General features: G+C 66.3%; 50 protein-coding genes, 1 tRNA gene and 1 riboswitch (1 of these 52 running past the window's edge). Of the genes, 32 read left to right on the top strand and 19 right to left on the bottom strand.

The annotated features are described in order from the left end of the window. On the bottom strand, positions 1-542 hold the 5' portion of the coding sequence (locus H8S47_RS10250) for a glutathione S-transferase (protein ID WP_187503770.1). Its footprint begins 103 nt before the window's first position; the window shows 542 of its 645 coding nt (coding positions 1-542); its start codon is at positions 540-542; the stop codon falls past the left edge of the window. Between the two features lie 615 nt (positions 543-1,157). On the opposite strand from H8S47_RS10250, the gene H8S47_RS10245 reads away from it, so the two are divergent. After that, positions 1,158-2,165 (top strand): sugar kinase, encoded by a 1,008-nt coding sequence (locus tag H8S47_RS10245; protein ID WP_187503769.1) that lies wholly within the window; start codon positions 1,158-1,160, stop codon positions 2,163-2,165. 36 nt (positions 2,166-2,201) lie between these two features. On the opposite strand, the gene H8S47_RS10240 is transcribed toward H8S47_RS10245, so the two are convergent. After that, entirely contained in the window at positions 2,202-3,491 is a 1,290-nt protein-coding gene (locus H8S47_RS10240; RefSeq protein WP_187503768.1) for an N-succinylarginine dihydrolase, read from the bottom strand. Positions 3,492-3,596: 105 nt separating this feature from the next. Next, positions 3,597-3,673, bottom strand: a tRNA-Pro gene (locus H8S47_RS10235). A gap of 108 nt (positions 3,674-3,781) precedes the next feature. Between H8S47_RS10235 and lepA the strand changes: the two genes are divergently transcribed. From lepA to H8S47_RS10200, 8 genes are all read left to right on the top strand, one after another. After that, positions 3,782-5,602 carry a translation elongation factor 4 gene (lepA, locus tag H8S47_RS10230; RefSeq protein WP_187503767.1) on the top strand — a complete coding sequence of 607 codons (1,821 nt, stop codon included), beginning with the start codon at positions 3,782-3,784 and terminating at the stop codon, positions 5,600-5,602. Positions 5,603-5,756: 154 nt separating this feature from the next. After that, entirely contained in the window at positions 5,757-5,945 is a 189-nt protein-coding gene (locus tag H8S47_RS19225; RefSeq protein WP_368077271.1) for an antitoxin PaaA2 family protein, read from the top strand. Beyond that, positions 5,903-6,214: a type II toxin-antitoxin system RelE/ParE family toxin gene (locus tag H8S47_RS10225; RefSeq protein ID WP_328805490.1), complete on the top strand. Its 312-nt coding sequence runs from the start codon at positions 5,903-5,905 to the stop codon at positions 6,212-6,214. The genes H8S47_RS19225 and H8S47_RS10225 overlap by 43 nt, the downstream gene beginning before the upstream one ends. A 213-nt stretch (positions 6,215-6,427) precedes the next feature. Further along, a complete protein-coding gene (locus tag H8S47_RS10220) occupies positions 6,428-8,710 on the top strand; it encodes a TonB-dependent receptor (protein ID WP_398457699.1) in 2,283 nt (760 codons plus the stop codon). A 309-nt stretch (positions 8,711-9,019) separates the two neighbouring features. Next, positions 9,020-12,388, top strand: a complete 3,369-nt coding sequence (locus H8S47_RS10215) for a polysaccharide deacetylase family protein (RefSeq protein WP_187503765.1) — start codon at positions 9,020-9,022, stop codon at positions 12,386-12,388. A 426-nt stretch (positions 12,389-12,814) separates the two neighbouring features. Further along, on the top strand, positions 12,815-13,525 hold the full coding sequence (gene modA / locus H8S47_RS10210; protein WP_187503790.1) for a molybdate ABC transporter substrate-binding protein: 711 nt from the start codon (positions 12,815-12,817) through the stop codon (positions 13,523-13,525). Then, positions 13,526-14,215 carry a molybdate ABC transporter permease subunit gene (gene modB, locus H8S47_RS10205; protein WP_187503764.1) on the top strand — a complete coding sequence of 230 codons (690 nt, stop codon included), beginning with the start codon at positions 13,526-13,528 and terminating at the stop codon, positions 14,213-14,215. It begins immediately after the preceding gene. Next, positions 14,205-14,804 (top strand): ATP-binding cassette domain-containing protein, encoded by a 600-nt coding sequence (locus H8S47_RS10200; protein ID WP_187503763.1) that lies wholly within the window; start codon positions 14,205-14,207, stop codon positions 14,802-14,804. The genes modB and H8S47_RS10200 overlap by 11 nt, the downstream gene beginning before the upstream one ends. A gap of 61 nt (positions 14,805-14,865) precedes the next feature. Here the strand turns inward: H8S47_RS10200 and H8S47_RS10195 are convergent, their stop codons facing one another. Both H8S47_RS10195 and htpG read right to left on the bottom strand, forming a co-directional pair. Then, positions 14,866-17,097, bottom strand: coding sequence for a glycoside hydrolase family 3 N-terminal domain-containing protein (locus tag H8S47_RS10195; protein ID WP_187503762.1), 2,232 nt, complete (start codon positions 17,095-17,097; stop codon positions 14,866-14,868). A 79-nt stretch (positions 17,098-17,176) separates the two neighbouring features. After that, positions 17,177-19,102 carry a molecular chaperone HtpG gene (gene htpG, locus H8S47_RS10190; RefSeq protein WP_187503761.1) on the bottom strand — a complete coding sequence of 642 codons (1,926 nt, stop codon included), beginning with the start codon at positions 19,100-19,102 and terminating at the stop codon, positions 17,177-17,179. 369 nt (positions 19,103-19,471) lie between these two features. Here htpG and H8S47_RS10185 point away from each other — a divergent pair, with 369 nt between their 5' ends. The 8 genes from H8S47_RS10185 (at position 19,472) to H8S47_RS10150 (ending at position 29,329) form a co-directional block, all read left to right on the top strand. After that, positions 19,472-21,100 carry a flavin monoamine oxidase family protein gene (locus tag H8S47_RS10185; protein ID WP_187503760.1) on the top strand — a complete coding sequence of 543 codons (1,629 nt, stop codon included), beginning with the start codon at positions 19,472-19,474 and terminating at the stop codon, positions 21,098-21,100. Between the two features lie 258 nt (positions 21,101-21,358). Beyond that, positions 21,359-23,881: a TonB-dependent receptor plug domain-containing protein gene (locus H8S47_RS10180; protein ID WP_187503759.1), complete on the top strand. Its 2,523-nt coding sequence runs from the start codon at positions 21,359-21,361 to the stop codon at positions 23,879-23,881. Between the two features lie 54 nt (positions 23,882-23,935). Continuing rightward, entirely contained in the window at positions 23,936-24,454 is a 519-nt protein-coding gene (locus H8S47_RS10175; RefSeq protein ID WP_187503758.1) for a RidA family protein, read from the top strand. 130 nt (positions 24,455-24,584) lie between these two features. After that, positions 24,585-25,064 (top strand): DUF4126 domain-containing protein, encoded by a 480-nt coding sequence (locus tag H8S47_RS10170; RefSeq protein ID WP_187503757.1) that lies wholly within the window; start codon positions 24,585-24,587, stop codon positions 25,062-25,064. Then, a complete protein-coding gene (locus H8S47_RS10165; protein WP_187503789.1) occupies positions 25,061-26,443 on the top strand; it encodes an FAD-containing oxidoreductase in 1,383 nt (460 codons plus the stop codon). Before H8S47_RS10170 ends, H8S47_RS10165 begins: the two co-directional genes overlap by 4 nt. After that, entirely contained in the window at positions 26,440-28,104 is a 1,665-nt protein-coding gene (locus tag H8S47_RS10160; RefSeq protein WP_187503756.1) for an FAD-dependent oxidoreductase, read from the top strand. Before H8S47_RS10165 ends, H8S47_RS10160 begins: the two co-directional genes overlap by 4 nt. Beyond that, positions 28,101-28,406 (top strand): UBP-type zinc finger domain-containing protein, encoded by a 306-nt coding sequence (locus tag H8S47_RS10155; protein ID WP_187503755.1) that lies wholly within the window; start codon positions 28,101-28,103, stop codon positions 28,404-28,406. Before H8S47_RS10160 ends, H8S47_RS10155 begins: the two co-directional genes overlap by 4 nt. A 251-nt stretch (positions 28,407-28,657) precedes the next feature. Next, positions 28,658-29,329, top strand: a complete 672-nt coding sequence (locus tag H8S47_RS10150) for a peptidylprolyl isomerase (protein ID WP_235982762.1) — start codon at positions 28,658-28,660, stop codon at positions 29,327-29,329. 196 nt (positions 29,330-29,525) lie between these two features. Here H8S47_RS10150 and H8S47_RS10145 read toward each other — a convergent pair whose 3' ends face one another. After that, complete coding sequence (locus H8S47_RS10145; protein WP_187503754.1) at positions 29,526-31,142, bottom strand: NAD(P)/FAD-dependent oxidoreductase; 1,617 nt, start codon at positions 31,140-31,142, stop codon at positions 29,526-29,528. A gap of 54 nt (positions 31,143-31,196) precedes the next feature. Between H8S47_RS10145 and cobO the strand changes: the two genes are divergently transcribed. The 5 genes from cobO to cobS all read left to right on the top strand — a co-directional run bounded on the left by cobO (position 31,197) and on the right by cobS (position 35,066). Further along, a complete protein-coding gene (gene cobO / locus H8S47_RS10140) occupies positions 31,197-31,802 on the top strand; it encodes a cob(I)yrinic acid a,c-diamide adenosyltransferase (RefSeq protein ID WP_187503753.1) in 606 nt (201 codons plus the stop codon). Positions 31,803-32,006: 204 nt separating this feature from the next. Continuing rightward, a riboswitch (cobalamin riboswitch) is annotated at positions 32,007-32,200 on the top strand. A 172-nt stretch (positions 32,201-32,372) separates the two neighbouring features. Continuing rightward, positions 32,373-32,780 carry a DUF1636 domain-containing protein gene (locus H8S47_RS10135; protein WP_187503752.1) on the top strand — a complete coding sequence of 136 codons (408 nt, stop codon included), beginning with the start codon at positions 32,373-32,375 and terminating at the stop codon, positions 32,778-32,780. Beyond that, positions 32,777-33,790 (top strand): nicotinate-nucleotide--dimethylbenzimidazole phosphoribosyltransferase, encoded by a 1,014-nt coding sequence (cobT, locus tag H8S47_RS10130; protein ID WP_187503751.1) that lies wholly within the window; start codon positions 32,777-32,779, stop codon positions 33,788-33,790. Before H8S47_RS10135 ends, cobT begins: the two co-directional genes overlap by 4 nt. Next, on the top strand, positions 33,787-34,356 hold the full coding sequence (locus H8S47_RS10125) for a histidine phosphatase family protein (RefSeq protein WP_187503750.1): 570 nt from the start codon (positions 33,787-33,789) through the stop codon (positions 34,354-34,356). Before cobT ends, H8S47_RS10125 begins: the two co-directional genes overlap by 4 nt. Continuing rightward, positions 34,353-35,066 (top strand): adenosylcobinamide-GDP ribazoletransferase, encoded by a 714-nt coding sequence (cobS, locus tag H8S47_RS10120; protein WP_187503749.1) that lies wholly within the window; start codon positions 34,353-34,355, stop codon positions 35,064-35,066. Before H8S47_RS10125 ends, cobS begins: the two co-directional genes overlap by 4 nt. On the opposite strand, the gene H8S47_RS10115 is transcribed toward cobS, so the two are convergent. The 3 genes from H8S47_RS10115 to H8S47_RS10105 are packed head-to-tail and all read right to left on the bottom strand — an operon-like array spanning position 35,031 to position 38,411. Next, positions 35,031-36,500, bottom strand: coding sequence for a cobyric acid synthase (locus tag H8S47_RS10115; protein ID WP_187503748.1), 1,470 nt, complete (start codon positions 36,498-36,500; stop codon positions 35,031-35,033). The two genes, cobS and H8S47_RS10115, sit on opposite strands and share 36 nt — an antisense overlap. Further along, positions 36,488-37,426, bottom strand: coding sequence for an adenosylcobinamide-phosphate synthase CbiB (cbiB, locus tag H8S47_RS10110; RefSeq protein ID WP_187503747.1), 939 nt, complete (start codon positions 37,424-37,426; stop codon positions 36,488-36,490). Before cbiB ends, H8S47_RS10115 begins: the two co-directional genes overlap by 13 nt. Beyond that, positions 37,419-38,411, bottom strand: coding sequence for a threonine-phosphate decarboxylase (locus tag H8S47_RS10105; protein ID WP_235982760.1), 993 nt, complete (start codon positions 38,409-38,411; stop codon positions 37,419-37,421). Before H8S47_RS10105 ends, cbiB begins: the two co-directional genes overlap by 8 nt. Positions 38,412-38,480: 69 nt before the next feature. Between H8S47_RS10105 and cobU the strand changes: the two genes are divergently transcribed. The 3 genes from cobU (at position 38,481) to H8S47_RS10090 (ending at position 40,341) form a co-directional block, all read left to right on the top strand. Beyond that, positions 38,481-39,041: a bifunctional adenosylcobinamide kinase/adenosylcobinamide-phosphate guanylyltransferase gene (gene cobU, locus H8S47_RS10100; protein WP_187503786.1), complete on the top strand. Its 561-nt coding sequence runs from the start codon at positions 38,481-38,483 to the stop codon at positions 39,039-39,041. A gap of 108 nt (positions 39,042-39,149) precedes the next feature. Beyond that, entirely contained in the window at positions 39,150-39,365 is a 216-nt protein-coding gene (locus H8S47_RS10095; protein ID WP_187503746.1) for a hypothetical protein, read from the top strand. A 238-nt stretch (positions 39,366-39,603) separates the two neighbouring features. Further along, positions 39,604-40,341, top strand: coding sequence for a Crp/Fnr family transcriptional regulator (locus H8S47_RS10090; RefSeq protein ID WP_235982758.1), 738 nt, complete (start codon positions 39,604-39,606; stop codon positions 40,339-40,341). Positions 40,342-40,350: 9 nt separating this feature from the next. On the opposite strand, the gene H8S47_RS10085 is transcribed toward H8S47_RS10090, so the two are convergent. The 5 genes from H8S47_RS10085 to H8S47_RS10065 form a co-directional block, all read right to left on the bottom strand. Beyond that, positions 40,351-40,569, bottom strand: coding sequence for a hypothetical protein (locus H8S47_RS10085; RefSeq protein ID WP_187503745.1), 219 nt, complete (start codon positions 40,567-40,569; stop codon positions 40,351-40,353). Positions 40,570-40,677: 108 nt separating this feature from the next. Further along, a complete protein-coding gene (locus H8S47_RS10080; protein ID WP_187503744.1) occupies positions 40,678-41,694 on the bottom strand; it encodes an arginine N-succinyltransferase in 1,017 nt (338 codons plus the stop codon). Further along, positions 41,691-42,896 carry a hydrolase gene (locus H8S47_RS10075; RefSeq protein WP_187503743.1) on the bottom strand — a complete coding sequence of 402 codons (1,206 nt, stop codon included), beginning with the start codon at positions 42,894-42,896 and terminating at the stop codon, positions 41,691-41,693. Before H8S47_RS10075 ends, H8S47_RS10080 begins: the two co-directional genes overlap by 4 nt. 40 nt (positions 42,897-42,936) lie before the next feature. Next, positions 42,937-43,839 carry a DUF481 domain-containing protein gene (locus H8S47_RS10070; RefSeq protein ID WP_328805487.1) on the bottom strand — a complete coding sequence of 301 codons (903 nt, stop codon included), beginning with the start codon at positions 43,837-43,839 and terminating at the stop codon, positions 42,937-42,939. Between the two features lie 39 nt (positions 43,840-43,878). Further along, entirely contained in the window at positions 43,879-44,373 is a 495-nt protein-coding gene (locus H8S47_RS10065; RefSeq protein ID WP_187503741.1) for an RNA pyrophosphohydrolase, read from the bottom strand. Between the two features lie 74 nt (positions 44,374-44,447). Between H8S47_RS10065 and H8S47_RS10060 the strand changes: the two genes are divergently transcribed. The 3 genes from H8S47_RS10060 to H8S47_RS10050 all read left to right on the top strand — a co-directional run bounded on the left by H8S47_RS10060 (position 44,448) and on the right by H8S47_RS10050 (position 48,205). Next, positions 44,448-45,389, top strand: a complete 942-nt coding sequence (locus tag H8S47_RS10060) for a histone deacetylase family protein (RefSeq protein ID WP_187503740.1) — start codon at positions 44,448-44,450, stop codon at positions 45,387-45,389. Beyond that, positions 45,386-46,747, top strand: a complete 1,362-nt coding sequence (locus tag H8S47_RS10055) for a cryptochrome/photolyase family protein (RefSeq protein WP_187503739.1) — start codon at positions 45,386-45,388, stop codon at positions 46,745-46,747. The genes H8S47_RS10060 and H8S47_RS10055 overlap by 4 nt, the downstream gene beginning before the upstream one ends. Before the next feature lie 213 nt (positions 46,748-46,960). Further along, positions 46,961-48,205: an SAM-dependent methyltransferase gene (locus tag H8S47_RS10050; protein WP_187503738.1), complete on the top strand. Its 1,245-nt coding sequence runs from the start codon at positions 46,961-46,963 to the stop codon at positions 48,203-48,205. A 129-nt stretch (positions 48,206-48,334) separates the two neighbouring features. Here the strand turns inward: H8S47_RS10050 and H8S47_RS10045 are convergent, their stop codons facing one another. Together H8S47_RS10045 and purF are read right to left on the bottom strand one after the other, a co-directional pair. After that, positions 48,335-49,045, bottom strand: a complete 711-nt coding sequence (locus H8S47_RS10045) for an SDR family NAD(P)-dependent oxidoreductase (RefSeq protein ID WP_187503737.1) — start codon at positions 49,043-49,045, stop codon at positions 48,335-48,337. Positions 49,046-49,061: 16 nt separating this feature from the next. After that, on the bottom strand, positions 49,062-50,519 hold the full coding sequence (gene purF / locus H8S47_RS10040; RefSeq protein ID WP_187503736.1) for an amidophosphoribosyltransferase: 1,458 nt from the start codon (positions 50,517-50,519) through the stop codon (positions 49,062-49,064). 120 nt (positions 50,520-50,639) lie between these two features. On the opposite strand from purF, the gene hisI reads away from it, so the two are divergent. Genes hisI through H8S47_RS10020 form a run of 4 tightly spaced genes read left to right on the top strand, consistent with a single transcriptional unit; the run spans position 50,640 to position 53,787 of the window. Beyond that, positions 50,640-51,002 (top strand): phosphoribosyl-AMP cyclohydrolase, encoded by a 363-nt coding sequence (gene hisI / locus H8S47_RS10035; RefSeq protein WP_187503735.1) that lies wholly within the window; start codon positions 50,640-50,642, stop codon positions 51,000-51,002. Next, positions 50,999-51,499, top strand: a complete 501-nt coding sequence (locus tag H8S47_RS10030) for a hypothetical protein (protein ID WP_187503734.1) — start codon at positions 50,999-51,001, stop codon at positions 51,497-51,499. Before hisI ends, H8S47_RS10030 begins: the two co-directional genes overlap by 4 nt. Before the next feature lie 32 nt (positions 51,500-51,531). Continuing rightward, on the top strand, positions 51,532-51,981 hold the full coding sequence (locus H8S47_RS10025) for a MerR family transcriptional regulator (protein WP_132896305.1): 450 nt from the start codon (positions 51,532-51,534) through the stop codon (positions 51,979-51,981). A 3-nt stretch (positions 51,982-51,984) separates the two neighbouring features. Further along, positions 51,985-53,787, top strand: a complete 1,803-nt coding sequence (locus tag H8S47_RS10020; RefSeq protein ID WP_187503733.1) for an acyl-CoA dehydrogenase C-terminal domain-containing protein — start codon at positions 51,985-51,987, stop codon at positions 53,785-53,787. Positions 53,788-53,924: 137 nt separating this feature from the next. Here H8S47_RS10020 and H8S47_RS10015 read toward each other — a convergent pair whose 3' ends face one another. The 3 genes from H8S47_RS10015 to H8S47_RS10005 are packed head-to-tail and all read right to left on the bottom strand — an operon-like array spanning position 53,925 to position 57,522. After that, positions 53,925-55,256: a cell wall hydrolase gene (locus tag H8S47_RS10015; RefSeq protein ID WP_187503732.1), complete on the bottom strand. Its 1,332-nt coding sequence runs from the start codon at positions 55,254-55,256 to the stop codon at positions 53,925-53,927. Next, the gene (gene cysK / locus H8S47_RS10010) at positions 55,253-56,173 is read right to left on the bottom strand and encodes a cysteine synthase A (RefSeq protein ID WP_187503731.1); all 921 of its coding nucleotides are present in this window, start codon (positions 56,171-56,173) and stop codon (positions 55,253-55,255) included. Before cysK ends, H8S47_RS10015 begins: the two co-directional genes overlap by 4 nt. Beyond that, complete coding sequence (locus tag H8S47_RS10005; protein ID WP_187503730.1) at positions 56,170-57,522, bottom strand: MFS transporter; 1,353 nt, start codon at positions 57,520-57,522, stop codon at positions 56,170-56,172. Before H8S47_RS10005 ends, cysK begins: the two co-directional genes overlap by 4 nt. Between the last annotated feature and the right edge of the window lie 149 nt (positions 57,523-57,671).

The raw sequence follows: 57,671 nt of genomic DNA, 5'->3' as shown, positions 1-57,671 counted from the left end.
GCCAGCCAGGCGTGGAGGCGTTCGAACGGCAGCCCGTCGAAATAGGTCCGGTCGGTTTGCGCAAACTGTCGTACGAACGGCATGATCGCGAGATCGGTCATCGACTGCCGACCGGCGCGCGGATGCTCCCCCAGACTGCCGGTATCGCGCAACCGCTCGTCCAGCGCACCCAGCAAGACCGTCGCGGCGTCGCGGTGCTCGACCGGATCGACGCCGTGGCAATCGGCATATTTGTACCGGTCGAGATGGTGTTTGAAGGCGCCGTCATTGGTCGCGATCAGCGCCGCGTCGGCATCGGTCGGCCACCCGTCGTCCGTGTCCGCTCCGGCCCAGCGCATGATATCGAGGCTCTCGTCGATCACCGAGCCGTCCGGCATCACCAGCACCGGCACCGTCCCCTTGGGCGAAACCTGGAGCATCGCCGCCGGCTTGGCGCGCAGGACGATCTCGCGCAATTCGACCGATCGGCCGTTCGCTACGATCGCAAGCCGCGCCCGCATCGCATAAGGGCAGCGACGGAAGCTGTAAAGGATGGGTGCCATGCGCCGGCCTATAGCGAAACGCCGCGTTCGGGTCGCGTCGCTCGGGAATATCGAACTACCGGCCAATATCGGACCAACCGAGCCGCTGGCGTGATGGGTGGTGCTTTTCTCAGGGCGATCACCTGCTAGCTTGTGATCAGCGATGCGCGGCTCGACAGTTGCAGCATCCTCGGCGCCCCGCCCGGATACGAGAGTGTCGCACGGACGGGCGGGGTGCCTCGTTAACACCAAATTTACCTTGGACAGTGCAGACCGGCCGCAGAGGCATCGCCACAGTAACGCGTACCTTTAGCGCCCCGCCGGTTTCAGTCACACGGACAAGCGGGGCGCTTTTCCCTCATCGCGCGCCCACGAATTTACGCGAATCCTTCACATGACCCCGCCCCGCGCATTAGCGCCCTTTCAGTCGTACGCAGCGACGAACTACGTCCATGGTTGTATCATTGGGGCGGCGATGGCGGCTGACACCGCAAAATCGTCATGGGCACGGAAGGTCGCGGCCTTGGGCGGACGATAGAGGGGCTTTCGCAAGCGTATCCGTCGTGGCACGCCCCTCAATCCCCGCCCTGGGCGGCCCCTTTCCCCATGCCGGGGAGGATCAGATGAAGGGACGATATGGCTAAGTTTCTGGCGTTCGGCGAAATCATGCTGCGGCTGTCGCCACCGGGGCGCGAGTTGCTGTTGCAGACGCCGAGGCTCGACGTGTGGGTCGCCGGCGCCGAGGCGAACGTCGTCACGCAGCTTGCCCGGCTCGGTCACGACGTCGGCATGGCAACGATGGTGCCTGACAATGATCTCGGTCGCGCGGCGATCACGACATTGCGGGGACACGGCGTCGACATGGCAGCGACCTCGCTCGGCGGGGAACGGATGGGACTGTACTTCGTCACGTCGGGCGCCGGTTTGCGTGCGACGGAAGTCATCTACGACCGCGCCTGGTCTTCGTTCGCCGAGGCGCCGGTCGACGCGTGGGACTGGGATACGCTGCTCGCCGGCGTCGACCGCTTCCATCTCTCGGGCATCACGCCAGCGCTCGGTCCGGTCCCGGCGGATAGCGCGCTCGCTGCCGTCCGCGCCGCCACGGACCGCGGTATCCCGGTGTCGTTCGACGGCAATTGGCGCGGCAAATTGTGGGAGCGGTGGGATTCGGACCCACAGGCGATTCTCACACAAATCGTCGCGCACGCCGATCTGATGTTCGGCAACCACCGCGACATCGCGCTGCTGCTCGGCCGCGACTTTTCGGGGGATGCGGAGGATCGGCGGCGCGAGGCGGCCGAGGCGGCGTTCGCGGCGTTTCCGCGGTTGCAGACGATCGCCTCGACCGCGCGGCACGTCGAGCATGTCGATCTCCACCGGCTGTCCGCGCGGATCGATACGCGCGCGACGCATGTCCAGACCGACGAGGTCGTGCTCGCCGGGATCGTCGACCGGATCGGCGGCGGTGACGCGTTCGCGGCGGGCGTGCTCCACGGGCTGCGCTCGGGCAAGGACCTCGGCGACGTCGCGCGCATCGGCCTGGCGCTCGCCGCCCTCAAGCACTCGCTGCCCGGCGATGCGAGCCTGTTCCGCCAAGCCGATATCGATGCGTATCTGGCAGGCGGGCTCGACGTCCGCCGCTGACGGCCGGACGCGAAGCGCGCTGCGCATCCGTTCGGGTCAGATCTCGCCCGGACTGAAACCCAGCGCCGCGACCAGCGCCGCGCGCGCTGTGGTGCAACGCTCCCACAGCCGCGGATCGCCGAGATCGTCGGGCGCGATCGCCTCGGGCCATGTGCGCGCGATCACCGCCTCGATCCGCGCGCAGGCTGCCTCGTCGAGCAGGAAGCGGGGATCGATCGCGGCGAGCGCCTCGGGGCCGACTTGCACCCGCAGTCTCAGGCAGGCGGGACCTCCGCCGTTACGCATCGATTCGCGGACGTCGACGACCTCCAGCCGCCGGATCGGACCGCCGCTCGCGACGAGGTCGCCGAGCCACGTCCAGACCGCATCATTATCGCGGGCTTCGGCGGGCAGGATAAGTGCCATGTCACCGTCCGGTAGCGTCACCAGCTGCGAATTGAACAGGTATGTGCGGATCGCGGTGTCCAGGTCGACCCGGTCCGCGGGGACTTCGATCACGACGGCGTCGGGCAGGAGCGTGCGCAACGCCGAGCGGAGTGCGGCGGGATCGGCGAAGGCGTGCTCGTGCGCGAACAGGACATGGCCGTTGGCGACCGCGACCACGTCGTTGTGGAACGCGCCGGCTGCGATCGCCGCGTCGCTCTGGCGTACCGTGAGCGTGCGCGCGGGATCGAGGCCGTGGCGACGCGCGACGGCTTCGCTGGCGGCCCGGCGCTGGCGTGAGGGGAAGCCGCCTGCATTGCCCTCGCCATAGACGAACATCTCGACCGCGCCGTGCCCGGCCGGCGAGGCGAGGCGCATGAAGTTCGCCGCCCCTTCGTCGCCGAAGGCCGCCGGGACGGGGGGATGGACGCGGAAGAAGCGCGGATCGGCGAAGGCGAGGCGCAGCTGGCGTTCGGTCTGCGCGGCTTCGCTCGCGCGGTGCGGCATCGTCGACAGGTTCGCGGTCGAGATGTGGCACAGGCCGTCCGCGGTATCGCTTCCCGGCGACACCGTGCCGGCGTTCGCGGTCCACATCGCCGAGGCGGACATCGCGTTGGCGACGAGCGCGCGGTCCGCGGCCCATGCCGAGGCGAGGACTTCGGCATCTGCACCGACGAACCCCAGCGTCCTGAGCCAGTCGATATTGGGGCGGACATGCGGGAGAAAAACGCCTTGGCGCAGCCCGAGCGCCATCGCCCGGCGCATCTTGGCAATGCCCTGGAGTGCGGCAAGACGCGGTGCGGAAACGTTGCCGGCGTTGTTCGCCGAAGCGAGATTGCCGATCGAAAGGCCCGCATAATTGTGCGTCGGCCCGATAATCCCGTCGAAATTGACCTCGATCACCGAATCGCTCCTATCCCTGATGACCAGCCGCCGTCACGCCGTGTAAAACAGCTTGCATGACGTTCGATATCGGGGATAGGGCGTCCGCCCCAGGAAAATCGGCAATGGTCGGGGCGATAGGATTCGAACCTACGACCCCTGGACCCCGAGACCAGTGCGCTACCAGACTGCGCCACGCCCCGACAACATTGCCGGTGAGCGCCCTAGCCGCGACTGCGAGTCCGGGCAAGACAAATATCTGCTGCGTCCGCGATCTATCGCGGGCGGGGCGGCACTGCTAGGAGCGCGGCATGACTCCGCTCGACCGCATCCGCAATTTCTCCATCATCGCCCATATCGACCATGGCAAGTCGACGCTCGCCGACCGGCTGATCCAGGAAACTGGCGGCCTGACCGCGCGCGAAATGTCCGAGCAGGTGCTCGACAACATGGAAATTGAGAAGGAACGCGGGATCACGATCAAGGCGCAGACCGTGCGCCTCGCCTATCACGCGAAGGACGGCCTCGATTACGTCCTCAACCTGATGGATACGCCGGGTCACGTCGACTTCGCCTATGAAGTCAGCCGCAGCCTCGCCGCATGCGAAGGCGCGCTGCTGGTGGTCGATGCGGCGCAGGGCGTCGAGGCTCAAACCTTGGCGAACGTGTACCAGTCGATCGAGCACGACCACGAGATCGTTCCGGTCATCAACAAGATCGATCTTCCCGCCGCCGAGCCCGAAAAGGTGCGCAAGGAGATCGAGGACGTGATCGGAATCGACGCGTCCGAGGCGGTGCTCGCGTCGGCGAAGTCGGGGATCGGCATCGTCGAGATCCTCGAGGCGATCGTCACCAAGATCCCGCCGCCCAGCGGCGACCCGGAGGCGCCGCTGAAGGCGATGCTGGTCGACAGCTGGTACGACCCGTATCTCGGCGTCGTCATCCTGGTGCGCGTGATCGACGGCGTCCTGAAGAAGGGCCAGCAGATCAAGTTCATGCAGACCGGCACGATGCATCTGGTCGACCGGGTCGGCTGTTTCCGGCCGAAGATCGAGCAGCTGACCGAGCTCGGCACCGGCGAGATGGGCTTCATCACCGCGCAGATCAAAGAGGTCGCGCAGACCCGCGTCGGCGATACCATCACCGACGCGAAGCGCCCTGCATTGGAGGCCCTCGCGGGCTTCAAGGAAGTCCAGCCGGTCGTGTTCTGCGGGATGTTCCCGGTCGACGCCGCCGAGTTCGAGAAGCTGCGCGAGAGCATCTCGAAGTTGCGGTTGAACGATGCGAGCTTCTCGTTCGAGATGGAGACGTCGGCGGCGCTGGGCTTCGGCTTCCGCTGTGGGTTCCTGGGGTTGCTGCATCTGGAGATCATCCAGGAGCGGCTGACGCGCGAATATGATCTGGACCTGATCACCACCGCGCCTTCCGTCGTGTATGAGATCGAGCTGACCCACCCCGATCCGTCCGGCACGACGCATATCGAGCTGCACAACCCCGCCGATATGCCCGAGCCGAACAAGATCGCGACGATCAGCGAACCGTGGATCGAGGCGACGATCTACGTCCCCGACGAGTATCTCGGCAGCGTCCTCAAGCTCTGCCAGGACCGCCGCGGCATCCAGAAGAACCTCACCTATGTGGGCGGTCGCGCCCAGGCGACCTACGAACTCCCGCTCAACGAGGTCGTGTTCGATTTCTACGACCGCCTGAAATCGATGTCGAAGGGCTATGCCAGCTTCGATTATCACCAGATCGGCTACCGCGAGGGCGACCTCGTTAAGATGGGCATCCTGGTCAACGAGGAGGCGGTCGACGCGCTCAGCATGATCGTCCACCGCGGGACCGCCGAAGTCCGCGGTCGCGGCATGGTCGAGCGGCTTAAGGAACTGATCCCGCGTCACCTGTTCAAGATCCCGATCCAGGCGGCGATCGGCGGCAAGGTGATCGCGCGCGAGACGATCAGCGCGATGCGCAAGGACGTGACCGCGAAATGCTATGGCGGCGATGCGAGCCGCAAGAAGAAGCTTCTGGAGAAACAGAAGAAGGGCAAGCTGAAGATGCGCGAATATGGCTCGGTCAGCATCCCGCAGGAGGCGTTTATTGCCGCGCTCAGGATGGGCGACGACGCGTAGGCGCCCGAGGCTAAGCGCGTAGCAGCTTAGCCGAGGCTAGCGCCAAGCCGGACGGCGACCGACCGAGCTTGTACTCGGTCGTGTCGTCCGACGACGCGGCTTTGCCGCGACGCGACTCCGTTGCATTCGGTAGCCATAGGCGTAGGCTCGTCTAATGGCGCAAGTCTCACCAAAACCTCTCGAGTCCGATTCCTCGATCTCAGCGGAAGTCTATGATCGCTGGCTGCGCGAAAAGGTTGCGCGGTCGTTGGCTGATCCTCGTCCGTCGATTGCGCACGCAGATGCCGTTGCCGCGATAAGATTGGTTTTGGGCTCTGCCGGTCGATCAGGCGGAGATCGCTGAAGCTTATCTGGCGCCCTGAAGCGATTGAGGATGCCTCCACGATTCTAGGTTACGTCGCCGATCGAAATATGGGCGCAGCACTGCGCCTTGCTACGTTGATCGAGGCATGCGCGCAGCGTCTCGTCGATCATCCGTTCATGTACCGGCCGGGCAGGGCCGACGGCACGCGCGAGGCTGTCATCCATCCCAACTATCTTCTGATCTATCGCATCGTCTTGGACACGGTCGAGATCGTCAACGTCGTGCATGCGCGTCGGGATTACCCGTAACCTCCGCCACCAACTGTCATCATACCAACACAATCCCCGCCTAACCGCCGGCTCGGGGAGTGAGCGTCGCGAGGCGTCGTCGGGCCGTCCGGGAAGGACGGTCGATGGTGCGTAGCGGCGTTTCGTATTGGGATGTGCGGCCGGTCGTCAGGGACGGCGGCGCACGATTGGGGAATAAAAACTTTGAAGATTTCGGTCGTTAAGTCGGCGCTGATGCTCGGCGTCGCGTTGGGTCCCGTGCTGTGTGGTTCGGCGGCGTTCGCGCAGGACGCTGCGCCCGTCCAGACGCAGGCTGCTCCCGAGGAAGGTCTCGGCGACATCGTCGTCACCGCCGAGCGTCGTTCGGAAAACCTCCAGAAGGTGCCGCTGTCGGTCGGCGTCGCGTCGGGCGATGCGCTGCGCACCTACACCTCGGGCGGCGACGACACGTTGCTCGCGCTGTCGGGTCGTGTCCCCGGTCTCTACGTCGAATCGACGACCGGCCGCATCTTCCCGCGCTTCTACATCCGCGGGCTCGGCAACATCGATTTCTACCTCGGCGCATCGCAGCCGGTCACGATCATCCAGGACGACGTGATCCTCGAGCATGTCGTGCTGAAGTCGAACCCGGTCTATGACGTCCGTCAGGTCGAAGTGCTGCGCGGTCCGCAGGGCTCGCTGTTCGGGCGCAACACCACCGCCGGCATCATCAAGTTCGACACGATCAAGCCGAGCAACGATTTCGAGAGCCGCGCTTCCGCCTCGGTCGGCTCGTATAACAGCGTCAACCTGGACGCCGGCGTCGGCGGCCCGCTGATCAAGGACCTGTTGTCGATCCGCCTCTCGACGCTGATCCAGCACCGCGAGAATTACGTCGACAACCGGTTCGCGGGCGTCAGCGCCGATAACACCGCGACGCCGCGCAAGGACGCGATGGGCGGCTTCGACGATCGCAACGTCCGCGTCCAGCTTGCGCTGACCCCCGGCGAGCGCTTCACGCTGGACCTGTCGGGCCATGCGCGCTGGTATGACGGCACCTCGACGCTGTTCCACCGCGGTGCGCTCAAGAAGGGTTCGAACGACGTGTCGGCCGAGCCGCGCAACGTCGTCTCGTACGACGAAGCGAACGACAACCCGCAGAGCTACAATACCTATGGCGGCTCGGTCCGTGCGACCTACGACTTCGGCCCCGCCGCGCTGACCTCGATCACCGCGTACGAGACGACGTCGGGCTTCAGCCGCGGCGATACCGATGGCGGTGCGGCCGCGAACTTCCCGGTCGGGGGTCAGCCGAACGGCTTCGGCCAGTCGCAGGGCCAAATCCGCGATCTCGATCAATGGTCGCAGGAAGTCCGGCTTGCAGGCACCCCCGGCGGTCGTTTCAACTGGCAGGTCGGCGGCCTGTATTTCGACACGCGCGACATCACCGACTTCTACCAGCGCGGGTTCTTCCTGACGGGCACGGCACGCAACCCCAACAACTGGGTCCGGCTGCACAACGTCAACACGTCTTGGGCCGGCTTCGGGCAGGTCAGCTATGAACTGGTCGACAAGCTGACGCTGACCGTCGGCGGTCGCATCACCGAGGACAAGAAGCGTACGCAGCTTCTCAAGACCGCGGACACGGCGGCAGGCGTCGTCACGTATCGCGGTCGGACCGACGTCACGCTGAAGGCGACCAAGCCGAGCTGGGATGCGAGCCTGTTGTACCAGGCGAGCCCCGATGTCAGCCTCTACACGCGCGTCGCCGAAGGCTTCCGCGGGCCGACGATCCAGGGCCGGTCGGCGGTGTTCAATTCGGACTTCACGACTGCCAAGTCGGAGACGATCCTGTCGTGGGAAGGTGGCGTGAAGAGCCGCCTGCTGAACAATACGCTGAGCCTGAACGCGACGGTCTTCGCCTACCGCGTTAAGGACATCCAACTCAACGGCAACGACGTGAACGGCAATGGCGTGTTGTTCAACGCCGACAAGGCCGACGCGTACGGCATGGAGGCCGAGGCGAACTGGAAGCCGGTGCCGAACCTGACGCTCGGCGCGGGGCTGAGCCTGTTGCACAGCAAGATCCGCGACAAGAACGTCTACGCGCAGGTCTGCATCCTGAACGGCGTCGTGGTCTGCACGGTCGAGGATCCGACGATCAAGGTGGGCGCCAACACGTTCGCGCAGATCGATGGCAACCCGCTGCCGAACGCGCCGGAGTATAACGTCGACCTCACCGCGCGGTACGACCAGCCGCTCGGCAATGGCGGTCGCGCGTTCATCGCGGGCGACTTCAACATCCAGGGCTATACGCAGTTCGTGCTGTACAAGACCAAGGAGTTCACCGCGAATGGCAACTTCGAGGGTGGCCTGAAGATCGGCTACGCGGCGCCGGACGATGCGTATGAGTTCGCGGTATTCGCGCGCAACATCACGGGTGAGAAGAACCTCAAGGGCGTGATCGAGAACTACATGGCGGCGGTGTTCAACGAACCGCGGATCATCGGCGTATCGCTCAGCGGCAAGTTCCGCTGATTGGGTAGGGTGTCATCGATCCTCCCCCGCAAGGGGGAGGTGGCTGGCACTTGCCAGACGGAGGGGGAGGTAAGCGGCAACCGCTGCTCCGTGTCCTCCCCCTCCGTCACCTTCGGCGACACCTCCCCCTTGCGGGGGAGGATCGCTTCGAGCCAATATTCGACCTGCCCGGTTCGACTAGCTGCCGTACGGTCCAGCCTATTCCTAACGCCAGCGTGACGCATTTGTCAGAAGCGTCCGCGTATCACGCGCTGTAGCGGCCTGAAATAGCAATTTGCCGTTTTCCTTCCGCCGGTTGATACTCTTCCCATGTCGCTCAATCCCGTCTTCTACGATGCAAGCGGCCGCCGGCGTCGGCGGTTCACCTTTGGCGTCGCGGCGTTCATCGCCCTGCTGCTGCTGTCGATCGCGGTGTTCGCGGTGTCGATCGGCGCGGTGCCGACCGCGCCGCTGCTGCCGATCGAGCCCGAGCACCCCGCGCTCCACAAGCTGCCCGCACCGCGTGGCGGGATCCTCCGCGAGACCCGGCGCGACATCAACTACTACGCCCGGCAATTGTTCGGGACGAGCGCGGCCAAGCCCGGGGTCGGTAACGGCGCCAACCCGTCGCTCGCCATCGCCTTCCACGTGCCGTGGGACGAGGCGAGCACGGCCAGCCTCGCGCGGCACGTCGAGCAGCTCGACTGGCTGATCCCCGGATGGGTCTCGATTACCGGCAAGGATCACAAGATCACCGTGTTCCGCGATCAGGCCGGGCGCGATATCCTCAACAAGGCGGTGCATCGCCCGGTGATCCTGCCGATGGTGCAGAACGCGGTCGAAGGAAATTGGGACGGCGCCGGCAGCGCAGCGCTGTTCGCCGATCCGAAGGCACGCGCGGCGTTCCTCGACAAGCTCGTACCGTTCCTCAGCGCGAACCATGCCGGCGGCGTGTTCTATGATTTCGAAGACCTTCCCGCGTCGGCGCAGTCCGACTACCGCGCGTTCCTCGCCGAGACCCGCGCCCGCTTCGCGCCGCGCGGCTGGGTGGTTGCGATCGCAGCGCCGGTCGCCAACCCCGACTGGAGCCTGCCCGCCTACGCCAAGGTGACCGACAAGATCTTCCTAATGGCCTATGACGAGCACGAGACGAGCGGCGCGCCGGGCCCGATCGCCTCGCAACGCTGGTTCGCCCGCATGGTCGCCGATGCGGCGCGCGGCATCCCGCCGTCGAAGCTGGTCGTGGCGATCGGCTCCTACGCTTACGACTGGCATGCCGGGGCCGAGAGCGGCAACGGCGACGCGCTCGACGTCGAGGAAGCTTGGCAGAACGCCGCGGACTCCGGCACGGTGCCGACCTTCGACAAGGCTAGCGGCAACAGCAGCTTCGCCTATTCCGAGGGCGGCGTGCAGCATCAGGTCTGGCTGCTCGATGCGGCGTCGGCCTACAACCAGATCGCTTTCCTGCAAAAGGCAGGACTGGGCAGTGTCGCGCTATGGCGTCTCGGCTCCGAGGATCCGGGACTCTGGTCGATCTGGGGGCGCGATCATCGGAAACTGCCGGTGCCCGATTCGATCGACGCCATGCCGGCGGGCACCAATGTCGATATCGAGGGCAATGGCGAAATCCTGAAGATCGCCGCCGAGCCCATCACCGGCATTCGCGATGCGGTGCCGGCCAAGGACGGGACGATCGCCGACGTCAACTTCACCCGGATGCCGTCGCCTTACGTGGTCGAGCGGACCGGTTATCGCCCGAAACAGCTCGCGCTGACCTTCGACGATGGTCCCGATCCCGAATGGACGCCGCAGATCCTCGACATCCTCAAGCACGAGCATGCGCCGGCGACGTTCTTCGTGATCGGCGAGAATGCGCTGACGCAGCGGTCGCTGCTCGAACGGATGGTCGCCGAGGGGCATGAGATCGGCAGCCACACCTATACGCATCCCAACCTCGCCAACGTGTCGACGCGGCAGGTGAAGTACGAACTCAACGCGACGCAGCGCTTGTTCCAGGCGTTCACCGGACGCTCGCTGCGGCTGTTCCGCGCACCCTATTTCGGCGATGCCGAGCCGAGCACCGCGGACGAAATCCTGCCCGCGCTCGAGGCGCAGCAGCGCGGCTATATCTCGGTCGGCCTCCACGTCGATCCCGACGACTGGAAGCGGCCGGGCGTGCAGGCGATCATCGACCGGACGATCGCCGGCGTCGAAGCGGGCAATCCGGAGCGCAGCGGCAACATCATCCTGCTCCACGACGCCGGCGGCAACCGCGCCGAGACCGTCGCCGCGCTGCCGATCATCATCGGGCGGTTGCGCGCGATGGGCTACAGCTTCGTGCCCGTCTCGACGCTCGCAGGCCTGTCGCGCGATGCGGCGATGCCGGTGATCTCGTCGAGCGACCGCGTCGCCGCCGTCGCCGATCTGGCGCTATTCAGCACGCTCGGCGGGATCGTCGTCGCGCTCCGCTGGATCTTCGGCATCGCGATCACGATCGGCATCTTGCGCGCCTTGGCTCTCTCCGCGCTCGCGCTGATCCAGGCGCGACGCGAGTTGAAGACCGTGTTCCCGGCGATCGATCCGTCGCGGTTCGTCACCGTGATGATCCCGGCGTTCAACGAGGAGCGTGTGATCGTTCGCGCGGTGCAGGGCGTGCTCGCCTCCGCCGACGTCGCGATCGAGGTGATCGTGATCGACGACGGCTCCAGCGACGGCACCAGCCGCGTCGTTTCCGAAGCATTCTCGGGCGACGACCGCGTCCGGTTGCTGACACTGGAGAATGGCGGCAAGGCACGCGCGCTCAACCGCGGGCTCGAACTCGCGCGCGGCGAGATCGTGATCGCGCTCGATGCGGATACGCAGTTCGAGCCGATGACCATCGCGCGCCTCGCCCGGTGGTTCGACGACCCGAAGCTCGGCGCGGTCGCCGGCAATGCCAAGGTTGGCAACCGCGTCAATCTGATCACCAAGTGGCAGGCGCTGGAATACATCACCGCGCAGAATCTCGAACGGCGTGCGCTCGCCCGGTTGAACGCGATGACCGTGGTGCCGGGTGCGGTGGGTGCATGGCGGCTGGAGGCGATCCGCAGCGTCGGCGGCTATCCCGACGATACGCTCGCCGAGGACCAGGACCTGACGATCGCGATCCAGCGACACGGCTGGGCTGTGAAATACGACCAGTTCGCGATCGCCTGGACCGAGGCGCCCGAGACGATGCGCGCGCTCGCCAAACAGCGGTTCCGCTGGGCGTTCGGGACACTGCAATGCCTGTACAAGCATCGCTCGGCGATTGGCAGCTCGCATCCGCGCGGGCTCGGCTGGGTCGGCTTGCCGCAGGCGATCGTGTTCCAGATCGTGCTCGCGTCGATCTCGCCGATCATCGATCTCGCGCTGCTGGTCAGCTTCGCCTCGACCTATCTTTCGGTGCAGGCGCATGGTTGGGAGCAGACCAGCCACGACGTCTATACGATGCTTGCCTATTGGCTGATTTTCACGGCGATCGACCTACTCGCCGCGACTATCGCGTTCGCGCTGGAGCGGAAGGAGCGCTGGCGGCTGCTCTGGCTGCTGATCCCGCAGCGGATCGGCTATCGCCAGGTAATGTATTACGTCGTGTTGAAGGCGATCGCGCAGGCGTTGCGCGGGCCGCTGGTCGGCTGGGGCAAGCTGGCGCGGACGGGACGCGTGACGGCGAACTAGGCCGGATCGACGTTCAACTTGGCTCGCAAGATTTGACCAATTTTCCGTCTCCCCGGACTGGTTCCGGGGTCCACGGTTCCGCAAACCAAATTCTATCGATTTTGCGGCACGGTGAATGCCGGAACCAGTCCGGCATGACGAAGAAACGAACTGATTGGACGGGGCAAACTGAATGTCCACGGGCCCTGTGGGGAAGGGCCATGCTAAGACGCTGTCGGTGGCCTCGGCGTACGCGTAGCGCGCGTCGCCCGTTGCAGCGTCGTTACGTGCACGACGGAACGAGTTCGAGGGCAGGATCGTACGTCCGTTTCGCGGTAGCGCGGGGCGATCGCCACGCCCTATAGCGGTGGTGACGGGTTCGAGGAGTCCACACAGGTGAAATATTCGCTGCGGCTGGTTCTAGCCGCTTCGCTGATCGGTGCGCCGATGACGGCGCAGGCGCAGCGGCGCGCGCCGCTCGTGCTGGCGGCGGCCTCGTTGCAAGGGTCGCTGACCGCTGCGGCCGATGCTTGGGCCAAACAGGGCCATGGGAAGCCGACGATCTCGTTCGCCGCATCGTCGGCACTGGCGCGACAGGTCGAGGCCGGCGCGCCTGCCGACCTGTTCGTGTCGGCCGACGAGGACTGGATGAACGCACTGGCGAAGAAGAACCTGATCGTTGCCTCGACGCGCGTGACGTTCCTCGGCAACCGGCTCGTCGTCGCGGCGCCGGCGGGCAGCACGGTCCGCATCCCGGTCCGCCCGCCCGCCGCGCTCGTCCGCGTGCTGACCGCCGGGCCGCTCGCGATGGCGGATACCGCGGTGCCGGCGGGCAAATACGGGCAGGCGTCGCTGGAGAAGCTCGGCGTCTGGGCACAGGTTTCGCCGAAAGTGGTCCGCGCGGAGAACGTTCGCGCGACGCTGGCGTTGATCGAGCGCGGCGCGGCGCCGCTCGGGATCGTCTACGCAACCGATGCAAAAGCGTCCGCCAAGGTCCGGATCGCAGGCGTTTTTCCCGAAAACACGCACCCGGCGATCACCTATCCGATCGCGCGGCTGAAGACGTCGACCAACCCCGAGGCCGAGGCGTTCCGGCGCTTCCTAGTCTCACGCGCGGGCAAGGCGATCTTCGTGCGCTACGGATTCTCCGCGCGCTAGATGCTCGATGCGGCCGAATGGGAGATCGTCGCGCTGTCGCTGAAGGTCGGCGGGGTGGCGATGCTGGTGACCCTGCCGGTCGCTTTCGCGCTGGCCTGGCTGCTCGCGCGCGTCCGGTTTCCCGGCAAAGTGATCGTCGATGCGGCGATCCATCTGCCGCTGGTGGTGCCGCCGGTGGTGACCGGATGGTTGTTGCTGCTCGCCTTCGGGCCGAACGGCCCGGTCGGCGGCTGGTTGCAGGACTGGTTCGGGATCACCGTCTTGTTCCGCTGGACCGGCGCGGCGATCGCGGCGGGGGTGATGGCGTTGCCGCTGATGGTGCGGGCGATGCGGATCTCGATCGAGGCGGTCGACCGGCGGCTGGAGAACGCCGCGCGGACGTTGGGGGCGGGGCCGTGGCGCGTATTCTGGACGCTGACGCTGCCGCTCAGCATTCCCGGCGTGCTGGCGGGCGCGGTGCTCGGCTTCGCGCGATCGATTGGCGAGTTCGGCGCGACGATCACGTTCGTATCCAACGTGCCGGGTGAGACGCAGACCTTGCCGCTGGCGATCTACTCGGCCTTGCAACAGCCGGGGGCGGACGCGCTGGTCTGGCGATTGTCGTGCGTCTCCGTTGGCTTGTCGCTAATCGCTCTGATCGCGTCGGAACTGCTCACGCGGCGCGCGGGACGGGGGCTGCATGTCCTTTGAGATCGCTATCGAGAAGCAGCTTGGCGATGCACTGGTATCGCTGACGCTCGATGCGGGCGAGGGCGCGACCGTGCTGTTCGGTCCATCGGGGGTGGGCAAGTCGAGCGTGCTGAACATGGTCGCCGGGCTGCTCCGACCGGATCGCGGGCGGATCGCGATCGACGGCGAGACGCTGTTCGGCGACGGGATCGACGTTCCTCCCGAACGCCGTCGCGCGGGCTATGTGTTCCAGGAGGCGCGGCTGTTTCCGCACATGCGCGTCCGCGCGAACCTGCTCTACGCCGTTCGCGGCGAGGCGGAACGGTTCGAGGAGATTATCGGCTTTCTTGGCATCGGCCATCTGCTCGATCGCTGGCCCCGTACGCTGTCGGGCGGCGAAGCGCAGCGGGTAGCGATCGGCCGTGCACTGCTCAGCCGGCCGCGCTTCCTGCTGCTCGACGAGCCATTGTCGTCGCTCGATCGCGCCCGCCGCGAAGAGATCATGCTGGCGATCGAGCATGTCCGCGACGTCATGCGCCTGCCGATCCTGATGGTCACGCACGACCCCGAGGAGGCCGAGCGGATCGGAAACCGGGTCGTGCGGATGTAGCGGTGTTCGCTCGCGAAGACGGGACCCGGACTGGCTTCCCGCCTTCGCGGCAGAACAGGCGTCACACCAGTTCGAAGCTTTGTTTCTCGCCATCGATCGAACTGGTCGCGACCCAGAGATCGAACATCCCCGGCTCTACGACCCAATCGCCGTCGCCCCAAAAGCGGAGGTCTTCGCGCTTCAGGGTCAACGTCACGCGCTTCGATGCGCCGGGCGCCAGCGAGACGCGCGCGAAGCCCTTGAGTTCGCGAACCGGGCGGGTCCGGCTGGCGACGCGGTCGTGAATGTAGAGTTGGACCACTTCGTCGCCGGCTCGCGCACCGGTGTTGGTGACGGTGGCGGTGAGGGAGAGCGTGTCGGTCATCCGCGCCGGCACGACGACGTTGGAAACCGCGAAACTGGTATAGCTCAGGCCGTGACCGAACGGGTAAAGCGCCTCGTTCTTGGTCTCGCGGTAGCGCGACTTGTATTCCTGGCTGCCGGTATCCGGTGCCGGGCGGCCGGTGTTCTTGTGGTTGTAGAAATAGGGTTCCTGGCCGCTTTCGTTGGGGAAACTGGCGGACAGCTTGGCGGACGGATTGACGTCGCCGAACAGGACGTCGGCGATCGCGTTGCCGCTTTCGGACCCGAGGAACCACGTTGCGACGATCGCGGGTGCATTCTTGACGGCGCCGTGGAGCGCCAGCGCACGGCCGTGGCGGAGCAGGACGACGATCGGTTTGCCCGTCGCCGCGACGGCTTCGGCGAGCGCCATCTGCGGGGCGGGGATGGTGATCTCGCTGCGGGACTGCGCCTCGCCCGACATGAGTTGCGATTCACCGACCGCGAGCAGGACGATGTCCGCGCTTTGCGCAGCGGCGACGGCGGCGGCGATCCCGCCGGGCAGGGGGGCTTCGATCTCCGACCCCGGCGCCGTCGTGACGGTCAGCCCACGCGCACGCAGCCCTTGCGCGATCGAGACGTTGAGCTTCTCGTCGGCCATGAACGCCCAGGTGCCGACGACGTTCTTGCGGTCCTCGGCGAACGGACCGATCAGCGCGATCCGGCCGGGGTTCTTCTTCAAAGGCAGCAGGTTGCCGTCGTTCTTCAGCAACACGATCGAACGCGCACCGGCCTCGCGGCTGAGCTTCAGCATCGCGGGTGTCGAGACGCTGGTGCGTTCCGCCTTCTGGCTGATCGAGCGATAGGGGTTGTCGAACAGCCCGATCGCGTCCTTCAGATGCAGCACGCGGCGGACGCCTTCATCCAGTCGCGCGAGCGGGACCTCGCCCTTCTCTACGAGGTCGGGCAGCCACAGATTGAACAAGTTCGACTGCATGGCCATGTCCATGCCCGCCATGAACGCCTTCTTCGCGGCGTCGCGACCGTCCTTGGCATAGCCATGCGCGATCAGTTCCTCGTCCGCGGTATAGTCGCCCACGACCATCCCGCGGAACCGCCATTCGCCGCGCAGGAGATCGGTCATCAGCCAGTGATTTCCGCTGGAAGGAACGCCGTCGATGTCGTTGAACGCGCTCATCAACGTCGCGACCCCTGCGTCGACCGCGGCCTTGAACGGCGCGAGATGGACTTCGTGCAGCGTGGCGGGTGAAATCTCGGTGAAATTGTAATCCTGCCCGCCCAAGACTGCGCCATAGGCCGCGAAATGCTTGGCGCACGCGGCCATGCGCGTCGGATCGCGCAGGTCGTCGCCCTGGAAACCGCGGACGCGCGCTTTCGCCAGCTGAATGCCGAGATACGGATCTTCCCCCGACCCTTCCGCGACGCGGCCCCAGCGCTGGTCGCGCGCGACGTCGACCATCGGCGCGAAGGTCCAGTGGATACCGAGCGCGGTGGTTTCCAACGCCGCGGCGCGCGCGGTGCGCATCGCGAGGTCGGGATCGAACGCGCAGGCTTCGGCGATCGGCAGCGGGTATGCCGTGCGCAGGCCGTGGATGACGTCACCCGCGAAGATCAGCGGGATCTTTAGCCGGGTGGCCATCGCCGCATCCTGCGCGGCCTTGGCGCCTGCGTAGCCGACGCCGTTGAACAGCATGCCGATCTGCCCAGTCTTGATCCGCGCGATCTGCTCGGCCGCACCGCCGGTCGCGAGGCCGGGATTGAACGGCACGCCGATCGGCCGGATCTGATCGGAGAAGCAGCTGAGCTGGCCGGCTTTCTCGGCCGGTGTCATCTTCGCGATCAGGCTTTCGATCCGGTCGTTCTGCGCGAACGCCGCGGTCACGCCGAGCGACAGGCCTGCGATGGCCGCGCCACCGGTCAGCATCTGGCGGCGATCTAGAATGGGCGACATATCCTGCTCCTGAGTCTTTGGAGCGGACTAGTCGCTGGACCACGGTTCCGCAAATCCGCGAAACCGTGGTCCAGGACGCTTACCCCAGCGCGCGGGTGAACAGGCGCGAGAGGCGGGCGGAGAAGGCGCGGGCGTCGAGCGGGCGCTCGCCGTCGGCGATCTGCGCTTCGTCGAACAGCAGGTGCGCGGCGTCCTCGCGCAGTGCCGTCTCGTCCTCGCCGAGCGCGGCGAGCTTGGCGATCAGGGCCGAGCGCGGGTTGATTTCCAGCACCGGCTTGGCGGCGGGCATGGCCTGGCCGCTCATGGCGAGGATGCGTTCGAGCTGGCGGTCCATGCCGCTATCCGCCGCGACCAGGCAGACCGCGCTGTCGGTGAGGCGTTCGGACGCGCGCACGTCGGATACGGCGTTGGCGAGCGTGGTCTTCACGAACGCGATGAAGTCCGCGACTTCGGGGGTGGTGTCGGCCGTCGCCGCTTCGGCACCGTCGACCAGCGGGATCAGGCTCAGATCGGCGGCGCCCTGCGTGACCGATTTGAACGGCTTGCCATCGGAATCGATGCCCGCCGTCACCCAGAACCCGTCGACCGAGTCCGGCAGCAGCAGCACCTCGATCCCGCGAGCGCGGAACCCTTCGAGCTGCGGCGAGGCTTCGAGGCGGTCGAGATCGGTGCCGACCGCATAGTAGATCGCCGTCTGGTTGTCCTTCATAGCCGCGACATAGTCCGCGACCGAGCGCCAGGCGCCGCCCGAGGTCGTGGTCTTGAAGCGCGCGAGCTTGAGCAGCGCGTCGCGCCGTTCGAAATCCTCGTACAATCCTTCCTTCAAGACCGCGCCGAAATTCTCCCAGATCTTGGCGTACGCATCGGCATCGCGCGTCGCGAGCTTGTCGAGTTCGGCCAGCACGCGGCCGGTCACGCCCTTGCGGATCGCGGCGAGCATCGGGCTCTCCTGGATCATCTCGCGCGAGACGTTCAGCGGCAGGTCGGACGAATCGACCAACCCGCGCATGAAGCGGAGATAGCGCGGCAGGACTTCGGCGTCGTCGGTGATGAAGACCCGCTTCACGTACAGCTTCATGCGGCCGTTGCGGTCGGGATCGAACAGGTCGAACGGCTTGGCGCCCGGGACATAGGCGAGCACCGAATATTCGTGCAGTCCCTCCGCGCGGTAGTGGAGCGTCAGTGCTGGCTCGTCGAACTGGCCGGAGACGCTGCGGTAGAAATCGGCATAGTCCTCGGTGCTGATCTCGGACTTGGGCTTGGTCCACAGCGCGGCGCCGTCGGCGATGTCGACCGGCTCGGCATCGGGCTTTTCGCGCAAGGTGATGGGGACGGGGACGTGGCCCGACTGGTCCTTAATCAGCCGCTCGACCGTGAAGCGGTCGGTAAACGACGTCGCGTCCTCGAGGAGGTGAAGCACGACGCGGGTGCCGCGCGGCGGCGCCTCGGCGGTGTCGACGGGCGCGATCGTGTAGGTACCGAGGCCGTCCGACGACCAGACCGACGCTGTGTCTGCCCCGGCACGTCGCGAGATCACATCCACCTTCTCAGCGACCATGAATGCGGAATAGAAACCGACACCGAACTGGCCGATCAACTGCGCACCCTCCGAGCCGGACGAGGCGGCGATGCGGTCCATGAACGCCTTGGTGCCCGACCGCGCGATCGTGCCGAGTGCTTCGCCCATGTCGTCGGCGGTCATGCCGATGCCATTGTCCTCGATCGTCAGCGTTTTGGCGTCGGGATCGAGCGTTATGGCGATCTGCGTGCGGGTTTCGTTCCCGAGCAGTTCGGGGGCGCTCAGCGCCTCGTAGCGCAGCTTTTCGCAGGCATCGGCCGCATTCGAGATCAACTCGCGCAGGAACACGGTCTTATCCGAATAGACCGAGTGCACCATCATGTGCAGCAGCCGCGCGACGTCCGCCTCGAACGCGTGGGTTGCGGGCGCGGACGTTTCGGTGACGGGAGCGGCGTGTTCGGCGGCGGGGGTGGTTTCGGTGGTCATAAGATGCGGCAGGTCTCTTGCTGAAACGACTGCCGCGAGAGTTGGCTGGAGGTCAGTTCAAATTCAAGGGCCGGGCTTTCCTGCAAGCGCGGAGGCGGAACGGCACGACGCGGTTCAGCCACTGTCAACGAAGATTTCATTTGCGTTACAGCGCGAAGCAATGTTCAATCCGAATCAGCCAGTCAAAAGATGCAACGTGTCGAGATGACGCGCGGAAAGGAACTATCCGTTCTTTTCTGCACCTTATCCTGCGTCCATCGTGACTGACTAGGGGATGATGATCCTGCGAGGCCGCTGACCGGTTCGACCCGGCGGTGTTTCTGACGTTCGGCAAACCTTTGGGGAGGTTTGCCGCATTCGGGGGCCTCGATGATTACACGCGATACAGCAATTACGCGCCGGACTATTCTTGGAAGACTTGGCCTGATCGGCGGGCTGGGTGCCACGCTCGGCGCCATGCAGGCGTTGGGACTGACGGGGGGATTGATCGGAACGTCGTATGCCGAAGCGCTTGCGACACTCACGCCGACACTCGGTAAGGGCGTCCATGTCGTCGTGCTGGGCGCGGGGATCGCCGGACTGACCGCCGCCTACGAACTCGAACAGGCAGGGTTTCAGGTAACCGTGCTGGAAGCGCGCGACCGGGTCGGCGGACGTGCCTGGACGGTGCGCGACGGCGACAAGATCGAGATGATAGGCGAGGCGACACAGACCGCCAAATTCTCCGACGGCATCTATTTCAACGCCGGGCCGGCGCGGATCCCGAGTTTCCACCAGGGACTGATCGGCTACGCCAAGAAGTTCGACGTGCCGCTGGAGGTCGAGGTCAATTCGAGCCGCTCGGCCTATGTGATGGGCGAGAACGGCAGCAAGATCCGGATGCGTACCGCGATCAACGACATGCGCGGACATATCGCCGAGCTGTTGGCCAAGGCGCTCAACCAGGGTGCGCTCGACCAGGCGGTGACCGCCGCGGACAAGCAGAAACTGATGCCGTTCCTGAAAGCATATGGCGATCTCGGCACCGACTATAGTTTCGCCGGCACCGAGCGATCGGGGTTCGGGACCGCGCCGGGGGCGGGCGTCACCTTCTCGTCGGCGGGCAGCGCGGTGGCGCTCGACCAGTTGCTCGCCAACGAACGGCTGCCGATGACGCTGTTCGAAGACAATCTCTACATGCAGGCGACGATGTTCGAGCCAGTTGGCGGGATGGACCGGATCCATGCGGGATTCGATCGCAACCTGCGCCGTCCTGCGATCCGCGGTGCCGAGGTGACGAAGATCCGCCACACCCCGCGCGGCGTCGAGGTGGTGTACCGCGACAAGGCGAGCGAGGTCGTCGATACGGTGAAGGCGGATTACATTATCTGCACGATCCCGTTCCCGGTGCTCGCGACGATCGACACCGATTTTTCGCCCGCGCTGAAGAAGACGATCGCCGGCGTGGTGTACGATCACTCGAACAAGGTGGCGTTCGAGAGCCCGCGGTTCTGGGAACGCGAACAGATCTATGGCGGCATCTCGTTCGTGGGCGGCCCTACCACGCTGATCTGGTACCCCTCGGCCGGGTTGCATTCGGAGCGGGGCATGTTGCTCGGCTGCTATTCCTCGGGCCCGACCGCTGCGGAGTTCGCGAAGCGACCGATCGCCGAGCAGATCGCGTTCGCGCGCGGCGTCGTCGACCGGCTGCATCCCGGGCATGGCGCCGATCTGGTCAATGGGCTCGCGGTCAACTGGCATAAGATCCCGTACAGTCTGGGGCCCTGGCCGGACTGGAATGCGGGCAGCGCGAACGGCCGGCAGGAAGGGCATATCGACACGCCCGAGTTCCGCCTGCTGCAAAAGCCCGATGGGCGCGTCTATTTCGCCTCCGCCGCGCTCAGCCAGACGCCGGGCTGGCAGGAGGGCGGTATCCAGTCCGCGCATGGCCAAGTGATGGCGCTAGCCCAACGCGTGGCGGCACAGGCGAGCACCGAACGTCGAAGCCGCGCGGCATGACCGTCGAAACCAAGTCGCAATCGTTGCTTTGAAGTAACGATACCACAAATTGCGACAATATGGTTTCAGATTGAGGTCGAATCGGTTGCATCTGATCCGTTTCCTCGCAATTCTCCGAATATCGAACACCAACAATATCGGAGGCTATAGTTCGCAATCATGGATTGCGGGAATGATCGATCACGCAACGATGACTGAGATCATCGTGCGATTGGGAGAGATGCATGAACGGCGATCATCAATAAGGGGGGAGTCCTTATGAAGACCGTTACCAGCATTTCACGTGGCGCACTTGCCGTAGCACTTGCAAGCCTGTCGACCGTCGCCGCGCATGCCCAAGCCGTCGAAGTTGCCGCTCAGGCCAGCGCGCCGGGCGACGACATCATCGTCACCGGCACCCGCGCCACCGGGATCACCGCCGCCGAAAGCGCCGCACCGATCAAGGTGCTCGACGCGGACCTGATGAGCCATGTCGGCCAGCCGAACCTGAACCAGGTCCTGACACAACTCGTGCCGTCGTTCACCGCGCAGGCCTTTGGGGGCGATACCGCCAACCTCACGCTGTCGGCGCGGTTGCGCGGGCTGAGCCCGAACCACGCGCTGGTGCTGATCAACGGCAAGCGACGGCATGGCACCTCGAACCTCGCCGTCCTCGGCGGACCGTACCAGGGCGCGGCGACCGCCGATCTCGATCTGATCTCGCCCTCCTCGATCAAGCGGATCGAAGTGCTCGAGGACGGCGCGGCGGCACAATATGGCTCGGACGCGATCGCCGGCGTCATCAACATCATCCTCAAAGACGACAAGGAGGGCGGCGACGGTTACGTCACCGCCGGCGAGAATTACGACACCGGCGGGCGCACCTATGCGGGCACGCTGCATCTCGCGACCAGGCTCGGCGATGCCGGCTTCATCAACGTCACCGGCTTCTACCGCTATCACGACTTCACGCAGGTCGGCGGGCTCGATCGCCGCGTCACCGACATCAACGGCAATCTGCTGACCAGCACGTCCTCGCCGTCGATCACCGCGGTCCAGCAAAGCCTGTATCCGGGGATGGCGGGCTTCCCTTACGTCAACAAGATCAGCGGCGATGCGCAGTCTCGGCTGACCAACCTCCAATACAACTCGGCATATGATTTCGGCGGGGTCGAGGCCTATAGTTTCGGCACCTATTCGCGCCGGGTCGCCAGCGCCTACGAGAATGTCCGCGTGCCGACCCGCGTGTCGCGTACCGTCGGCGGCGTGACGACCTATTTCGATCCCGACGGCGACAGCCCGGTCAACGGCTTCTCGCCGCGCGAGAAGATCCGCGAGGAGGACATGGCGTTTACCGGCGGCCTGCGCGGCGATGTCAGCGGCTTCCATTACGACCTGTCGACGACGTTCGGGCAGGACAAGAACGAGATCTACACGATCGATTCCGCCAACGCGTCGCTCTACGCGGATACCGGCTTCACCCCGACGACGTTCTACAACGGGTTCTTCAAATCGAGCGAATTCACCGCCAACGCCGACTTCACGCATGAGGTCGAGGCGGGGATGGCCGCTCCGATCAACCTCGCCTTCGGCGGCGAATATCGCAAGAACGTGTACGAGATCGCCTCAGGCGATGCCGCCTCCATCTACAAGGAGGGCGGGCAATCCTATCCCGGTTTCCGGCCTTCGGATGCGGGCGTCAACGGGCGTGAATCCCAGGCGGCCTATGTCGATGTCGCGCTGATGCCAATCGAGGGGCTGAAGGTCGACGTCGCCGGGCGCTACGAGCATTATTCCGATTTCGGCAGCAAGTTCATCTACAAGGGCACGACGCGCTACGACTTCTCGGATGCGTTCGCGCTGCGTGGCACCTTCTCGACCGGCTTCCGCGCGCCGACGCTGGCGGAGTCGTTCTACTCGGCGACCAACGTCTCGCCGACCGCGGCCTTCGTCCAGCTGCCGGCCAATTCCGCCGCGGCGAAGCTGATCGGTTTCGACAATCTGAAGCCTGAAAAGTCGACCAACTACAGCCTCGGCACGGTCATTCGGCCGGTTCCGCGGCTGACGATCACGATCGATGCCTATCAGGTGAAGATCGAGGATCGCATCCTCGGCACGGGCTCGATCTTCGGGCAGGGCGGGGCGAGCAATTTCCCGATCGTCACGGCGGCGATCCTGGCCAATGGCAACGTCCTCGATCCCACCGTCAGCCAGACCGGCATCAACATCTTCACCAACGGCGCCGATACCCGGACGCGCGGCATCGACCTCGTCGCGAGCTACGCCAGCGATTTCGGCGATTACGGCAAGGCGACCTGGACGCTGTCGGGCAATTACAACAAGACCAAGATCACCAAGCTCGCCACGGCCCCCGCAGCGCTGGGCAACATCTCGCTGTTCGATGCCGGTGCGCGTGCCAATATCGAGACCGCATCGCCGCGGGTGAAGGTGATCGGGTCGACCTTCTACTCGATCGACAAATTCTCGATGACGCTGCGGGGTACGGTCTACGGAAAGAGTTCGTCCAAATACAGCCCGGACGGCGGGACGTTCTATACGCAGAAGATCGGCACCGCATTCATCGGCGACGTTGAATTGAACTTCAAGGCGACCGACGACCTCGAACTGTCGATCGGGGCGAACAACGTCTTCAATAAGCGGCCGCCGACGCTCGGCCTGGTGCCGGGGACGACCAACAACACGCTGGTCGGCGGCGGCAACCAGCTCGACGCGCCGCTGACGTTCAGCCCGTACGGGATCAACGGCGGCTATTATTATGCGCGCATGAACGTCAGTTTCTGATTATCTGCCGGGCGCCGGATCCTTTCGGCGCCCGGTCTTCACGAGAGGATATCCATGTCGAAGACCTTCGTTACATCGCTCGCTCTGTTCACCGCCCTGGCCGGTGCATCGGTCGCGAGCGCGCAGACGCCTGAAACCGCGATCGTCCGCCACGCCAACACGCCCCCGGGGTTGATCCTCCAGGGGGTCACCGTCCCGGCGGGCGCCAAGATGCTGTACCTGAGCGGGCAGCTCGCCGCACCGATCGACCCGACCAGCAAGACGCTGCCGGCGCAGCTGACGATCGCCGATTTCGGCGACACCAAGACGCAGACGATCAGCGTGTTCACCAAGATCAAGACGATCCTGGCGGCGCAGGGCTATGCGATGCGCGACATCATCAAGCTGACCGTGTTCGTCGCAGGCGATCCCAAGCTCGGCGGCAAGATGGACTTTGCCGGCATGAACGATGCCTTCAAGATGTTCTTCGGCACGGCAGAGAACCCGACTACGGTCGCACGCTCGACCGTGCAGGTGGCCGCACTGGCAGCGCCGGCGTTCCTGGTCGAGATCGAGGCGACCGCGGCGAAATAACGCGCCGACGCGGCGCGAGCGCCTGAGACTCGACGAAGAACGGCGTTTCAGACCCATATCGGGCGCGTAACGATTTGACGTTGGTGGCGGCGCGTGGGACGATCGAGGCCTCACCGGATCGGAGACTGCCATGCTCGTTCCACCGCTCGTCCACGGACTCCTCCTCGCACTGGTCATCGGTATTGTCGCGGGGTTGCGCGCGATGATGGCGCCGGCCGCAGTCGCCTGGGCCGCCAGCCGGGGTGCGCTGCCGTTGCAGGGAACGTGGCTGGCGTTCCTCGGGTGGCAGTTCACGCCGTGGATATTCACGCTGCTGGCGGCTGTCGAACTCGTCACCGACCAATTGCCCTCGACGCCGAGCCGCAAGGTACCGTCGCAGGTCGCCGCGCGCATCGTCACCGGCGGACTGTCGGGCGCGGCGATCGGCTACGGGGTCGCCGCACCGTTGCTCGGGCTGGGACTGGGCGTGCTGGGCGCGGTGATCGGTACCTATGGCGGGGCCGCGGTGCGCGCGCGGATGGCGGCGGCGTTCGGTAACGATCGTCCGGCGGCGCTGATCGAGGATGCGGTCGCGATCCTCGGTGCGGTACTGGTGGTGACGTCGCTCTGATGCGTCGGTTCGATGCGATCATCGTCGGCGCGGGGCAGGCCGGGCCACCACTCGCCGGACGACTGACCGCGGCCGGAATGACCGTCGCGTTGATCGAGCGGAAGCTGGTCGGCGGCACCTGCGTCAATACCGGCTGCATGCCGACCAAGACGCTCGTCGCCAGCGCGTACGCCGCGCATCTGGCGGGCCGGGCTGCGGAGTTCGGCGTGCGGACGGGTGAAATTTCGATCGACATGCCCGCGGTAGCGGCGCGGGCGCGAAAAGTCGTGATGGACGCGCGGACCGGGAACGAGACGTGGTTGGAGGGGATGGCGGGGCTTACCCTGCTGCGGGGGCATGCGCGGTTCACCGGCCCGGGAACGATCGCGGTCGACGGCGAGGAACTGTCCGCCCCGCGCATTTTCCTCAACGTCGGCGGCCGGGCGAGCGTGCCCGACATGCCCGGCGTCGGCGACGTGTCGCATCTCGACAATACCGACATGGTCGCGCTGGACACGGTGCCCGAGCATCTCGTCATCGTCGGCGGGAGCTATATCGGGTTGGAATTCGCGCAGATGTATCGCCGGTTCGGCGCGGCGGTGACGGTGGTCGAGCGCAGCGAGCGGCTGATCGCGCACGAGGATGCCGACGTCTCCGACGCGGTCCGCGCGATCCTGGAGGACGAGGGCGTCACGGTGCGCACCGGGGCGAACTGCATCGCGTTCGCGGCGCACGACGGCGGCGTCGCGGTATCGGTCGATTGCTCGGCGGGCGAACCGGTGGTGGTCGGCAGTCACGTGCTGCTCGCGGTCGGTCGGCGACCGAACACCGACGATCTCGGCCTCGACCTCGCCGGGATCGCGACCGACGCGAAGGGGTATGTGATCGTCGACGATCTGCTTCAGACCAACGTGCCGGGAATATGGGCGCTGGGCGACTGCAACGGACGCGGCGCGTTCACGCATACCGCGTATAACGACTTCGAGATCGTCGCTGCGAACCTGCTCGACGGTGACGATCGGACGCTGGGCCAGCGGCTGCTCGGCTACGCGCTCTACATCGATCCCCCACTCGGCCGGGTCGGGATGACCGAGACGCAGGCGGAGGAGAGCGGGCGACCGATCCTCGTCTCGACGCGGCCGATGACGCGGGTCGGACGCGCGATCGAGAAGGGCGAAACCAGGGGGTTCATGAAGATCGTCGCGGATGCGGAGACACAGCGGATCCTGGGCGCGGCAATTCTCGGCACTGGCGGCGATGAAGCGATCCATGGGATACTCGACATGATGAACGCGGATCAGCCGGTGTCGGCGCTCCGCTGGGCGGTGCCGATCCATCCGACCGTGTCCGAACTGATCCCGACGCTGTTGCTCGGCCTCGAACCGGTGGCGCCGCGATGACCCCGAGCGACAGCGTCGCCTCGCGCGAGCATCAGATGTTTCCGGTGCTCGACGCCGAGCAGATCGAGACGGCCAAGCGGTTCGCGAGCGGTCCGGCTCGGACGTTCGCGGCGGACGAACACGTCTATGCGATCGGTGAGCTGGGGGCGCCGGCATGGCTGGTGCTGGCAGGATCGATCGAGGTCATACGCCGCGACGGGCTGACGCACGAAACCCCGATCACCTCACATGGCGTCGGTCAGATCACCGGTGAAGTGAACCAGCTCGCGGGACGCCCGTCGATCGCGGGTGGCCGCGCCGGCAGCAATGGCTGCACCGCGCTGCCGTTCGATCCAGCCCATCTGCGCGCGCTGATGGTCGGCTCTGCCGACGTCGGCGAGGTCGTGATGCGCGCCTTGATCCTGCGCCGTGTCGGGCTGATCGAACAGGGCAGCGGCGGGACGGTGATCGTCGGCGTTCCGGGCAGTGCGGATATCGTCCGGTTGCAAGGGTTCCTCACGCGGTCGGGCTATCCCAACATCGTGCTCGACGCCGCGTCGGACGAGGAAGGGCGCGCGCTGGTCGAGCGGATCGGCGTGTTGCGCGCCGATCTGCCGCTGGTCGTGTGTCCGAACGGAACGGTGCTCAAGCGACCGACCGACGTCGAGGTTGCGGCATGCCTCGGGATCACGCCCGATCTCGATCCGGCAATCGTGTACGACGTCGCGATCGTCGGGGCGGGACCGGCGGGACTGGCGGCGGCGGTGTATGCCGCGTCCGAAGGGCTGTCGGTCGTCGTGCTCGACGAGCGCGCGATCGGGGGACAGGCTGGGGCGTCCGCGCGGATCGAGAATTACCTGGGGTTTCCGACCGGTATATCCGGGCAGGCGCTGGCGGGCCGTGCGTTCAACCAGGCGTTGAAGTTCGGGGCGGAGATCGCGGTGCCGCTGGAGGTCGCACGGCTCGACTGCGATGACGCGCGGCCGGCGGACGATCCGCTGGTTCTCGCGTTGCCGGATGACAAGCGGGTCCGGTCGCGGACCGTGATCGTCGCGTCGGGTGCGCGCTATCGCCGACCCGATATCCCCGATCTCGCAATGTTCGAAGGCGCAGGCGTGTCCTATTGGGCGTCACCGATCGAGGCGCGGTTGTGCGAGGGCGAGGAGGTGGCGCTGGTCGGCGGTGGCAATTCGGCGGGGCAGGCGGTGGTTTTCCTGGCGCCCCGCGTGAAGCATCTGCACCTGATCGTGCGACGGCCGCTGGCGGCGACGATGTCGAAATACCTGATCGACCGGATCGCGGCGCTGCCCAACGTCACCCTGCATGTCGGCACGGAGATCGTCGGGTTGGAAGGCGACCGCGCGACCGGGCTGAGCGGGGCGACGTTCCGCCAACCAGACGGCTCGACCAAACAATGCGCGATGCGGCATCTTTTCCTGTTCATCGGTGCCGATCCCAATGCCGGCTGGCTGCAAGGCTGCGTCGACACCGACGGCAAGGGTTTCATCGTCACCGGCAAAGCCACCCTCGCGCTGCAGACGAGCCGGGCGCGCGTGTTCGCGATCGGTGACGTGCGCGCAGGTTCGACCAAGCGAGTGGCGGCGGCGGTCGGCGAGGGGGCGGCGGTGGTTGCGCAGGTCCATGTCGCTCTGGCGGACATGGCTGAACGGGCGGCGTCATGAGTGACGGCTGTACGCACAGGGACACGATCCGGTCGGTCACACCAAGCGCCAAGGGGTGCGAGGACTGCCTGCGGATCGGCAGCGAATGGGTGCATCTGCGGTTGTGCCGGGCATGCGGGCATGTCGGGTGCTGCGACGATTCCCCGCACCGCCACGCGACCGCGCACTACCGGGCGACGCACCATCCGATCATCGAGGGCTATGATCCGCCCGAGGGATGGGGCTGGTGTTTCGTCGACGAGACGATGGTCGACCTGCCCGACCAGACGCCGCAATGGGGGCCTATCCCGCGGTATGTTTGACGACGGTAGGCTTTGTTTGCGTCGGTTTATACGCGTGTACCACCACCCCGGCGGAGGCCGGGGCCCAATCGGCAAGGCCGCAGTAATGGCGGGCGATACTTTGCCCCAATTGGGCCCCGGCCTGCGCCGGGGTGGTGTTGCTCAGCGCCGCAACGACCGTCGATCCAACCACACCCTTGATCACCCTCGCTTGCTTCGCCCCACCCCGACCGCTAGCCGGCCTCGATCGGTAAAGGCGTGAGTGACCAAAGATGCGGCATTGGATGATTGGGCTGATGGCCGTTGCGGCGCTCGCTACGGCGGGATCTGCACAAAAGCCGAACCGCGCAGGACCGAAGCCCGGCATCGTCCGTGTCCGCTTCGTGACCTCGGAGGGGCCGATATTGCTGGCGCTCGACACCCGCCATGCGCCGAAGACGACCGCGAATTTCCTGGCCTATGTCGATGACGGGCGCTTCGACGGGACCGACTTCTACCGCGCGAGCCGTCAGAAATGGTCGCCGAAGCTTGGCTTTATCCAGGGGGGGATCCGCACCGATGCCCGCCGCATCCTGCCGCCGTTCCCGCTCGAGACGACCGCGATGACCGGGATCAAGCATCTCGACGCGACGATCTCGATGGCCCGCGGGATGACTCCGGCGTCGGCGGGCGGCAATTTCTTCATCACCATCGGCCCGGCGCCGGCGATGGACGCACGCGCGGGCTACCCGGGCTATGCGGCGTTCGGGCACGTCGTCGGGGGGATGAACGTGGTGAAACGCATCCTTGCCAAGCCGACCGGCGGTGGAATGGACGCGTTCAAGGACCAGATGATCCTGAAGCGCGTCACGCTGGTCAGCGCGCGACGTTTGGACGGGGTGGCGAAGCCGACGGGGTTGCCGCGGGCCTGGCTGATCAAGACGAGGCCTGACCGGACGAAGTGATGTATTCGTCTTCCGGGACGGTTCTGCGGCCTTCCCGTTCGAACACGATAATTACCCCGGCGAAGGCCGGGGCCCCAATTGGAGAGGTTGCGGTAACCTAGAGTAGTCTCCCAATTGATGTCCCCCAATTGGGCCCCGGCCTTCGCCGGGGGTGGTACATGGATCACCGGGGCGGTGATGAAATTCGTTGCGGGCGTCAGGCCATCAAGCTCAACGCGACCGCTTCCGCGACCTTGATGCCGTCGACCGCTGCCGAGAGAATTCCGCCCGCATAGCCAGCGCCTTCGCCCGCCGGGAACAGGCCGGCGGTGTTGAGACTGACGAAATCGTCGCCGCGCGTAATCCTCACTGGGGACGAGGTGCGCGTCTCCACCCCGGTCAGCACGGCGTCGGGATGATCGTAACCGGGGATCTCGCGGCCGAACGCGGGCAGCGCCTCGCGCAGTGCGGTGATCGCAAACTCGGGTAGGCATTCGGACAAATCCGTCATGTGCACGCCGGGCTTGTACGACGGGATCACCGAGCCGAGCGCGGTCGAGGCGCGGCCCGCGAGCAGGTCGCCGATACGTTGCGCGGGCGCCTTGTAGTTCGAGCCGCCGGCGACATAGGCGCGCGATTCCCATTGGCGTTGCAACTCGATCCCCGCAAGCGGATGGCCGGGATAGTCGCGCTCGGGGTCGATGCCGATGACGATCCCCGAGTTCGCATTGCGTTCGTTGCGCGAATATTGGCTCATGCCGTTCGTGGCGACACGACCTTCTTCGGAGGTCGCTGCGACGACGGTACCGCCGGGGCACATGCAGAAGCTGTATACCGTCCGCCCGTTTTTGCAGTGATGCGACAGGCTGTACGCCGCGGCTCCGAGATCGGGGTGGCCTGCGCAGGGGCCGAACCGCGCCTCGTCGATCCACGATTGCGGATGCTCGATGCGGACGCCGATCGAGAAGGGCTTGGCCTCGACGTATACGCCCTTCGCATGCAGCATCTCGAACGTGTCGCGCGCGCTGTGGCCGACCGCGAAGACGACGTGGTTGGCTTCGAGATAGTCGCCGGTACTGAGATGGAGACCGCGGAGTTGGCGCGTGCCGGCTTCCTCGACGATGTCGAGACCGTCGACGCGGGTCGAGAAGCGGTATTCGCCACCAAGCGCCTCGATCGTCTCGCGCATGCTCTCGACCATCGTGACGAGGCGGAAGGTGCCGATATGCGGGTGTGCTTCGGTCAGGATTTCGGGCGGCGCACCGGCTTTCACGAACTCGGTCAGGACCTTGCGGCCGAGATGACGCGGGTCCTTGATCTGGCTCCAGAGCTTGCCGTCGGAGAAGGTGCCGGCGCCGCCCTCGCCGAACTGAACGTTGGATTCGGGGTTGAGGACACTTTTGCGCCAGAGGCCCCAGGTGTCCTTGGTGCGCTCGCGGACGACTTTGCCGCGGTCGAGAATGATTGGGCGGAAGCCCATCTGCGCGAGGATCAGGCCGGCGAACAACCCGCACGGCCCTGCGCCGACGACCACGGGGCGCGGGCCGGTGTAGCTCGCGCCGCCCTTGGTGACGAAGCGGTACCCTGTATCAGGCGTGCGCTGGACGTGGCGATCCTTGCGGAAGCGCGTGAGCACCGTGCCCTCGTTCTTCAGCGTGACGTCGACCGAATAGACGAGCTGGATGTCCATCTTGTCGCGCGCATCATGCGCTCGGCGGGCAATCGTGTAGCGGATCAGGTCGCGCGGGGTTACCCGCAGGCGATCGCGGATCGCGGCGGGGAGCGCCTCGTCGGCGTGGTTGAGCGGGAGCTTGAGGTCGGTGATGCGGAGCATGCCGCACGCTCTAGCGCCGCGCGGCGCGATCCGCCATCGCGAGGACGAGAGGACATGATTATGCGGACCGACGACGAGCAGAATGCCAAGAGCGCCAAACGTAAGGAGGTCCACGATAAGATCGTCGCGAGCAAGACGATCGAGAAGGGGCTGGTGATCGTCCACACCGGCAAGGGTAAGGGCAAGTCGACCGCCGCGTTCGGCATGGCGGTGCGGATGATCGGCCATGGGCGGAAAGTCGGTGTCGTGCAGTTCGTCAAGGGCGCGATGGCCACGGGCGAGAAGGCGATTTTCGATGCGTTTCCTGAGCTGTGCGAGTTCAAGCCGATGGGGGAGGGGTTCACCTGGGACACGCAGGATCGCGCGCGCGACATCGCGGTGGCGCGCGAGGCCTGGGACGAGGTGAAGCGGATGATCGCGGATCCGTCCTATGCGATGGTGGTGGCGGACGAGCTGAACATCGTGTTGCGGTATGACTATTTGCCGGTCGACGAGGTGCTGGCGGCGTTGGCGGCCAAGCCCGAGATGACGCACGTCGTGGTGACCGGGCGGAACGCGCCGGACGCGCTGATCGAGGTGGCGGATCTGGTGACGGAGATGACGCAGGTGAAGCATCCGTTCCGGTCGGGCGTGAAGGCGCAGGCGGGGGTGGAGTTCTAAGCGCGTTTCAGACGGCGGTTGGGTCGGTCCCGCTTCTGACCCAAAGCTCCGTCATCCTGAAGAAAGTCAGGACCCAGAGCCACGAAGGCTGCCGCTTGTTACCCTGGGTCCTGACTTTCGTCAGGATGACGGGCGGGCGGTTGAACTTATGGCGAGACCGCCCAGCAGCGCATCGCCGTCTTGCGTCCCCCAAGCCTCCCGCCTATCGCTTCTCCCGCGACAGGTTCCCCCGACGCTCACGCGGAGGGGGATGAAAATGGGAACGGGAAACACCCGGCTGCCCCTGCAACTGTACGCGGCGAGCCATCGTGCCTCATGCCATTGGGATACTCCCGAGAAGGCGGCGCGGACGGCGTTGACCCGCGAGCCAGGAGACCTGCCCGTCGCGGTCGTCTTTCGTCCGGCCAGGGTGCGCCGAACGGACGGGTAACACCCCGAGCGACGACATCGCTTCGCGTCGCGCGGAGGCCGGAGGCGTGCGCCTTTCGCCCTGTGCACGGTGCGGGATCGACTGTCCGAAGGGGTAACTATGCCAAGTTCACATCATGTTGGGATCGTCCGGGAACGGACATGCTGAAGCCCGCCGAGGACGGCGTCGCGGTCGTCGCGTGCAACACGTGTCGCCATTCCGCGGATGCGCGCGATGACGAGCGGGGCAATCGCGGCGGAGCACGGCTCGTTGCTGCGTTAAAGGCGGTGCAGGCGAGCGATCCCGCCTATGCCGACGTCGCGGTGCAGGAGATGCCGTGCCTGTTCGCGTGCCAGGATTTCTGCACGATCCACCTGCGCGCACCCGCCAAGGTCGGCTATGTGCTCGGCCGGTTCGAACCGACCGAGGATTCCGCGCGTGCGATCCTCGAATATGCCCGGCTTTACGGCGAAAGCGCGTTCGGGCAGGTGCCGTTCAAGCAATGGCCGCAGGGCGTTAAGGGGCATTTCATCGCCCGCACGCCGCCCGCGGGCTTCGTCGTCGAATGACCGCGTTCGCGACGCCTGCTGGGTTTCTGGCGGCCTTGCGCGGCTTGCCGCAGGCGGATGCCGCGGCGCGATCCGCGGCGATCGCCCGGCAAGGGGAACTGACCAAGCCGCCGGGCTCGCTCGGGCGGCTGGAGGATATCGCGGTCTTCATGGCCGGCTGGCAGGGTAACCCGCTGCCTCGTCTCGATCGCGGGAGCGCGGTGGTATTCGCGGGCAACCACGGCATCGTCGCGCGCGGTGTGAGTGCGTTTCCGGCCTCGGTCACCGCGCAGATGGTCTCCAATTTCGAGGCTGGCGGCGCGGCGATCAACGCGCTGTCGCGAGCGGCGGGCCTCGAGCTGAAGATCGTGTCGGTCGACCTCGATCGCCCGACCGCGGATTTCACGCAAGCGCCGGCGATGTCGGAGGACGAGTGCCTTGCCGCGTTGAACGCTGGCGCGGCGGCGGTCGCGGATGTGCCGGACTTGGTGGTGCTCGGCGAGATGGGGATCGGCAATTCGACGACCGCCGCGGCGCTGTGTCTGGCGAGCTTCGGCGGGTCGGCGAGCGACTGGGTAGGGCCGGGTACCGGCGTCGATGGCGAGGGCATCGCACGGAAGATCGCCGTCGTCGAGGCTGGGGTCGCGCTGCACCGGGACGCGCTGACCACACCGTTCGAGATCTTGCGGCGGCTCGGCGGACGCGAACTGGCAGCGATTGCAGGTGCGGTGGTTGCCGCGCGACTGGCGGGCCTGCCGGTGATGCTCGATGGGTTTATCTGCTGTGCGGCCATCGCGCCGTTGGCGGCGGCGTGCCCCGACATTCTCGCGCATTGCCTTGCCGGGCATGTCTCGGCAGAGCCGGGGCACCGTCTTCTGCTTGAGCGAATGGGCATCGAACCATTGCTGTCGCTCGGGATGCGGCTGGGCGAGGGCAGCGGCGCTGCGACCGCGACATTGCTGGTTCGAGCCGCGCTGGCCGTGCATGCCGAGATGGCGACGTTCGCCGAGGCGGGCGTTTCGGCGGCGTGAGCGCGTACATGCTGTACCTGATGCGGCATGGTGCGCCTGCGGTGGCGGGTCGGTTGCTGGGGCGAACCGACGACCCGGCGACCGAGGCGGGGATCGCCGCCTGCGTCGCACGCGCGGAGGGCATCGCGGTGGAACGGATCGCAGCGTCCGATCTGATCCGCGCGCATGCCTGCGCGGCGGCGATCGGTGCGCCGCGCGGCGTTTCGGTCGAGGTCGATCCACGCTGGCGGGAACTCGACTTTGGCGCCTGGGACGGTTTGGGCCCAGCCGAGATACACCCCGCCGAGTTGGCGGCGTTCTACGACGATCCCGATGCCTCGCCACCGCCCGATGGCGAACGCTGGTCCGCGTTGCAGGGCCGCGTCGCGCGTGCGCTGGCAGAGATGCCACCGGTCTCGACATTGGTCGTGACGCATGGCGGCGCGATCCGGGCGGCGCTCGCGGAATTGTGCGGGTTCGACAGGCGGCAGACCTGGGCGTTCGACCTCCCCTATGCCGCGCTCGTCTCGCTGCGCATCTGGCCGGGCCCGACGCGGACCGTGCAGATCGTCGGGCTGGCTACGTGAAAGGGCTGATCATCGCGTTCGGCTTTCTGACCCGCCTGCCGATGCCGCGGGTCGAAATGGGGCCAGCGGATTTCGCCGCGGCGATCCGGTTCTACCCTATCGTCGGTCTCGTGATCGGCCTGATCGTCGCTGCGGCCGGATGGCTGGGTGCGCTGGTCGATCCGTGGATGGGGGCCTGTGCTGCCCTGCTGACCTGGATCGCGGTGACGGGGGCGCTGCATCTCGACGGGCTTGCCGACCTCGCCGACGGGCTGGGCGCAGCGCATGGCGATCGGACGCGCCTGCTTGCTGTCATGGCCGATCCGCATATCGGGAGCTTCGGCGTCGTCGCGATCGCCGGTCAGATGCTCGCCAAGCTCGTGCTGCTGCATGCCGTAGGGGTGGATTGGGGGCTGGTCCTTGTGCCGTTCGCGGCGAGGATGGGGCCGCTGGCATGGGCGAGACTGTTGCCGCCACTGCGGCCCAGCGGGCTCGGCGCTGCGGTTGTCGGCGCGGTACGCGCGCGCGATCTGCTGGGATGGGGCCTGCTGCTCGCGCTCACCGCAGTTGGGGAGCCGGCGCTCATCGCCTTCCCGCTGCTCGTGCTCGGCGTCGCGGCATGGTTCCGGCAGACGCTCGGCGGCGTGACCGGCGACGCGCATGGCGCGGGAATCGAAATCGTCGAGATCGGGCTGCTAGTCGCGTTGGCGATGGCCGGCGCGCTCGCTTAGCGCAAGTAGCGCATCGAGATCGACATGCCGCTCGAGCGTTGCGGCGATCGCATCGAGCGCGGCATCGATCGACGCGCTATGATCGGGTCCGCTGGACGCGACGCCGAGCCGCGCAAGCCACGCCGCGCGTTGCTCCGCGAGCGCGAGCAGGCCGTGGACGTAGCTGCCCGACACCAGCCCGTCTGCACTCGTCGCGCCTTCGGGGCTGCCATCGGCGCGGTGGCCGGCCGGGCGTGCGGTCGCGGGGCCGGTGGTAGCACCCATGTGCATCTCATAGCCCTCGAACGCCGCGCCCTGCGCCCGGCCGCGCACCCTTTCCAGCGTCTTGCGGCCGGTGAGGACCGTGTCGATGTCGAGCAACCCGAGCCCGTCGACGCGCCCCGCCGGCCCCTCGATCCCGTCAGGGTCGGCGATGCTGCGACCGAGCATCTGATAGCCGCCGCAGAGCCCGAGCACCGGTTTGCCACGGCGGTGATGCGCGCGGATATCGATGTCCCAGCCTTGCGCGCGAACGAAGGCGAGGTCGGGGATCGTCGCCTTCGATCCCGCGAGCACGATCATGTCGACCTCCGGGATCGGTGTGCCCGGCGGCACCATCACCAACGCGACACCGGGCTCGAGCCGAAGCGGATCGAGGTCGTCGAAATTGGCGATCCGCGGCGTGATCGGGCAGGCGATCGTGACGCGGCGTTGGGCACTGGCGGCGGGGCGTTCGAGGATCACTGCGTCCTCGCTCGGCAACCGTACCGCGTCGGCCAGCCACGGCACGACGCCGTAGCCGCGCCATCCGCTCCGCGCTTCGATCGCGCGATAGCCGTCGTCGAACAGCGCCGGGTCGCCGCGGAACTTGTTGATCAGGAAGCCGTGGATCATCGCCGCATCTGCCGGATCGATCACCGCGCGCGTGCCGACGATCGCCGCGATCACGCCGCCGCGGTCGATGTCGCCGACCAGCACCACGGGGACGTCGGCAGCCCGCGCGAACCCCATGTTGGCGATGTCGCCGGCGCGCAGGTTGATCTCCGCCGGGCTGCCCGCGCCTTCGACGACGACGAGATCGCAGCCTGCCGACAGTCGCTCGAAACTGTCGAGCACATCGACCAGCAATCCCTCGCGCCCCTCGCGCCAGCGCGCCGCGGCGAGCGTCCCGCGCACCTGCCCGCGGACGATCAGTTGCGAGGTTCGGTCGCCCTGAGGCTTGAGCAGCACCGGGTTCATGTCGACGCTGGGTTCGACCCGGCAGGCGATCGCCTGCGTCGCCTGCGCGCGGCCGATCTCGCCGCCATCGGCGGTGACGGCGGCGTTGTTCGACATGTTCTGCGGCTTGAACGGGCGGACCGACAGCCCGCGATTGGCGAACGCGCGGCATAGCCCCGCGACCAGCACCGACTTGCCGACGTCCGAGCCGGTCCCCTGGAGCATCAGAGCGACCATGCGATCCCTCCGGTAATGACGAACAGCAGCACGCACGCCCGCCTATAGATACCAAGCGCGGCGCGGAGATCGGCGGCGGTAGCGTCAGCACGGCCGTTACCGATATACGGCTTGGCGACGCTCACCCCGTCATAGGCGATCGGGCCCGCCAGCCGCAGACCGAGCGCGCCGGCCATCGCGGCTTCGGGCCAGCCGGCGTTAGGCGATGCGTGATTCCCCGCGTCGCGCCACATCGTCCGCCATCCGCCGAGCCCGGCAAGGCACAGCAGCACGCCGCTGAGCCGCGCGGAAATCAGGTTCGCGCCATCGTCGGTCCGTGCCGCCGCCCAGCCGAACGCGCGCCAACGTTCCTCGCGATGCCCGATCAGACTATCGGCGGTGTTGATCGCCTTGTACGCCCACAGTCCCGGCAGCCCCGCGACGAGCAGCCAAAACAGCGGTGCGACGACGCCGTCGCACACGCTTTCGGCAAGGCTCTCGATCGCCGCCCGCGCGACGCCGGCTTCGTCGAGCGAGGCGACGTCACGGCCGACGATCATCGCGACGCGCGCGCGGCCAGTCTCGAGATCGCTCGCGGCCAGCGCATGTGCCACCGGAACGACATGATCGTACAGGCTGCGGATCGCCAGTCCCGGTGCGGCCATGAGGCCGATCGCGATCCACGCCACCGAGCCTAGCGTGTGACGGGCGAGCAGCGTCGCCGCCCACGCCACTCCGATCGCGATGGCAACGATCAAGGCCAATGTCAGAATTCCCGTGGCCCGACGATGGGTGCTCGATGCGGCGGGGGTGTTCCAGCGCGCCTCCGCCCAGCCGATCACACGCGCGAACCCGCCGACCGGATGACCGATCCGGGCATAAAGCGCCGGCGGCCAGCCGATCGCCACGTCCACCAGGATCGCCAGCGCTGCGATCGGCTCAGCCACCGGCAAGAGCCCGGTCGAGGCGGTCGAATGCGGCGTCGTCCCCCGGCACCCCGAAGCGGAGCCAGCGCGGCGCATGATCGAACGGACGCGTGAGGATACCCGATCGCGAAAGGCGTTCGAACATCGCAGGCGCGTCGTCGCTTTCCACCAGCCGGAACAACGGGCACGCGCCGCGGCTCTGCAGACCGTGACGGCCGAGCAGCGTGTCGAGTCGGCCGGCGCGCGCGACGATCGATCGCCGAGCCTCCGCGATCCACGCGGTATCGCGGTAGGCCGCCGTGCCGTAGGCGACCGCGAGCGCGGAGACGGGCCAACTGCCCAAACGACGCCGCATCGCTTCCGCTTGCGCGGGCTGCGCAATCATGAAGCCCAGTCGCACGCCCGCGAGCCCGAAGAACTTGCCGAACGACCGGAATATGATCGCCCGGTCGTTGGGATCGAGGCCCGGAATGAGGCTGAACTCGGGTGCGATGTCGGCAAAGGCTTCGTCGACGACCAGCCACGTGCCGCACCGGGCGATCCGCAACAGTCGATCTGGCATATCGAGGGCGCCGTCGGGATTGTTCGGGTTGGCCAGCAGGAGCGTGCCGTCGCGGATCGTGTCGATCGCGTCGCGCACGATCGGTGTCGCACCCCCGATCGCATCCTGATGCGTCGAGTAGCTGGGCGTGACGAAGCGGACCGGCGACGGCAGCTCGAGACTATCGAGCGCGCGAAGGCCGATCTCGCTGCCCGGCAAGGCGACGACCCGGTCCGCGCTGGCGCCGAACATCGCCGCCGCGGCCGCTTCGAGATCGCGGAGAGCGGCCGGGGAGGGTAGTCGTTGCAGATCGACCGACGGCGCGCGGTCGGCGGGCCAGGGGCATGGATTGATGCCGGTCGACAGATCGAGCCACGGGTGCGGCGCACCTGGATAGCAGGTGGCGGCGATGTCGATCCGTCCACCGTGGATGCGCAGGGCCTTCATTCCGTCGGTCAGTCCCATGGGCTTTTGCTTGATCTTCGCGGCGTCATCGTCATTCCGGGTGGCGGCTGCAAGCACGAAGGACACGACATGGTGCAATCAGTTGGAGCGGCGTTCGGCAAGAGCCTGTTCGTGCTCGGTGGCGCGCGCTCGGGCAAGAGCCGTCATGCGCAGGAAACCGCCGAAGCGCTCGCGACGGCCGAGCAACTCAAGCTCGTCTATGTCGCGACGGCGCAGGCGTTCGACGGCGAGATGACCGATCGGATCGCGCGCCATCGCGCAGATCGCGACGACCGGTGGGAGACCATCGAGGCACCGCTGGCGCTGCCCGACGCCCTGCTCGCCGCCGACGCGGTCGATACCGTGCTGCTCGTCGATTGCCTGACCTTGTGGGTATCCAACCTGCTGCTCGACGATGCGCCGGTCGCGGCGCGAACGGACGCGCTGCTGGATGCGATCGGTCGGCTCGAAGGGCGGATCATCGTGGTGTCGAACGAGGTCGGGCTTGGGATCGTGCCGGACAACGCATTGGCCCGCCGCTTCCGGGATGCCGCGGGGTTTCTCCATCAGCGCATCGCCGCCGAGGTGGATTCGGTCGATATGGTGATGGCAGGCCTCGTCCAGCGCTGGAAAGGACCGCCGCGTCCGTAGCGGCACGCAATCGAAGACGCCGAACCTTCCCCGATTGCAATTGGCTTTTCGCTCTAATCGCGAGCATAGGTAGATTACGCAATATTGGGGGGGGCTATGCATAGCAAAGTGCAAACGATCGCGCGGCTGAAATCGATGGTTTTTCTTATCGAAGAAGCGCTTCGAATCGCCGATGAGGGGGATAATGCGTTGCTCGGTGCAAAACTCAGTGACTGCATCGATAACCTTCAGACTGCGCTCGTCAAAATCGGATCGCAGGTCGAAGCCGGTCGTCGAATCATCAAGGACTCCCTGCCGATGGCGCCGGCATCACTCGCGATCTGACGACGAATGCTTGATTTATACGTTCGTTAGGTGATCCGGATGACCGTGTGCTCGATATCGGGCACGTCGGAACTGACTTTTACACTTTAATCCTGATCCATGTTCGCGGTTCAGTGCTGACATATATCTAAACGCCGTTGTTCGGACTATGTTATTGCCGTTCATCGTTAGCCGTTTTTTGGGCCCTGACGACCGAGAGATGCATGTGCTCCCGCCCCGATATTTGCGGGAATACGCTATGATCTCGACATCCAGTCCCCTGGCCCTGATGGTGCGCAAGCTCGAAACGCATGCGACGCTGAACGCCGACGACCGTGCGGCATTGCTCGCGCTGCCCTACACGCTCCGCACCTTCGAGCCGTCCTCGTATCTGGTTCGCGAGGGCGACGCGCCGGAGCAATGTGCGGTGCTGTTGTCCGGGTTCGCCTATCGCCAGAAGCTGACGGGTTCGGGGATGCGCCAGATCGTCTCGCTGCATATCCCCGGCGACGCGCTCGATTTCCAGCATTTGTTTCTCGACGTCGCCGACCACAACGTCCAGACGCTGACCCGCGCGGAGGTCGCGACGATCCCCAGGACGGCGTTGCGTGACCTAGCCCGTAAGCGCGCCTCGATCGGCAATGCGATCTTCGTCAACACATTGGTCGAGGGGTCAATCTTTCGCGAATGGATCCTGAACATCGGGCGCCGCGATGCGCGGTCGCGACTGGCGCATTTCCTGTGCGAATTCGCCATCCGACTCGATATGCAGGGACTGACCGGAGCGGGCGATTACGAATTACCGATGAGCCAGGAACAGCTTGGCGATGCGCTGGGCCTGACCGCGGTACACGTGAACCGAACGATCAAGTCGCTTGAAGCCGATGGCCTGATCAGCCGGAACCGGCGCAGGATCAGCTTTCCCCAATGGGACGCGCTGCGAGAACTCGCCGATTTCTCCAGCCGGTATCTGCATCTCGCCCAGCAGAAGATCTAGCGCCTGGTCTCAGTCGTTGCGTGCATGCGCGACGGAATCGATGATCCGCCCGCCCGCCATGAAAACGGCGATCGGGCAGGCCGCGAACAAGAGCCAGCCGCCGTATCCGGGATATTGCTGGAGATAGTGCATCCCCCGCTCCACCGCCCCAAGCCCGAGGCCGTAGATGACGAGAAAGGCCTCGAACTTGGTCTTGATGACGAACAGGCGGGTAAAGCGGGTCCACATGGTACGGGACCGAGCAAGATTCGTACCAGTAGCGGTTCTCCGCGATTATCATCGGTGTTGGCGTGGTTAATTGTAAATTAACCCGACGATCGAAGGTCTGAATTCAAATCAGAGACGCGGTACATGGGTGACGCGATCTGTCTCGCCGACGTCCAGGGCCCGTGCGCAAGCATCCGCCAGTATGACGCCGTCCTCGGTCACGCGCATTTTGCCGAACGCCGCGCGGAAGTCGGCGAGCTGACCCGTGGCAACCAAGGCGTCCTCGCCGTCGTCGCCGCCGATCGCCACGACGGTGTTGGTCCGGGCGTCGGCAATCGAGCGGACCTGATCGGTGCGGGCTGTCATGGTCGGGCCGCCATCGAAGATATCGACGTAATTTTCGAACGCGAAGCCTTCGTTTTCCAGCATCCGCATTGCCGCACGACCCGAGGGATGGGGAAGGCCGATCGCGGCACGCGCGGTTTCGGTCAGCATCGCGGTGTAGATCGGGTGTTTGGGCATCAGGTCGGCGATGAACTGGTGGCCGTTGATCGCGTTGAACTGATCCGCGTCCTGGAAATTCATCCCGAAGAAGCGGCCCGCAAGGCCGTCCCAGAACGGCGAGCCGCCGGCTTCGTCGATCACGCCGCGCAGTTCGGCGAGGATGCGGTCGGCGAAACGGGCGCGGTGCATCTTGATGAAGAGGTAGCGGCTTCGCGCGAGCAGCAGCCCGAGGCCACCGGCGCGTTCGCCGGGATGGAGGAACAGCCCCCCGACTTCGCTCGCGCCTTCGAGGTCGGTGGCGAGCGTCAGCATGTCCGCGCGGAAGGTGCGGTTCAGTTCGCGGCTATGCTGGGTGAGCTGGCCGATCCGATAGCTGTAGAACGGGTAGCTCTGGCCGACCTGCGTGAAGATCTGGCAGGTGCCGCGCACCTCCTGCGTCTCGATGTTTTCGAGGATGAGGACGAACAGCTCGTCCTGGACCGGGCCATCGGTGCGCGCGAACGCGGCATGGCTGCGCTCGAGCTTGGCGGTCAGCGCGCGTCGGTCGGGCGGCAGGTTAGTGAAGCCGCCGCCCGTGAGCTTGGCCATTTCGTAGAGATGCTGGAGATCGGCATCGACCGCGGCTCGGATCCTGAAGCTCACAAGCGGCCCTCCGCGATACGCAATATGGTGACGGCCGACAGCGCCGCGCGCTCGGCCAGACTGTCGGGGATCATGAACTCGTCGGTCGAATGGATCGCGCCGCCGCGAACGCCCATCGTGTCAACGACTGGCAAGCCGGCGGCGGCGATGTTGTTGCCGTCGCAAACGCCGCCGGTCGCCTTCCAGGCGATGTCGAGCCCGAGGTCCGCACCCGATGCCTTGACCAGATCGAACAGCCGCGCGGCGCCCGGGTCGATCGGCTTCGGGGGGCGATTGAAGCTGCCATGGACCTCGATGCGGACGTCGTGCTCGGCAGCGACCATCGCGACGGCGGAGTCGATATGCGACTGTGCGCGCGTGATCTCGTCTAGCGTCGCGGGGCGGAAGTTGATGCGCAGGATGGCGAGGTCGGGCACGACGTTGTTCGGGCCGCCGCCCTCGATCCGTGCCGGATTCACCGCGAGATGCGGACCGCGCACCTTCGACAGGCGCACCGCGATGTCGGCCGCTGCGACCAGCGCGTTGCGGCCGTCCTCCGGGTTGCGACCGGCGTGCGCGCTGCGGCCATGGACGATGATCGAGAAGTTTCCCGTGCCGCCGCGCGCACCGGCGAGTGTCCCGTCGGCAAGCGCCGGTTCGTAGGTCAGGGCGGCGACCTTGCCGTGCGCGGCGCGGGCCAGCAGCGCGGCCGAGGAGAAGGAGCCGGTCTCCTCGTCCGAGTTTATGATGACGTCATAGCCAATCCGGGCGGCGAGGGGGCTGGCTTCGACCGCCCGGAGAGCCGCCAGCATGACGGCAAGGCCACCCTTCATGTCGGCAACGCCGGGGCCGTTCAGCCGGCCGTCGTCGAGCCACTGGAGCGATTGGAACGCGTGATCGACCGGGTAGACCGTATCCATGTGCCCGGTGAACAACATCCGCACCGGCGCGTCCGGCCGCACGACGAGATGCAGGTGCTTGCCGTGCTCGATCGCCGAGACCACGCCGTCTGCACCGACGCTGTCGACCGGGGTCGGCTCGACCAGCGTGATCTTGCCCGGCAGGATCGCAAACGCATCGCCGAGCAATCCAGCCATCGTCGCGAGCCCCGCGAGATTGCGCGTGCCACTGTTGATGGCCGCCCACGTCTCGACCTGGGCCAACATGGGTGCAGCGCCCGCCGTGTCGACGGCATCGCGCTCTATCGTTGAAAGTCCCCTCATCGCCTAACCCTAGCGAGGCCGGGCGCGCGTGGGAACAGCCTCAGAAGCTGTAGACCAGCGATGCGCGGCTGGTGGTGTCGGTCGAAACCGAGCCGACCGGCGGTTCGCTTTCATACTGGACGCTGTACGACAGCGCGGCGGACAGCGGCCCGATCAGCTTTGCGTTGAGCGACGTCGTGCCGCTGAGCGTACTGTTGTAGCGCTGCACATAGGCGGATGCGACCTGGCTGACGGACAGTCCGCTGAGAATGCGGATGCTGAAGTTCGCGGTGCCACGTGCCGCGATGCTGCTCTGCACGGTATTGTCGGTGAACTCGGTATCGCGATACGCAGGCCCCAATTCGAGATCGAGTTTGGTGCCCGCGGTCTTGATTACGCTGTAGCCGGCACCGACCGATGTCGAATAGCGGTTGAAATAGCCCAGGAAGCGGTCGCTTTCATACTGGGCGACGCCGTAGATATACGCGCGATCGTCGACCTTGTAATTGGGTTCGTACGAGGCGAGGTAATGCTCGCGCGTGGTGATGTTGAGGTTCGACTGATAGTCGGCCTGCGCGTGAAACTTGTGCCGCCAGCGAAGACCTTCGCGGTTCAGGTCCAGCACCGCCGTCCCGCCCGCGGTGTCGGAGTTGCCGGTCGTCAGATAGCCGCCGACCTCGGCCTTGCCGCTCCACAAGTCGAGAAAGCTCGCCTGGCGGATGACCTGTGTACGCTGCGCTGCGCGGTCGGCCTTCCATTTTTCGGCGATCGCCAACACCGCGTCGCCGCTGAGCGGATCGGCGGCGCGAGCGTATTTTGCGACCGTGTTGACGTCCGCCTCGTTCCCCGACTCTAGCGCTGCATCGAGCATCGCGCGGATGGTTTCGGGGATCATCACCGATTGCGGATCGGGCGCGTTCGCCAACAGCAGCGGGGCGAGAAGGAGAAGGGATAAGCGACGCACAGCCGTTCCGTAGCGGCAGTGCAGCATATTGGGAACTGCTCAGCGCTGGCCGGTTGCGCCGAGATGTGGCGCGAAGGCGGCGAGTACCTGTTCGTAGAGCGCCTTCTTGAACGGCACGATCAGTCGCGGCAGGTCGGCGGGATCGCTCCAGCGCCACGCACGGAATTCCTCGTGGGCGGTAGCGATGTTCACATCCGCGTCGGTGCCGTGGAAGCGGTACAGGAACCAGCGTTGCGTCTGGCCGCGCCATTTGCCCTTCCACACCTTGCCGAGCAATTCGGGGGGGAGGTCGTAGACGAACTCGCCTGGCGCTTCGGCGATCAGCTCGACCTTGTCCGGCATGACGCCGGTTTCCTCGCCGAGTTCGCGCAGTGCGGCGGCTTCGGCTTCCTCGCCGGGGTCGATCCCGCCCTGCGGCATCTGCCATGCTTCGAGCGGCGAATCATTGCGCTGGCCGACAAAGACCTTCCCCTCGGTATTGATCAGCATGATGCCGGCGCAGGAACGGTAGGGGAGGGTCGAAACGTCGGTCAAAATAGTCTCCGCAACGCAGGGGCTTGAGGCTCGGGCAGCTTGGGTCTCGGGCAGCGCGCTCCTACCTACGGAGCATGATCCATGTCGTCCACCATCCCGACTATGTCACGCCGGCGCCAGCACGCTCGACCTATCGCTGGAACAAGAACGGGCTGATCCGCGACCTGCTGCTCGACAAAGGCGATGCCGTCGCATGGCATCGCGCCGAGACGACGCCGACCGCGTGGCTAGAGGCGGTGCATGACGAGGATTATGTCGCCGAGGTGCTTCGCGCGGACGTGCCGAAGGAGAAGGAGCGGCGGATCGGGTTTCCGGTAACGGCGGCGGTGGCGTCGCGCGCGGCGATCGTGCCGCACGGGACTTGGCTGGCCGCGTGCCTCGCTTTGGAGCACGGGTTTGCTGCGAATACGGCGGGGGGGAGCCATCATGCGCTGGCGAACACGGGGGCGGGGTTCTGTGTTTTCAACGACCTGGCGGTGGCGGCGGCACGGCTGATCGACGAGCGCCGCGTGGCACGCGTGCTTGTGGTCGATTGCGACGTGCATCAGGGCGACGGCACTGCGGCGCTGCTCGCGGGACGGTCGGAGATCGCGACCTATTCGATCCACGCGGAGAAAAATTTCCCGGTGCGGAAAGCGCGATCGACGGTCGACGTGCCGCTGCCCGACAAGGTCGGCGACGAGGTTTATCTGGCGACGCTGGAGTCGACGCTGGTGCCGTTGCTCGACGAGTTTCGGCCGGAGCTGATCCTGTATCAGGCGGGGGTGGATCCGTTCGATGGCGATCGGCTGGGGCGGCTGGCGCTGACCTTGGACGGTCTGGTGCAGCGGGAGCGGCTGGTCGCAGACCTCGCGATCGGGCGGGGCTTGCCGCTCGCGAGTACGGTCGGCGGGGGATACGGCGAGGATGCGCTGGCGATCGCCGAACGGCACGTCGCCGCGATCATGACGCTCGGCGAAACTTTTGCCGCCGCGGGTGACGCCGGACGGCGGGTTGGTGCATTGAACGCGCGATGACGACACCTTCTTTGCTCTGGCTGCGCCAGGACCTCCGCCTTCACGATCAACCCGCGCTGATAGCCGCCGCGCATGCGGGGCCGGTAATTCCGATCTACGTCCTCGACGACGATGCGCCGGGGAAATGGAAGATGGGCGGGGCGCAGCGCTGGTGGCTGCATCACACGCTCGACGCGTTCGGGACGTCGCTGGCCGACAAGGGCTCAAGGCTGATCCTGCGGCGCGGCGATGCGGTCGAGGTGCTGACGGCGCTGATGGAGGAAACCGGCGCCGGGCAGGTGCATGCGATCCGGCATTACGAGCCGTGGTCGCGCAAGGCCGAGGCAGCGCTTGGCGATCGATTGTGCCTGCACGACGGCAATCATCTCGCGCGCGTCGAGGACGTGAAGACGGGCTCGGGCGGGCAGTTCAAGGTATATTCCTCGTTCTGGAAAGCGCTCAACCAGATGATGCCGCCGGGTGAGCCCGAGCCTGTACCGCGGACCATCCCGGCGCCGTCGAAGTGGCCGAAGAGCGAAAAGCTCGCGGACTGGGACCTGCTGCCGACCAAGCCGGACTGGTCGACGGGGTTCAAGGACTGGACGCCGGGCCAGGCGCAGGCGTTGAAGAACGCGAAGGCGATGGCGCCGATCGTCGAGGCCTATGACGTCGACCGCAACTTGCCGTCGATCGAGGGCACGTCGCGCCTTTCGCCGCATCTGCATTTTGGGGAGATATCGCCGCGTACCGTGTGGCATGCGGTCGACGGGCACGGCGATGCGACGACGTTCCGCAAGGAACTCGCGTGGCGGGATTTCACCGATGGCGTTGTGCTGACGATGCCGGACTACGGCGATACGAACGGGCGGCCGAAGTTCGACAAGCTCCCCTGGCGGTCGGGCAAGGCCGCTGATGCGGACCTTAAGGCGTGGCAGGAGGGGAGGACCGGCTATCCGATCGTCGACGCCGGGATGCGCCAGCTCTGGGCGACCGGGTGGATGCACAATCGCGTGCGGATGATCACGGCCAGCTTCCTGGTGAAGCATCTGCTGATCGACTGGCGCGAGGGGGAGCGGTGGTTCTGGGACTGTCTGGTCGATGCGAATTACGGGAATAATTCGGTGAACTGGCAATGGGTGGCCGGGACCGGGGTGGATTCGAACATGTTCGGGCGGATCATGGCGCCGCTGTCGCAGTCGGAGAAGTTCGACGCGGGCGACTATATCCGCGAGTGGGTGCCCGAACTGGCGAAGGTGACCGGCGACGCGGTCCATGATCCGGAAGAGTCGGGCTGTCGTCCGAAGGCGTATCCGGCGAAGATCGTCGGCCACCGCGAAGGCCGCGAGCGCGCAATCGAGGCCGGACGGCACGCACGTTGAGTAGTCTCCTTCCCCCTCCCTGAAAGGGAGGGGCCGGGGGTGGGATGGCCGGTTCGAGCCAATGCCGGTCGATCAAGCGGAACCCAGCCGACTCCAACCCCTCCATTCCGGGGAGGGTGGAGTGTGGCGGCGTTGGCTAGGTGACCGCGCTCGAACCGTTTCCATGCCGTCGGCCCTTTCCTAGCCGCGGCCCCTGTTGCATGGAGCGCCGCGATGACTGCCGTTCCCGCTTTCGATGATGTGCCCACCACGCAGGTTTCCCCGGTCGCGCGCCTCGTCGCGCCGGTGTTTCACCGTCTGCTCGACCGGATCGACGCGGGGCTGGAGAGCGGCGGCATAGACGCGCACCTGCCCGACGGCACGCGGCGGCTGATCGGCGGTCGGGCTCCGGGGCCTTTGCCCATCGTGACCGTGCACCGCTGGCGCGCGCTAGTTCGGCTCGCGACCGCGGGGTCGGTCGGCTGGTACGAAGGCTGGGCGGCAGGCGACTGGTCGAGCCCCGATCCCGTCCCGCTATTCGACCTGTTCATGCGGAACCGCCGCTCGCTCGGGGGCGCAGCACGGTCGGGCGGCGTGGTGCGGCTGGCGGCGCGGGCGTGGCACCGGATGCGGCGCAACGACCCGACTGGCTCGCGCAAGAACATCGCGGCGCATTATGACCTCGGCAACGACTTCTACGAGACGTGGCTCGATCCGAGCCTGACCTATTCGAGTGCGATTTTCGCCGAGTCGTTCGACGATGCCGAACCGCATGAGACGGCGCAGGCGACCAAGCTGCGCGCGATCCTCGACCGGACCGGCGCGCGGGCGGGTGATACGATCCTAGAAATCGGCTGCGGCTGGGGGTCTTTTGCGGAAATGGCGGCGCGCGCGCGTGTCGGTGTGCACGCGCTGACGCTGTCGACCGAGCAGAAGCGGCAGGTCGACGACCGGATCGCGGCGGCGGGGCTCGACGGGGTGCAGGTGGCGCTGACCGATTACCGCGACGTCACCGGCACCTATGATGCGGTCGCGAGCATCGAGATGGTCGAGGCGGTCGGCGAGGAATATTGGCCGGTGTATCTCGACGCGATCGCGCGCGCGTTGAAGCCGGGTGGGCGTGCGGCGTTGCAGTATATCTCGATCGACGATGCGATCTTCGATTCCTATTCGCGGAGCGTCGACTTCATTCAGCGTTACGTGTTTCCGGGCGGGATGCTGTTGTCCGAGCCGCGGTTTCGCGCATTGGCGGAGGCGCGGGGGCTCGTGTGGGAGGATCGGCGCGGGTTCGGGTTGCACTATGCCGAGACGCTGCGGCGGTGGCGGGCGGCGTTCGACGCTGCGGTTGCCGAGGGGCGGCTGCCGGCACGGTTCGATGCGCGGTTTGTGGCGTTGTGGCGGTATTATCTGATGTACTGCGAGGGTGGGTTTCTTGGCGGCGGGATCGATGTGGCGCAGGTTACTTTGGTGAAGCGCTAAATCCTCCCCCGCCAGGGGGAGGTGGCGCCAAAGGCGACGGAGGGGGAGGACACGGAACCTACGTGATCGCTTACCTCCCCCTCCGTCTGGCAAGCGCCAGCCACCTCCCCCTGGCGGGGGAGGATTCCTTTAGTTTACCCGCTCGAAATGACCTGCTTCGAATCCTTCGATTGCCAGCGCTACGATGCGCTCAGCCACCACCGTTGGCTCTTTCACCGAGTTCGGATCCTCGCCCGGATAGGCGCGCGCGCGCATCTTGGTCCGGGTCGCGCCGGGATCGACGATTGCGGTGCGGATCGCGCTGATCTCCGCCATCTCGTCGCCATAGGCACCGAGCAGCGTTTCGAACGCGGCCTTCGATGCGCCATACAAGCCCCAATAGGCGCGGGGTTTGCGGCCGACGCTGGAGGTCACGCCGATCACGCGGGCCGACTTGGCCTTCTTCAGCATCGGATCGAACGCCGCGATCAGCGCCGCCTGTGCGCTGACGTTGAGCGTCAGGACCTGCGCCATTTCCTTCGGATCGATCGCCGGGACCGACGACAGCGAACCGAGCATGCCCGCGTTGAGTACTAGAATATCGAGCGCATCCCAGCGGTCGCCGACTGCCGTCGCGAGCCGCGCAATGGCTTCGCTCTCAGCCAGATCCAGCGGAGCGATCGTCGCCGAGCCGCCGGCCGCGTGGATCGCTGCCTCGACCTCTTCCAGACCACCCGGCGTGCGCGCCGTCAGGACGACGTGTGCGCCCTTTGCCGCCAGCGCGATCGCGGTCGCGGCGCCGATGCCGCGGCTGGCACCGGTGACCAAGGCCAGCCGGCCTTCGAGAGGCTTGTCCGTCATAATCGCTCCGGGAATATCAGATGACGCGTTCGGCGAGCATCGCGAACTGGTCGACTTCCGAGCCTTCGTCATGGTCGGTCAGCGTGGTCGGGTAGTCGCCGGTGAAGCACGCGTCGCAGTATTTCGGGCGGACATCCGCGCGCTTCGCCTCGCCGAGCGCCTTGTAGAGGCCGTCGATCGAGATGAAGTTCAGGCTGTCGGCGTGAATGAAGCCCGTCATGCCACCGAGATCCAGCTTAGCCGCGAGCAGCTTTGCGCGCTCGGGCGTATCGACGCCGTAGAAGCACGAATGCCGCGTCGGCGGGCTGGCGATCCGCATATGCACTTCGGCGGCGCCCGCCTCGCGCATCATCTGGACGATCTTGAGCGAGGTCGTGCCCCGGACGATCGAATCGTCGACGAGGATGACCCGCTTGCCCTTGATCAGCGCGCGATTGGCGTTGTGCTTGAGCTTCACGCCGAGGTGGCGGACCTTGTCGCCCGGCGAGATGAAGGTGCGGCCGACATAATGCGAGCGGATGATGCCGAGCTCGAACGGAATGCCCGACTGCTGCGCATAGCCGATTGCCGCCGGCGTCCCCGAATCGGGCACCGGAATGACGAGATCGGCATCGACCGGCGATTCGATCGCGAGCTGCGCGCCGATCGCCTTCCGCACCGAATAGACCGAGTGATCGTCAACGATCGAATCGGGCCGCGAGAAATACACCCATTCGAAGATGCACGGCCGCGCCGCCATCGGTGCGAACGGGCGGATCGAGCGAATCTCCGAGCCCTGGACGATGACCAGCTCGCCCGGTTCGACCGCACGCACGAAGGTCGCGCCGACCACATCGAGCGCGACCGTCTCGGACGCGAAGATCACCGCGTCGCCGAGTTTGCCCATCACGAGCGGCCGGATGCCGAGCGGATCGCGGCAGGCGATCATCCCCTCCGGCGTCATCACGATCAGCGAATACGCGCCCTCGATCTGCTTCAGCGCGTCGATGAAGCGATCGAGCAGCGTCCGGTAGTTCGACGTCGCGACGAGGTGGATGATCGTCTCGGTATCGCTGGTCGACTGGAAGATCGAGCCGCGGCGGACGAGCTCGCGACGCAACCGCATCGCATTGGAAATATTGCCGTTATGCGCGATCGCGAAGCCGCCGGTCGACAGCTCTGCATAGAGCGGCTGGACGTTGCGCAGGGCGGTCTCGCCGGTCGTCGAATAGCGGACATGACCGCAGGCGACGGTGCCGGGTAGCGCGCGGATCACGTCGTCGCGGTCGAAATTGCCGGCGACATGGCCCATCGCGCGGTGCGTGTGGAAATTGGCCCCATCGAAGGTCGTGATGCCGGCCGCTTCCTGCCCGCGGTGCTGCAGCGCGTGCAGCCCCAGGGCTACGAGCGCGGCCGCGCCATCGGTGGCGGAGACGCCGAACACCCCGCATTCTTCGCGGAGTTTGTCGTCATCGAAAGGATTGGTCGTCTGCATGCCGGATCTCACGTCGTGCGGAAGCTGCCCTATACGAGCGGTTGGCGGGCTTGTCGCCTGTTTGTAATAACATTGCGTGCCGCTGGTCGCATCCCGGCGGGTTTCGGGTATATCCGGGGCATGACACACAGCCGCGACACGGGCCTGACGCTCGATCCGAAATTCGATTCCGCCGGGCTTCTGACCGCTGTCGTCACCGACCGCGTGTCGGGCGCCGTGCTGATGGTCGCGCATATGAATGCGGAAGCGCTGGCGGAGACGCGGGCAACCGGCGAGGCGCATTTCTGGTCGCGGAGTCGCGAGAAGCTGTGGAAGAAGGGCGAGACGTCTGGGAACGTGTTGCGCGTCGCCGAGCTGCGGATCGATTGCGATCAGGATGCGGTGTGGGTGATCGCCGATGCCGCGGGCCCGGCGTGCCATACCGGTGAACGCACCTGTTTCTTCCGGCGGATCGATGGAGATAAGCTGGTGCCAGCTGAATGAGGCGGGCGCTGCTGCTCGCTTTGGTGTTGGGCGGATGTGGGCGAGAGCCGTCCAATGTCGTGGCGGACAGTGCGGGGGCTCGGCTGGAGGCGGCGGCCGAGACGGCGGGGATCGTGCCGAATCCGAACGCGCCGCTGCAAGGATCCTGGGCGCGCGATACCGACCGGGTCTGCGTCGTCGGGACGGACAAGATTGCCCGGATCGGGGTCAGCGTCGATTATGGCGAGGCCCAGGGCTGTACCGCGTCCGGCACGGTCGAGCGCTCGGGCGACGCACTCAAGGTCGCGTTCGGCACCTGCAAATTCGACGCGAAGTTTGACGGAGACCGGATCGTCTTCCCAGCCGAAATGCCCGAGGCCTGCGAATCGCTCTGCACCGGCCGTGCCTCGCTCGCCGCGCTGACCGTCGATCGGATCAGCGAATCGCGATCGGAGGCATCGACGTTGCGCTCAACAGGCGGGCGATCATCTGCCGGGAAGTTGCTCTGCGCTAATTGACGTTGACGTAAACGAGAGTTATTTGTCTCGGGATGGCGACACGAGCATCTCCTTCTCCGGTCTCTCCCGAATCCTACGCGGTGATCGAACCGCGGCATGACCGCGAGAGCTTCACGATCTCGGATCTCTCCGCCGAGTTCGACGTCACCGCGCGCGCTCTCAGGTTCTACGAGGACGAGGGCCTGATCGCGCCCGAGCGTCGTGGTACGCAGCGCATCTATTCGCACCGCGACCGCGCGCGTCTCGCCTGGATCCTGCGCGGCAAGCGCGTCGGGTTCAGCCTCGGCGAGATCCGCGAGATGATCGACCTCTACGATCTCGGCGACGGGCGACGTGCGCAGCGCCAGGTCGTGATCGAGCGCAGCCAGGCGCGGATCGCACTGCTGACCGCGCAGAAGCGCGACATCGATCTCGCCATCGACGAACTCACCAGTTTCGTGGCCCTCCTCGAAGTGAGCCGCGCCCAGGACAACCAAGGATAAACCATGCCCCAGTATACGCCCCCCGTCCGCGACACGCGTTTCGTCCTCGAGCATGTCGTCGGCCTCGATCGCTACAATAACCTCCCCGGCTTCGATGCGGCCTCGCCCGACGTTGTCGACGCGGTGCTCGAAGAAGGCGGCAAGTTCGTCGCCGAAGTGCTCTTCCCGCTCAATCTATCGGGCGACCAGCAGGGCTGCACGCGGCACGAGGACGGCTCGGTGACGACGCCGGACGGCTTCAAGGAAGCGTATAAGCAGTATGTCGAGAGCGGCTGGGCGACGCTCGGCAACCAGCCCGAATATGGCGGGCAGGGGATGCCGCACGTCGTGTCGACCGCGTTCCAGGAATACATGATCTCGTCGAACATGGCGTTCGCGATGTATCCGGGGCTCACGCACGGCGCGATCGCCGCGCTGATCGCCAAGGGCTCGGACGCGCAGAAGGCGATGTACGTGCCGAAGATGGTGTCGGGCGAATGGGGCGGCACGATGAACCTGACCGAGCCGCAGTGCGGCACCGATCTCGGCCTGATCCGCACCAAGGCCGAGCCGCAGGCGGACGGTTCGTACGCGATCACCGGCACGAAGATCTTCATCTCGAGCGGCGAGCATGACCTGACCGAGAACATCATCCACCTCGTTCTGGCCAAGACGCCGGGCGCGCCGGACAGCTCGAAGGGCATCTCGCTGTTCGTCGTGCCGAAGTTTATCGTCGAGGAGGACGGATCGCTGGGCGCGCGCAACGGCGTCACCTGCGGGTCGATCGAGCACAAGATGGGCATTCACGCGAACTCGACCTGCGTGATGAACTATGATTCGGCGACCGGCTGGCTGGTCGGCGAGGAGATGAAGGGCCTCGCGGCGATGTTCATCATGATGAACGCCGCGCGCCTCGGCGTCGGTCTCCAGGGTCTCGGCGTGGCGGAAGTCGCCTACCAGAATGCCGTCCAGTACGCGCAGGACCGTCGTCAGGGCCGCGCGCTGACCGGGCCGAAGGAGCCGCAGGAGAAGGCCGACACGCTGTTCGTCCATCCCGACATCCGCCGCATGCTGATGGAGGGCAAGTCGCTGACCGAGGGCCTGCGCGCGCTGATCCTGTGGACTGCGCTCCAGGCGGATCTCGAGCATCACGCCGAGACCGAGGAAGAGCGGCAGATCGCTGGCGACATGATCAGCCTGCTGACCCCGGTCATCAAGGGTTACGGCACCGACATGGGCTATGCGATCGCGACCAACGCGCAGCAGGTTTACGGCGGTCACGGCTACATCGCCGAATGGGGCATGGAGCAGTATGTCCGCGATGCCCGGATCGCGATGATCTACGAGGGCACCAACGGCGTCCAGGCGATGGATCTGGTCGGGCGCAAGCTCGCGCAGAATGGCGGACGCGGGATCCAGGCGTTCTTCAAGCTGGTGGCGGACGACGTCGCCGCGGCGAAGGGCGATCCGGCGACGGCCGTGTTTGCCGAGGCGCTGGAGAAGGCGAACGGCCAGCTTCAGGCGGCGACGATGTGGTTCATGGCGAACGGCATGAAGAACCCCGAGAACGTCGGCGCGGGTGCGGTCAGCTACATGCACCTGATGGGGATCGTCGCGGTCGGCACGATGTGGCTGCGGATGGCGGTCGCCGCGACCAAGCTGAAGGCAGCGGGCGAGGGCGAGGCAGCGTTCCTCGACGCCAAGCTGGTGACGGCGCGCTTCTATGCCGAGCGGATCCTGCCGGATGCCGGCGCGCTGCGTCGGAAGATCGAGGGTGGCGCGGAGTCGCTGATGGCGCTTCCGCCCGAGATGTTCATGGCCGCCTGATCGGGGAGCGACCCTTCTCTTTCCCCTTCCCTGAGAGGGGCGGGGGATGGGTCGGGTTCCGCGAGTCCGACTGTTGCGGCTCAAGCAGGCCGACCCACCCCCAACCCCTCCCTTTCAGGGAGGGGAGCAGGGGCGTGCTACTTGTTGATCGGCGCGGCCGACGCTGGGGTTGCCGTTACCGGCGGCGGAGCGGGGTTAGGTTTCCGCCGAACACCGTTCAGTTCGACCGCCGCGGCAGGCGCGTTCGGCGCAACGGCGGGTGGCGGTGGTACGGCAGTCATCGCCGCCCTCGCCACCATGCACTGGGTCGGATCCGCGCGCTTGAACTGACGGCAGTTCCACAGCGATCGCTCGTATTTGCTCGCCCGATCGCGCAAATAGCTGAAACTCAATGCGGCCGTCTGCGCGGGCTCCAGCGGGATCGCGGTCGCCATCTTCGTGCCGTCGATCCACGCCATGTAGCGGCAGAAAGGTTTGTCGCCGCACGCCTGGGCCGCAAGCAGGGTCAAGCCGTCGGCACTCTGGTTGCGCGGCAACGTCACGAAGATCGTATCGCCATCGAGCGGCGTCACGGACGCAGACGCCCCCTCGGCAACCGTGCCAAACCCCGCCGTGCCAAACCCCATGGCAATCGACGCTTCCGCCAGTGCGGCGTCCGCCTCGGCCAACGCCGCGCCGGTCTTGTGCGCATCGGACAGGTCGGCAAGCTGCGCGATCACCGGCTCGACGGTTTCGGGATGACGCCCGAACGCCGGGGGCGTGCCCCACCAGCCGGACCAGCGGAAGAACAGATGCGTGTTCACCGCGGTGATCTTGTCGAGGCTCGACTGCCAATAGGGCACGACCCAGTCGGTATGATAGTGCGTCGCATAGCCGACCTGCTTGAACACCGCACCGGACAGCGATGCGGCCGCGACTTCGCGCGCGCGGCGCCAAGCGTCGTCGGTCGGATGCCAGCGGGTTAGCGCGCCGTCGCAGCTGAAGCTGAACTGGCATCCCGTCGAACGGTCCTGCCCTTCGAATACGACTCCGCACACCGTCTTGGGGAAGGCAGGGTGGCGGAGGCGATTGAGCACGACCTGCGCGACCGCACGCTCGCCGAGCGTATCGTCGCCGGCCTCGTAGAGGATGCCCGCCGCCATGCAGTCGGCCGCGCGCGCCAGATCGTCCGGACCGCCGGCGAAGCGGAACGGTCGGGCCGCCGGGTTGGGATCGGTCGAGAGCGGCACCGTCGCGTTGAACGCACGCGCGTCTTCGGGGCTGAGGTCGACGAACTTGACGGGTTCGACCTCGGGGACTTCGGCTTGCGGCACGACCCGGCCGGGCGGGAGTTTCACCCGCTTGGACACGTGGATGATCGTCGGCGCATTGGCGACGACCAGCGCAGGCCCGATGATCGCCAGCGCGGAGACGCCGACGAGGGTGGCGCGCAGCACCCGAGTGCCGCGCGCGGAGAGATCGGTCCTCACTGTTCGGGCAGGAAGTCCGGGACCGACAGATAGCGCTCGCCGGTGTCATAGTTGAAGCCGAGAACCCGAACGTTGTCAGGCAGATCGGGCAGCTTCTGGAGAATCGCCGCGAGCGTTGCGCCCGAGCTGATGCCGACGAGCATGCCCTCTTCGGTCGCCGAGCGGCGCGCCATGTCCTTCGCTACCGCGGCATCGACCTCGATCACGCCGTCGAGCGCCTGGGTGTGGAGGTTCACCGGGATGAAGCCCGCGCCGATGCCCTGGATCGGGTGCGGACCCGGCTGGCCGCCGGCGATCACCGGCGACGCGGCGGGCTCGACTGCGTAGACCTTGAGCGACGGCCATTCCTTCTTCAGCGCCTCGGCGACGCCGGTGATGTGACCGCCGGTGCCGACGCCGGTGATGATCACGTCGATCGGCGCGTCACGGAAGTCGGCAAGGATTTCCTGGGCGGTCGTCGCGACATGCACGGCGATGTTCGCAGGGTTCTCGAACTGCTGCGGCATCCACGAGCCCGGCGTCTGCTCGACGAGTTCCTTCGCACGCTCGATCGCGCCCTTCATGCCCTTCTCGCGCGGGGTCAGGTCGAAGGTCGCACCGTAGGCGAGCATCAGGCGACGGCGTTCGATCGACATGCTCTCGGGCATGACGAGGACGATCTTGTACCCCTTCACCGCGGCGACGAGCGCCAGGCCGATGCCGGTGTTGCCGCTGGTCGGCTCGATGATCGTGCCGCCGGGCTGGAGATGGCCGTCCTTCTCGGCCGCCTCGATCATCGCGAGCGCGATGCGGTCCTTGATCGACCCGCCGGGGTTCGAGCGCTCGGACTTCACCCACACTTCGGATTCGGGGAACAGCTTCGACAGGCGGACGTGCGGCGTGTTGCCGATCGTATCGAGGATCGAGTTGGCCTTCATGGCTTGGCTTCTCCGTGTTCGGGTTCGGTCTCTAGGATCTCTGGGGGATCAAAGGTTTTCGCGCGGCCTAGTTCCGGGAACAATCGCGCCCAGCCGATCGTGATCGCAATAGCACCGACGCCGCCGAACACCACCGCGCCGACCGGGCCGAGCAGCGACGCCATCACCCCGCTCTCGAATTCGCCGAGCTCGTTCGAGGCCGAGATGGTGAGCTGAGACACCGCGCTCACGCGGCCGCGCATCGCATCCGGCGTATGGAGCTGGATCAGCGACTGGCGGACATAGACCGAGATCATGTCCGCGCCGCCAGCGACGATGAGCGCGACCAGGCTGAGGACGAAGGCCGGGTGGATGGGGAAGCCCGCGATCGTGCCGGGCGCGATGCCGAGCAGGTCGACGATCGGCGTGGCGACGCCGAAGGTGAGGATCGCGAGGCCGAACACGACGACGGCGATCAGCATCTTCACGCCGACATTGGTGCTCATCGGCCGGACCGAGAACCACACGGCCGTGATCGCCGCGCCGATGCCCATGCCGGCCGCGAGCACGCCCAGCCCTTGCGAGCCGACGTGGAGGATGTCGCGCGAATAGACCGGCAGCAGCGAGGTTGCGCCGGCGAGCAGTACCGCGAACAGGTCCAGCGTGATGGTCGCGAGGACGAGGCGGTTGCGGCGGACATAGGTGAAGCCCTCGATGATCCGGGCGAGCGGGCGGTGATCGGTCTGCGTCGCGGGCTGCGGTACCGGGCCGATCATGAACATGAAGACGAGCGCGACGAGGAAGAGCAGCGTGGCGACGCCGTACGCGACCTCCGGATGGATCGCATACAGCAGCCCGCCGACGCTAGGCCCGGCGATCGTGCCGACCTGCCACGCGATCGAGCTGATCGCGATCGCGGTCGGGAGCACGGCGCGGGGGACGAGGTTCGGGGCCAATGCGGAATACGCCGGGCCGGAGAAGGCACGGGCGACGCCGAACGCGACCGCGGCGACGAACAGCACGCCGAGCGTCAGGTGGCCGGTCCACGTCAGCAACCACAATGTCGCGGCCGTGAGCACCAGCAACGTCGTCGTGCCCCGGACGATCCAGCGGCGGTCGAAGCTGTCTGCGATGAGGCCGGTGATCGGGGTGAGCAGGAACAACGGCACGAACTGCGCGAACCCGATCATGCCGAGCATGAAGGCGGCCTGGCGGATGTCCATCGTCTCGCGGGCGATGTTGTAGACCTGCCACCCGATCACGATCGACATCGCGCTGACGGCTATGGTGCCGGTGAAGCGGGACAGCCAATAGGCGCGAAAATTGGCGATCCGTAAGGGATGCTGGTGGGGGTCTGTCGTGGGAGCCATTGCGATGGGCTTTAGGCTCGGGCGCGAGGGGAGGGCAACCGGAGCTTTGCTTGGGGTGGGGATAGTGGCGTGGCGGAACCATCGGGATCACCCGCGCCGCCGCCACCCCCACCGTCATCCTGACGAAAGTCAGGACCCAGGGGTTTTAA

Source organism: Sphingomonas albertensis (genome assembly GCF_014358075.1).
Taxonomy (GTDB): Bacteria; Pseudomonadota; Alphaproteobacteria; order Sphingomonadales; family Sphingomonadaceae; genus Sphingomonas; species Sphingomonas albertensis.
Note: the sequence above shows the minus strand (reverse complement) of the source record. Positions and strands in the feature narration are given on the sequence as shown.

What these genes read in the sequence shown, in the direction of transcription:
- H8S47_RS10175 (WP_187503758.1), top strand. Translation starts at nt 23,936, where the DNA reads ATGTCGAAGACCTTCGTTACATCGCTCGCTCTGTTCACCGCCCTGGCC.
- H8S47_RS10090 (WP_235982758.1), top strand. Translation starts at nt 39,604, where the DNA reads ATGATCTCGACATCCAGTCCCCTGGCCCTGATGGTGCGCAAGCTCGAA.
- H8S47_RS10060 (WP_187503740.1), top strand. Translation starts at nt 44,448, where the DNA reads ATGATCCATGTCGTCCACCATCCCGACTATGTCACGCCGGCGCCAGCA.
- H8S47_RS10180 (WP_187503759.1), top strand. Translation starts at nt 21,359, where the DNA reads ATGAAGACCGTTACCAGCATTTCACGTGGCGCACTTGCCGTAGCACTT.
- H8S47_RS10105 (WP_235982760.1), bottom strand. Translation starts at nt 38,411, where the DNA reads ATGGGACTGACCGACGGAATGAAGGCCCTGCGCATCCACGGTGGACGG.
- H8S47_RS10135 (WP_187503752.1), top strand. Translation starts at nt 32,373, where the DNA reads ATGCTGAAGCCCGCCGAGGACGGCGTCGCGGTCGTCGCGTGCAACACG.
- H8S47_RS10020 (WP_187503733.1), top strand. Translation starts at nt 51,985, where the DNA reads ATGCCCCAGTATACGCCCCCCGTCCGCGACACGCGTTTCGTCCTCGAG.
- H8S47_RS10220 (WP_398457699.1), top strand. Translation starts at nt 6,428, where the DNA reads ATGCTCGGCGTCGCGTTGGGTCCCGTGCTGTGTGGTTCGGCGGCGTTC.
- H8S47_RS10115 (WP_187503748.1), bottom strand. Translation starts at nt 36,500, where the DNA reads ATGGTCGCTCTGATGCTCCAGGGGACCGGCTCGGACGTCGGCAAGTCG.
- H8S47_RS10200 (WP_187503763.1), top strand. Translation starts at nt 14,205, where the DNA reads ATGTCCTTTGAGATCGCTATCGAGAAGCAGCTTGGCGATGCACTGGTA.
- H8S47_RS10005 (WP_187503730.1), bottom strand. Translation starts at nt 57,522, where the DNA reads ATGGCTCCCACGACAGACCCCCACCAGCATCCCTTACGGATCGCCAAT.
- htpG (WP_187503761.1), bottom strand. Translation starts at nt 19,102, where the DNA reads ATGACCACCGAAACCACCCCCGCCGCCGAACACGCCGCTCCCGTCACC.
- H8S47_RS10245 (WP_187503769.1), top strand. Translation starts at nt 1,158, where the DNA reads ATGGCTAAGTTTCTGGCGTTCGGCGAAATCATGCTGCGGCTGTCGCCA.
- cobT (WP_187503751.1), top strand. Translation starts at nt 32,777, where the DNA reads ATGACCGCGTTCGCGACGCCTGCTGGGTTTCTGGCGGCCTTGCGCGGC.
- cobU (WP_187503786.1), top strand. Translation starts at nt 38,481, where the DNA reads ATGGTGCAATCAGTTGGAGCGGCGTTCGGCAAGAGCCTGTTCGTGCTC.
- H8S47_RS10075 (WP_187503743.1), bottom strand. Translation starts at nt 42,896, where the DNA reads ATGAGGGGACTTTCAACGATAGAGCGCGATGCCGTCGACACGGCGGGC.
- H8S47_RS10045 (WP_187503737.1), bottom strand. Translation starts at nt 49,045, where the DNA reads ATGACGGACAAGCCTCTCGAAGGCCGGCTGGCCTTGGTCACCGGTGCC.
- hisI (WP_187503735.1), top strand. Translation starts at nt 50,640, where the DNA reads ATGACACACAGCCGCGACACGGGCCTGACGCTCGATCCGAAATTCGAT.
- H8S47_RS10085 (WP_187503745.1), bottom strand. Translation starts at nt 40,569, where the DNA reads ATGTGGACCCGCTTTACCCGCCTGTTCGTCATCAAGACCAAGTTCGAG.
- H8S47_RS10185 (WP_187503760.1), top strand. Translation starts at nt 19,472, where the DNA reads ATGATTACACGCGATACAGCAATTACGCGCCGGACTATTCTTGGAAGA.
- H8S47_RS10055 (WP_187503739.1), top strand. Translation starts at nt 45,386, where the DNA reads ATGACGACACCTTCTTTGCTCTGGCTGCGCCAGGACCTCCGCCTTCAC.
- H8S47_RS10195 (WP_187503762.1), bottom strand. Translation starts at nt 17,097, where the DNA reads ATGTCGCCCATTCTAGATCGCCGCCAGATGCTGACCGGTGGCGCGGCC.
- H8S47_RS10155 (WP_187503755.1), top strand. Translation starts at nt 28,101, where the DNA reads ATGAGTGACGGCTGTACGCACAGGGACACGATCCGGTCGGTCACACCA.
- H8S47_RS19225 (WP_368077271.1), top strand. Translation starts at nt 5,757, where the DNA reads ATGGCGCAAGTCTCACCAAAACCTCTCGAGTCCGATTCCTCGATCTCA.
- H8S47_RS10160 (WP_187503756.1), top strand. Translation starts at nt 26,440, where the DNA reads ATGACCCCGAGCGACAGCGTCGCCTCGCGCGAGCATCAGATGTTTCCG.
- H8S47_RS10145 (WP_187503754.1), bottom strand. Translation starts at nt 31,142, where the DNA reads ATGCTCCGCATCACCGACCTCAAGCTCCCGCTCAACCACGCCGACGAG.
- H8S47_RS10215 (WP_187503765.1), top strand. Translation starts at nt 9,020, where the DNA reads ATGTCGCTCAATCCCGTCTTCTACGATGCAAGCGGCCGCCGGCGTCGG.
- H8S47_RS10050 (WP_187503738.1), top strand. Translation starts at nt 46,961, where the DNA reads ATGACTGCCGTTCCCGCTTTCGATGATGTGCCCACCACGCAGGTTTCC.
- cysK (WP_187503731.1), bottom strand. Translation starts at nt 56,173, where the DNA reads ATGAAGGCCAACTCGATCCTCGATACGATCGGCAACACGCCGCACGTC.
- lepA (WP_187503767.1), top strand. Translation starts at nt 3,782, where the DNA reads ATGACTCCGCTCGACCGCATCCGCAATTTCTCCATCATCGCCCATATC.
- H8S47_RS10025 (WP_132896305.1), top strand. Translation starts at nt 51,532, where the DNA reads ATGGCGACACGAGCATCTCCTTCTCCGGTCTCTCCCGAATCCTACGCG.
- purF (WP_187503736.1), bottom strand. Translation starts at nt 50,519, where the DNA reads ATGCAGACGACCAATCCTTTCGATGACGACAAACTCCGCGAAGAATGC.
- H8S47_RS10030 (WP_187503734.1), top strand. Translation starts at nt 50,999, where the DNA reads ATGAGGCGGGCGCTGCTGCTCGCTTTGGTGTTGGGCGGATGTGGGCGA.
- cobO (WP_187503753.1), top strand. Translation starts at nt 31,197, where the DNA reads ATGATTATGCGGACCGACGACGAGCAGAATGCCAAGAGCGCCAAACGT.
- H8S47_RS10150 (WP_235982762.1), top strand. Translation starts at nt 28,658, where the DNA reads ATGCGGCATTGGATGATTGGGCTGATGGCCGTTGCGGCGCTCGCTACG.
- H8S47_RS10170 (WP_187503757.1), top strand. Translation starts at nt 24,585, where the DNA reads ATGCTCGTTCCACCGCTCGTCCACGGACTCCTCCTCGCACTGGTCATC.
- modA (WP_187503790.1), top strand. Translation starts at nt 12,815, where the DNA reads ATGACGGCGCAGGCGCAGCGGCGCGCGCCGCTCGTGCTGGCGGCGGCC.
- modB (WP_187503764.1), top strand. Translation starts at nt 13,526, where the DNA reads ATGCTCGATGCGGCCGAATGGGAGATCGTCGCGCTGTCGCTGAAGGTC.